The following is a 47642-nucleotide window of genomic DNA, read 5'->3' as shown; positions in this document are numbered from 1 at the left end:
CGCTTGCCCCGCCGGTATGTCAAACCCCCGTTCATCCCGAGCGGGTCGAAGGGCCGTCTCGCTTGCCGCTCCGGAAAGAAGGGCGGGGCTTCGACAACCCCGGACCGGCTCCGGGGACGAACGGGGGATAAGGCGTCGTTCCGAACTGACCGGGCGCCTAGTGCGCGCCTATGTCAGTTCGGAGACAAGCACTTGCAAGTCAGGCGTCGATCTGGCGCTCGCCTTCGACGGCCTGCTCCGAAGCCTCGGTCAGGGCCGGCTCGACCGGCGCTTCTTCCTGGGCGCCCAGGTCGACGCCGAAGCTCGCCTGGCGGTCCTGGTTGCCGCGGGTCGCCGCGATGGCGATCGCCTCGCAGTACAGGCGGATGGCGCGCGAGGCGTCGTCGTTCGCCGGAACCGGGAACGCGATGCCGTCGGGCGAGACGTTCGAATCGAGGATCGCCACGACCGGGATGCCGAGCGTGTTGGCTTCCTTGATCGCCAGCTCTTCCTTGTTCGCGTCGATCACGAACATCACGTCGGGCAGGCCGCCCATGTCGCGGATGCCGCCGAGCGAGAGCTCAAGCTTGTCGCGCTCGCGGGTGAGCTGCAGCACTTCCTTCTTGGTCAGGCCGTGCGTGTCGCCCGAAAGCTGCTCCTCGAGCGTCTTGAGGCGCTTGATCGACTGCGAGATGGTCTTCCAGTTGGTGAGCATGCCGCCCAGCCAGCGATGGTTGACGAAGTGCTGGTTCGCGCGGCGCGCGGCCTCGGCGATCGGCTCCTGCGCCTGGCGCTTGGTGCCGACGAAGAGGACCTTGCCGCCGGCGGCGACGGTGGAGTTCACGAACTCGAGCGCGCGCGCGAAGAGCGGCACGGTCTGCGAGAGGTCGATGATGTGGACGCCGTTGCGCTCGCCGAAGATGTAGGGCTTCATCTTCGGGTTCCAGCGATGGGTCTGGTGACCGAAGTGCGCGCCCGATTCGAGCAGCTGCTGCAGGGTGACGACAGGTGCCGCCATAGGGATAACTCCTTCCGGTTGTGCCTCTGGGAAGCGAGTGATCGCGAAACGCGACACCGGCTTATGATGCTTCCCATGCGGGTTGAGAGCGGCGCCCCTACTCGAAAGCGAGGAGCGGCGCAAGCGTCGAGATGGGCGGCGCGCCTGGTGCGATTCCGGCCCGCGCGGAACATGCGGGGAACAACCGCTTGACAACGGAACGTTAGCGGAACATAAAGGGTTCACAACGCGGACAGGGAACGTCAGCGGGCGCCAAGGGGTTGGAATCGCAAGGTTCTCGCCAGGTAGGGCGCGTTTTGGGAGCCAAGTGATGACTGCACTGCTTACCGTTCTGCTGTTCGCCGCTGCCTTCGCCGTCGCAGGCTGGACGATCTTCTCGTCGATCGCCGCCGCGCTTCCGCGTATCCGTGAACTGACGGGCCGGAATATCGCCCGGCCGCTGCCCGAGCCGGCGCAGGCCCGCGTTACCCTTCGCTACCCGGCTCCGGCGCGCCGCCCCGCGGCGTTCCCGCTGCGCGCAGCTGCCTGATCCGGCGATAGCTGCGCACGCTGAACGGGATCGACACGAGGTACAGGATCGCGATCGCAGCCAGCGTCGGCCAGGGCGCGGCCACCAGCGCCGCGACCAGCACCACCAGCACGGCGATCGCCTCGAAGCGGATGCGCTGCTTCAGCCGGACGTGCGGCGCGAAGGTAGCGACGCTCGAGATCATCAGCACCGCGACGAACGCGCTCCACGGCGCGACCACGATCGGCGAGCGCAGGTGCGGCTCGTCGGTGAACAGCCACAGATAGAGCGGCAGCAACGCGAGGACGGCGGCGGCGGGCGCGGGCACGCCGGTGAGGAAGCCGGCGGACTTGTGCGGCTGGTCCTCGGCATCGATCTGGGCGTTGAACCGGGCGAGGCGGAGCGCGCAGAACAGCGCATGGATCAGCGCGATCATCCAGCCGAACCGGCCGAGTGCCTGCAGCGACCACAGGTACAGGATCAGCGCCGGCGCCACGCCGAACGAGATCGCATCCGACAGGCTGTCCAGTTCGGCGCCGAACCGGCTTTCGCCGCGCACCATCCGGGCGATCTTGCCGTCCACGCCGTCGAGCAGCCCGGCGATGAGCACCATCAGGACCGCCAATTCCCATTTCCCGTCGATCGCGAACCGTATCGCGGTCAGGCCCGAGCACAATGCGAGCGCGGTGATGGCGTTGGGCGCGATGGCGCGCAGCGGTATCCCGCGCACCGGGCGCATCCGCCGCATGCGCCGCATTCGGCGCGGCCGCAGCACGCGCGCTTCGCGCCGGTCGCTCACTGCGAGATGCCGCTGACGGCGGCGGCTCCCTTCCTGGCGATGATCGTCTCGCCCGCGATCGTCCGCTGGCCAAGCGTGACCTGCGCGACATAGTCGGCGGGCAGGAACACGTCGACACGGCTGCCGAAGCGGATCAGGCCGACGCGCTGGCCGGCGACCACCATGTCCCCCGGCTTGGTGAAGCTCACGATCCGCCGCGCGACCAGGCCGGCGATCTGGGTGAAGCCGATGCGCAGGCCGTGCTTGTCCTCGACGATGAAGTGCTGGCGCTCATTCTCCTCGCTCGCCTTGTCCAGATCGGCGTTGAGGAAACGGCCCGAGATATAGATCACGTGCCGGATCGTGCCGGTGATCGGCGTGCGGTTCACATGGACGTCGAACACGCTCATGAAGATCGAGACGCGCACCATCGGCGCGTCGCCCAGCGCCTGGGGGCCGCGCAGTTCGGGGGGCAGCTCCACCGGCTGGATCATCGTCACCAGTCCATCGGCGGGCGCCACCAGCATCCCCTCTCCCTGCGGCGTCACGCGGATGGGATCGCGGAAGAACGCCGCGACGCCGAAGGCCAGGAACACCAGCGGCCAGGTGATGAAGTCGAAGATGAACAGGCTCGCCAGGGCAATCGCGGCAGCGATAGCCACATATTTGCGCCCCTCGGGGTGAATGTCCGGGAAACGCCACTTCACCGTCGAGGTCCCCAGCGGGGGCTTGTCCATGGATGCCATCGGAAGCCTCTAGCCCCGTGTCGCGGCCAACACAACGCGGGCGAGCGCCTCTTTCCCGCCACGGCTTTGGGGCGTAGGGAATGCGGCATCGTCATCGGGGGACTGCGATGCTGACGGGCGGCGCGATTCGGGGCTTTGCCGAAACCGGGGGCGACAGCGCCGCCTTGCTCCATCCGCCCCGTCCCGAACCGTTCGCGAGCATCCTGCCCTGGCGGATCCTGCCCGCCGCCATGCGCAATCCGATCGCGGCCTGGCCGCGCGCGCTGTTCGAAGGGACGAGCTGGCGCCCGCCCTTTCCCGGCGCGCCCGTGTTCCTCACCGATCCCGCCGCGATCCGCGCCGCGATGGTCGAACATGCCGAGGATTTCCGCCACGGCGATCTGTGGCGCCGGGTGATGCACCCCGCCTGGGGTGAGGGGCTGGTCGCCGCGGAGGGCGCCGAGTGGCGCTGGCAGCGCCGTGCCGCGGCACCCGCATTCCGCGCCGCGCAGATGGCCGCGCTCGCCCCGCGCATGCGCGCCGCCGCCGAAGCCGCCCTTGCACGCTGGCGCTCCGCCGCCCAGCCGCTCGACATCGCTGCCGAAACCGGCCGGATCGCCTTCGACATAATCCTCGATACCGTCCTTTCGGGCGGCGAGGATTTCGAGCGAACCGAGACGGAGGCGCGCGTCGGCGCCTTTCTCAACCAGCTCGAATATCGGCGGCTCAGCTATCTCCTTCTCCCGGACCGGGCCCATCGCGGCAAGGTGAACAAGCCCGCGCCCGAAGCCGCGTTGCTCCGCGCCGATGTCGATCGGATGATCGCCCGCCGCCGCGCCGCCGCGCCGCGCGGCGACCTGGTCGACCTGCTGCTCGATGCGACCGATCCGGAGACCGGTCGCCCGATGGACGACGGGCTGCTGCGCGACAATCTGCTCGGCTTCATCCTCGCCGGCCACGAGACCAGCGCCGTCACATTGGGCTGGGCGCTCTGGCTCGCCGCCGCGCACGCGCCCACGGCCAGGCGCCTGCGCGCCGAAGTCGAGACGGTCACCGGCGGCGGCCCCGTCGAACCCCGCCATCTCGAGGGCCTCGCCTTCACGCGCCAGGTGATCCAGGAAACCCTTCGCCTCTATCCCCCCGGCTATCAGCTCACTCGCGTCTGCACGCGCGATACCCAGGTCAACGGCCGCCGGATCCGCGCCGGAACGCGCATCCTGATTCCCGTCTATGCGCTCCACCGCCACCGCGGCCATTGGCGCGATCCCGACGCCTTCGATCCCGATCGCTTCGCCCCTGGCGTGCCCGTGCCCGACCGGCATCTCTACATGCCCTTCGGCGCTGGCCCGCGCGTCTGCCTGGGCGCCGCCTTTGCGATGACCGAGCTGGTGGTCGCGCTCGCCACGCTCGTCCGCGCCGCGCGTTTCACGCCATTGTCGGCGCCCTTCCCGATCGCCGGCACCAGTATCCGGCCGGACGGCGGCCTGCCGATGCGCGTCGAATTCGCCTGAGCGCCGCAGAATTTACCCACAGCCCAGCCGCCCGGATGCGGCGAAATGCAACCGTGCCGCTTGCATGTTCGTTCGAATTGCCCAAATGCCGCGACTGTCCCCGAATTGTAATAAGGTCGCTCATGCCCGCTTCCACCGCCGCCAAGGCCCGTACCCGTAGCCGCCGTGCGCCCGGCACGCCGTCGCCCTGGGGCATGTTCTTCCGCGGCTTCCTGAAGCGCCCGGTGATGGTCGGCGCCGTCGCACCCTCGTCGCGCTTCACGATCAACAAGATGCTGGCCCCGGTCGACTGGGGGAACACCAAGCTGTTCGTCGAATATGGCCCCGGCGTCGGCACCTTCACCCGGCCGATCCTCGAGCGGCTCGCGCCGGACGCCAAGCTGATCGTGATCGACACCAACCCGGATTTCATCCGCTACCTGAAGCAGAGCATCACGGATCCGCGCCTGATCGCGGTGCAGGGCTCGGCGGCCGACGTGAAGCAGATCATCGCCGACCACGGCTTCGAACATGCCGACTATATCGCCTCGGGCCTGCCCTTCTCCACCCTGCCGCCGGGCGTGGGCGACGCGATCGCCAAGGCCACCCGCGAAGTGATCCGCAAGGGCGGCGCCTTCCTGGTCTATCAGTACAACCCGCGGGTGAAGAACTTCCTCACCCCGCACTGGTCGCACATCGACCATGCGATGGAGTGGATCAACATCCCGCCCGCGCAGCTCTGGTGGGCCTGGAACGACTGACACCGGGAGCGGGGCGCTTGATCCCCCCGCTCCATGCTCCTAGACGCTCGCCAAACCCCTCATAAGGAACAGCGAGCAATGGCGAAGATCAAGGTTGCAACGCCCGTCGTGGAGATCGACGGCGACGAAATGACGCGGATCATCTGGCAGTGGATCCGCGAGCGCCTGATCCTCCCCTATCTCGATGTCGAGCTGAAATATTACGACCTCTCGATCGAGAATCGCGACGCGACCGACGATCAGGTCACCATCGATTCCGCCAAGGCGATCCAGCAGTACGGCGTCGGCGTGAAGTGCGCCACGATCACCCCGGACGAGGCCCGCGTCGAGGAATTCAGCCTCAAGAAGATGTGGAAGTCGCCGAACGGCACGATCCGCAATATCCTGGGTGGCGTCGTGTTCCGCGAGCCGATCGTGATCAGGAACGTCCCCAGGCTCGTCCCGGGCTGGACCGACCCGATCGTCGTCGGCCGCCACGCCTTTGGCGACCAGTATCGCGCGACCGATTTCCGCGTCCCCGGCGCCGGCAAGCTCACCATGAAGTGGGTCGGCACCAATGGCGACGAGCTCGAATATGAGGTGTTCGACTTCCCCGCTGCCGGCGTCGCCATGGGCATGTACAATCTCGACGAGTCGATCCGCGACTTCGCCAAGGCGAGCATGAACTATGCGCTCGACCGCGGCTGGCCGCTGTACCTGTCGACCAAGAACACGATCCTCAAGGCCTATGACGGCCGCTTCAAGGACCTGTTCCAGGAGACCTTCGACGCCGAGTTCGCGCAGAAGTTCAAGGATGCCGGCATCGTCTACGAGCACCGCCTGATCGACGACATGGTCGCCTCGGCGCTCAAGTGGTCGGGCAAGTTCGTCTGGGCCTGCAAGAATTATGACGGCGACGTCCAGTCGGACACGGTGGCCCAGGGCTTCGGCTCGCTCGGCCTGATGACCTCGGTGCTGATGTCGCCGGACGGCAAGACGATCGAGGCCGAGGCGGCGCACGGCACCGTCACCCGCCATTATCGCATGCACCAGCAGGGCAAGGCGACTTCGACCAACCCGATCGCCTCGATCTTCGCCTGGACCCAGGGCCTGTCGTTCCGCGGCAAGTTCGACAACACGCCGGACGTCACCAAGTTCGCCGAGACGCTCGAGCAGGTCTGCATCGAGACCGTCGAGAGCGGCAAGATGACCAAGGACCTCGCCATCCTGATCGGCCCGGACCAGCCCTGGATGACCACCGAGCAGTTCTTCGAGGCGATCCGCGAGAACCTCGAAGCCAAGATGGCCGCCTGGGGCTGAGGCCCCGGCCATTCCTGAACGATCGCGTTCCGGTCAGGCCCCGCCTGGCCGGGACGTCTCGTTCTAGAGGTAGCGCATCCACCACGCCCCGCTTGCGCGCTTGACGGCGGCGAAGCGACGACAGGCGAACCAGCAGGGCAGCGCGACCAGCGCCGCCATCAGCCACAGGCTGCCGACATCCGGCAGGCTGACCAGCCCCTCCACGCCTGTGGCCGCGCTCCAGATCCGGTTGGCCGCGTGCAGCAGATAGAGGTGGAGCAGATAGAAGAACAAGGGCGCCGAACCATATACCGCAAGCAGCGCGACCGGGCGCGCCGGCAGTTTCTCGATCGCCATCAATATCCAGGCACCCAGCCCCAGCGTCAGCAGCAGGAAATCGGCGGAGGGGGGATATTTGGTCAGATTGACGAATGACATCATCGTATCGAGCGCGCTGGGCGTCGCTCGCCATGGCGCCGGCTCGCCATAGCCGTTGATCGCGCGCAGCAGCGCGAAGCCGCCCAGCATCGCCGCTCCCGCCACCAGGAGCCTGCGCTGCCGCCATCCGGCTTCCACCGCCCGCTCGAACCAGGGCCCTGCCGCATAGCCAAGCGCGATCACGCCGATCCAGGGCAGCACGGGGTAGGACGTGCGCGCCTGGGCACCCCAGGGCAGATCGATCAGGCCGCGCTCATGGAGTACCGCCCATAGCACATGCGCCGCCGTCCCCGGCGCGAAGGCGATCGAATCGAGCAGATTATGCCCCAGCACGATCGCCGCCCCCACCCCCGCGATCGCCAGCCGCGGCAGGCGGACGAGCGCGGCGAGTGCGAGCATCGACAGGCCGATCGCCCAGATCACCTGCAGGAATATCCTGTCCGGCGTCGGGTCGAAGGTCCAGGCGAAATTCACCGCGGTCCATTCGAGCGCGATCAGGAACAACCCGCGCTTGGCGAGGAAGGCGGCCGCGGCGGGCGCGCCGCCACGCGGGTTCGCATAGAGCCAGGCCGCAATGCCGGTGAGCGCAACGAAGACCGGCGCGCAGAGATGCGCCGCCAGCCGCGTGAAGAACAGCGCCGGCGGTGTCGTCGCCAGATCCATTGGGTCGCCGACCTGGGCGTGCAGATAGAAGAATTCACGGGTGTGATCGACAAGCATCAACAGGATCACCAGGCCGCGCAGGGCATCGATCGAGGCGATGCGCGGTGCGCGGGCAGCCCCCGGCATTGCCTCGGCATCGAAACGGGGCACCGGCACGGCGGCGATGGGCAGGGTTGACAATATCGGCTCCTTTCGCGACGGGAAATGTTACATCATATCCTGAAAGGCAAGCCTTGCTGAATCGATCGCCCGCGATGGCCCTGCTGTCGCCGCTGTTGCTCTGCGCCCTTCCCGCTTCGGCCGATCCCACCGACGAGGAGAGTGCCGAGGAGCAGGAAATCATCGTGCTCGGCACGCGCGGCGCGCGCGGCGACCGCACGCTCTCTTCAGGTCCCGTCACCGAGAAGATGTCCCAGTCGAGCCGCTCGGTGGAACGCGACCTGCTCACTGCCGCCGGCGTCTATCGCCTCGGCGATGCGCTCGAACTGATCAGCGGTGTCAGCAGCCAGAACAATCGTGGCGGCATGCTCGACAATTTCGCGATCCGCGGCTTTCTCGGCACGCCCGATGGCGGCGCCGAATATTATGTCGACGGCTTCCTTGCCAATCGCGGCATGGCCCCGCCCCGCGATCCGGCCACCGCGGAACGTATCGAGTTGCTCAAGGGCCCCGCAGGCGCGTTGTTCGGAGACGTGGACCCCGGCGGCCGGGTCAATATCGTCACGAAGACGCCCGGCTTCGCGCCGGCAGCCAGCGCCACCCTCACCTTCGGCGCGTTCGGCACCCGCCGGATCGAGCTCGATGCCACGGTGCCGGTCTCTACCAAGCTCGCCGGACGCATGGTGGTCGCCGGCGAGGACAGCGACGGCTGGCGCGATTTCGTCACGCTGAAGCGCCGCGTGGTGTCGCCGTCCCTGACCTGGCGCCCGATCGAGGGGGTGCGGCTCACCTATATCGGCGAGATCACTCGGTTCGATGCGCCATTCGATCGCGGCGTGCCGGCAATCGCAGGCGACGCCAATGCCGCACCGCGCCACGCTTATTACGGCGAGCCGTCGGATGGCGTGACGCGTTTCCGCAACAACCGCCATCAGGTGACTGCCCTGGCAAAGCTGGGGGGCGAATGGGTGTTGAACGGCGGCCTTGCCTGGCGCACCGGATCGCTCAGGGGCTTCTCCTCCGATCAATCGCGGCTGGTGAACGGACGCACGCTGTGGCGCCAGCGCCGCTCGCGCGACTTCGTCGTCGACGATCTTTCCGCCCGTATCGAACTCGCCGGGCAGATCGGCGCCCACCGGCTGAGTCTAGGCGCGAAGGGCTATCTGCTCGACTATGCCGAACGCTGGATGCGCCGCAATCCGAGCGCGGCCATGCCCTATGCGATCGATGTCTTCGCACCCGTCCATGGCGGCGTGCAGCCGGAATTGCTGCCGTTCACCGACAATCGCGAGAGACGCTGGTCCGGCACGCTCTATCTCCAGGACATGTGGGAACTCGGCAGCCGCCTGACCCTTGGCGGCGGCATCCGTTTCGATGCCTATCGCCAGCAGATCCGCAACAACCGCACCGGCGCGACCGGGCGCACGACGGGCGAGCCCGTCCATTTCCGCCTGGGCGCGCGCTACCGCGTGAACCAGGCCATCGCACTGCACGCCAATTGGGGCGAGAGCTTCCTCCTCAACTCCGGCACCGATCGCTTCGGCCGGGGCTTCGCGCCCGAGCGCGGCAAGGGCCATGAGCTGGGAATTACCGGCGCCTGGACGGGGATCGATGTCGCGCTCACCTGGTTCGACATCCGCAAGCAGGGCATCCTGACCAACGATCCGATCGATTCGAACTATCTGGCTCCGATCGGCAGCCTGAAGAGCCGGGGAATCGAAATGGACGCCGCGATCAAGCTCGCGGGGCGCTGGCAGGTCGTCGCCAACTATGCCTGGACCCGGGCGCGGACCGACGACAGCAGCTTCGCAACCGATCGCGTGCTCAACGTGCCCGAGCATGCCGGCACGCTGTTCGTGCTCGGCCGCTTCCGCGACGCCGCCGGACGCGGCCCGTCGTTCAGTGCCGGGCTCAGCTATGTCGGCGACCGGGCCGGCGGGATCGATGGCAGCGGCCTGGTCCTGCCCGCCTATGTGAAGGCCAAGGCCGCGGCGGAATACGCCCTGTCCTCCGCGATCAACCTGCGCGCCGAAATCGATAACCTGTTCGATGCCCGCTACGCGCACAGCTCCTACAGTCCGGTATGGATCTTTCCGGGCCAGCCCCGAACAGCGCGCGTCTCGATGCGACTGGAGCTCTGATCCGATATCGGGCGGAAAAATCGGGGACGCGGGGTTGCAATGCGGGGGTTCCCATGCTGCGCTTCCGCACATGGCCAGAATCCAATTTCGATCCTGTATTCCGACGTTCCCGCACCGCTTCGAATTCGCCGACCGCGCCGCCCCCGCATGCTGAACCTCGGCAATCACGGCCTCAGCGACGCGCTGGTGATCCTCGGCGCCGCCGGGCTGGTGATCCCGGCCTTCGCCCGCGTCCGGATCAGCCCGGTGATCGGGTTCATCCTGGTCGGCGCGCTGGTCGGCCCGTTCGGCCTGGGCAGCCTGGTGCCGACCAATCCCTGGCTCTATCACATCACCATTTCGGACGCGCATGCGATCGAGCCGTTCGCCGAGTTCGGGATCATCCTGCTGCTGTTCTCGATCGGCCTGGAATTGTCGTTCAAGCGGCTATGGTCGATGCGTACCCTGGTCTTCGGCGTCGGCGCAACCGAGCTGCTCGGCGCCGGGCTGATCCTCGCCGCCGTCCTCTATCTCACCGGCCTCAGCACCGGCGGCGCGATCGGGCTCGGCCTGGCATTGGCACTGTCCTCCACCGCGATCGTGCTGCCCATCGCCGGCACCACCAGCGCGGTCGGCCGCTCCGCCTTTGCGATGCTGCTGTTCGAGGATCTCGCGCTCGTCCCGATCATCTTCCTGCTCGGCGCGCTCGCTCCCGCCGCGGGCGGCGAGGCCGGCTGGATCAAGCTCGGCGTGACGCTCGGCTTCGGCCTGGCCACGGTCGCCGTCCTGTTCGTCGGCGGGCGCATGCTGCTGCCGCGCATGTTCGCCCAGGCGGCGCGCACCAAGAGCCCGGAGCTGTTCCTCGCCGCCAGCCTGCTCGTGGTGATCGTCGCCAGCCTGGCCACCAGCGCCGCCGGCCTCTCGCCGATCGTCGGCGCGCTGATCGCCGGCCTGCTGATCGCCGAGACCGAATATCATGGCGAAGTCGAAGCGATCACCGCGCCGTTCAAGGGCCTGGCGCTCGGCGTGTTCCTGATCACCGTGGGCATGCGGCTCGACCTCGACTTCATCGTCCACAACTGGGCGCCACTGCTCGGCGCGTCGCTGCTGGTGATGCTGGTCAAGGCCGCGGTGACGACCGGCCTGCTCCGCCTCTCGGGCGCGCGCGCCGGCACCGCGGCGGAGGCCGGCGTGCTGATGGCCAGCCCTTCCGAGACGACGCTGATCGTGCTCGGCGTGGCCGGCGCGGCGGGGCTGATCAGCCCGAGCACCGCCGCCTTCTGGACCACGGTCACCGCGATCGGCCTCACCGCCACGCCGCTGCTCGCCAAGGCGGGCAGCGCGGTCGCCCAGTTCATCGAGCGCTCGAAGATGGAGGAAGCCTCCGATCCCGCGCTCGAGCAGGTGCAGAACGGCACCGTCATCATCGGCTTCGGCCGGGTCGGCCGCACGGTGGCGGACATGCTGCGCCGCCATAACCTGCCCTATATCGGCGTCGATGCCGATATCGACAATGTCAACGCGGCCCGGCGCGGCGGCTATAACGTGCTGTTCGGCGACGTCACCCGCTCCGAACTGGTCGACAAGCTCAATCTCGGCCATGCCAAGGCACTGGTGCTCACCATGGACGATCCGGTGCTCACCGTGCGCCTCGCCAAGCGGGTGCGCGGCTGGGTGCCCAACCTGCCGATCATCGCCCGCGCCCGCGATTCCGGCCACGCCGCCGAGCTCTATCGCGCCGGTGCGAGCGAAGCGGTGCCCGAGGCGCTGGAGAGCTCGCTCCAGCTTTCCGAAGTGGTGCTCGTCGATCTCGGCCTTGCCGTGGGACCGGTGATCGCCTCGATCCACGAGAAACGGGACGAGATGCGCAAGAAGATCAAGGAAGTCGCCGGCATGGATCGCGAGCCGCGCTTCCGCCGGGTACGCATCGACAGGGGCGGCGGCGAGGAAGCGGACACGCCGGCCTGAGCCGAATTGCGCTTGCCGCCCGCGCCGGCGCAGCGCATTTCAGGGACCTGTTCCCGCTCGGAGAGTCTCGACGATGTTCCTCAGCCTGCTGCTTCTGGCCCATGCCGCTGCCGGCCAGACCGCCGATCCCGCCGCGCCCGCGCGCGCCGGCCAGTATCAGTGCGTCCTGCCCAACCGGGAGAAGAAGACCTGCCTCGGCACCACCAGCTACAAGATCGCCGGCAGCAGCTATGAAGCGACCACCCGCCTGTTCCTTGCCCCCACGCCGCTGATCACGATGGAACTGCACACCCGCGGCACGGTGACGGACGGCAAGTTCTGCGAGACGGTGAAACTCGCCGATTTCCAGGCGGGCACGGTGCTGGTGAACGGCGCGCCGGCCGACGCGGCAACCGCGACCGCGGTGAAGAGCCAGCTCGCCGCCGTCGTCGCCGCGCTCGACGGCAAGGCCAGCTGCTCCGCGATCAAGCCCGCCGAGGACGGCCTGCTGCTCAACGAGCTCAGCATCGATGGCGCCGTCCGCGCCGATCTCAGCCAGAAGTTCGTCTGGGTGAGCGAGAAGGACGGCTACGGCCTGGGAATGTGACGATGATCGCGCCTCTCCTCCTGCTCGCCGCCGTCGCACCGATGCCCGGCTCCGACGCCCTCGCCCCGGCCCGCGCCGGAAAGATCCGCTGCATCGGCCCGGACACGCACGCCCGCACCTGCGCCACCATGGTCCGCTACACGGTGCACGAGGACGACCGCTTCGAAGCGGTGGTCACCGGCGTCGTCTCCACCGAGCCGACCATCCTGATCGAGTATCAAACCTCGGGCCGGGTCGAGGACGGCGCCGTCTGCTCGACCGTCCGGCCGGTCGACTTCGCGTCCGGCAGGCTCAGCAAGGACGGCGCACCGCTCGCGCCGGCGGTGGAGACTTCGGTCCGCGAGCGACTGATGCTCGCGCTCCAGCCCCTTGCCGGCAAGAAGCGCTGCTATCGCGACAAGGTCGATGGCGACGGGATCGTATCCGACATCACGATCGACGGGCTTGTCCGCGCCGATATGAACCAGCGTGCCCTGTGGGTCTCGCCCGAGGATGGCTGGGCGCCGGGCATGTGACCGGCACCCCGCGGCGGTTCAGGCCGCCGCGGTCGCCTCGGCCAGCGCGGCCTTGACTGCGTCGAGCGCGGCCGCGCCCTTGTCGCCGTCCGGGCCGCCGCCCTGGGCCATGTCGGGCCGGCCGCCACCGCCCTGCCCGCCCAGCACCGCCACGGCAACCTTGACCAGGTCGACCGCGCCAACCTGCGAAGCGAGATCGTCGGTGACGCCGACTGCGACCGTGGCCTTGCCGTCGGTAACCGCCACCAGCGCGACCACGGCCGATCCCAGGCGCTTCTTCTGGTCGTCCACCAATCCGCGCAATGCCTTGGGCTCCAGCCCCTGGATCACCTGCCCCCAGAACGGCACGCCTGCGACCGTCTCGACACTGGTGCCGGCGCCGGCCGGCTGCACACCGTCGCCGCTGCTCGCGCCACCGCCCAGCGCCAGCGCCTTCTTCGCCTCCGCCAGCTCGCGCTCGAGCTTGCGCCGCTCCTCGACCAGCGCCGCCACGCGCGCCGGCACTTCGTCGGGGCTGGCCTTGAGCGTCGCCGCAGTCTCGCGCAGCCGTTCGTCGCGCGCATTCAGCCATAGCCGCGCGCCCTCGCCGGTCAGCGCCTCGATGCGGCGCACGCCCGAGGAGACCGCGCTCTCCGAGACGATCTTGAAGATCGCGATGTCGCCGGTGGCATTGACATGGGTGCCGCCGCACAGTTCGACCGAATAGGACGCATCATCGCCCAGCCCCATCGAGAGCACACGGACTTCGTCGCCATATTTCTCGCCGAACAGCGCCATCGCGCCGGCGGCGATCGCGTCGTCCGGCGTCATCAGCCGGGTCTCGACCGCGCCGTTATGGCGGATCTGCGCGTTCACATCGGCCTCGATGTCCACGAGCTCGTCGGCGGTCAGCGCCGAGGGATGCGAGAAGTCGAAACGCAGCCGGTCCGGCGCGACCAGGCTGCCCTTCTGCGTCACATGCCCGCCGAGCCGCTTGCGCAGCGCCGCGTGCAGCAGGTGCGTCGCCGAATGGTTGGCGCGCACGCGGTCGCGGCGATCGGCGTCGACCGTCAGGTGCACGGCATCGCCCACCGCGATCTCGCCCTTCTCGATCTTGGCATGATGCGCATGCAGGCGCCCGAGCGGCTTGGACGTGTCGTCCACCGCCGCACTCGCCTTGTCGTTCCAGATCACGCCGGCATCGCCCATCTGGCCGCCGCTCTCGGCATAGAAGGGCGTCTGGTTGGTGAGGATGGTCACCATGTCGCCGGCGCCGGCCTTCTCCACCTTCGCGCCGTCCTTGACGATCGCCAGCACCTGGCCTTCGCCCTGGGTGCCGGCATAGCCGGTGAATTCGGTGCCGCCCAGCTCGTCGGCCAGGTCGTACCACAGCTCTTCCGAAGCCTTCTCGCCCGAACCCTTCCACGCGGCACGCGCGGCATCCTTCTGGCGCTTCATGGCCGCATCGAAGCCGGCACGATCGACCGTCATGCCCTGGCCGCGCAGCGCGTCCTCGGTCAGGTCATAGGGGAAGCCGAACGTGTCGTAGAGCTTGAACGCGGTCTCGCCGGGCAGCACGCCGCCTTCGTTCATGCCGGTCGTCGCCTCATCGAGCAGACGCAGGCCGTTGGCGAGCGTCTGGCGGAAGCGCGTCTCTTCCTGGAGCAAGGTCGCCTCGATCAGCGGCTGGGCGCGGACCAGCTCGGGATAGGCGGCGCCCATCTCGGCAACCAGCGCCGGCACCATGCGGTACATCAGCGGATCCTTGGCGCCGAGCAGGTGCGCGTGGCGCATCGCGCGGCGCATGATGCGGCGGAGCACATAGCCGCGGCCTTCATTGGCCGGCAGCACGCCGTCCGCCACCAGGAAGCCCGAGGAGCGCAGGTGATCGGCGATCACCCGGTGGCTCGCCTGGTTCTCGCCGCTGGTCGAAGCGCCGGTCAGCGCGCCCGATTCGGCGATCAGTGCCTTGAACGTGTCGGTATCGTAATTGTCGTGGACGCCCTGCAGCACCGCGGCGACGCGCTCCAGGCCCATGCCCGTGTCGATCGAGGGGCGCGGCAGGTCGCCGATGATCTCGTCATTCTCCTGCACGAACTGCATGAAGACGAGGTTCCAGATCTCGACGAAGCGGTCGCCATCCTCTTCCGGCGATCCCGGAGGACCGCCCCAGATGTGCTCGCCATGATCGTAGAATATCTCCGAGCAGGGCCCGCACGGGCCGTCCGAGCCCATCGCCCAGAAATTGTCCTTGGTCGGGATGCGGATGATCCGCGCCTCGGGCAGCCCGGCGATCTTGCGCCACAGCTCGAAGGCCTGGTCGTCCGTGTGATAGACGGTCGCGGTCAGCCGTTCCGCCGGAATGCCCCACACCTTGGTGAGCAGCGTCCAGGCATGGGTGATCGCCTGTTCCTTGAAATAGTCGCCAAAGGAGAAATTCCCCAGCATCTCAAAGAAGGTATGGTGGCGCGCGGTATAGCCGACATTGTCCAGGTCGTTGTGCTTGCCGCCGGCGCGGACGCATTTCTGCGAGCTGGTCGCAGTCGAATAGGGGCGGCTCTCCAGCCCCGTGAACACGTTCTTGAACGGCACCATGCCCGCGTTCACGAACATCAGGGTCGGATCGTTGTGCGGCACCAGCGGAGCGCTGGGAACGCGGGCATGACCCTGGCCCTCGAAATAGTCGAGGAAGGAACGGCGGATATCGTTGGTGGACGTCATAGGCGCGACTTAGTTGCGACGCGATGTTTCCTCAAGCGAAACACTTCGATCAGGGTGAAAGGTCCCGCAACTGTGGCGCGGACGCCATTGTCCTCCAACCGTCAGCCTGAACTTGGCGGCGATCCTCCCCCTTGAGGCGAGCCTCCTCTTCGTCATCCCCGCGAAAGGCCGGGGTGAAGACGAAGGAAGTTGGTATCCCTCGGCCCGCCCGGCCATTTCACCCCATCGGCGCGTCGATCGACCGGGGCGGCTCGCTGAACCATTTCGGCCCGCCATCGGTCATGTGGAAGCAATCTTCCAGCCGCACGCCGAAGCTGCCGGGAATGTAGATGCCCGGTTCGTTGGAGAAGCACATGCCCGGCGCCAGCTTCGTCGTCTCGCCGCGCACCAGGTTGACCGGCTCGTGCCCGTCGAGCCCGATGCCATGCCCGGTGCGATGCGAGAGGCCGGGCAGCTTGTAGTCCGGACCCCAGCCGAGCGAGGCATAATAGCGGCGCACCGCATCGTCGACGCTGCCGGCGGTCGCACCCAGCTTCGCCGCGGCAAAGGCGGTTCGCTGGCCCTGCGCCACCTGGTCCCACACCTTGCGCTGCTCCGCCGTCGCCGCGCCATGCACCCAGGTGCGCGACACGTCGCTCTGATAGCCTTGCACGGTGCAGCCGCAATCCATCAGCACGATCCGGCCCTCGGCCACCGGCGAAGGCACCTTGGTGCCATGCGGATAGGCGGCGCCCTCCCCCACCAGCACCATGCTGAACTCGGGGCTGCCGCCCAGCTTGCGCGTCGCCGCGTCCATCAACGCGGAGACGTCGCGCTGGCTCATCCCCTTCTCGACGCGCGGATGGACCCAGCGATAGGCGGCGATCGTCACATCGGTGGCGAGCTGCATCAGCGCGATCTCGGCCGGCGTCTTGATCATCCGGCAGCCGCGCACCACCGGGTTCGCCGAGACCACCTTCAGCCCGGCCCGCTGCAGGCCGTCGACCGCGAAATAGCGCACCGTCTCCTCGATGCCGACCGGCAGCCGCGCGAGCTTGCGGTCCTTGAGGAAGCCGGCGACCGTCTTCAACGGATCCTCGTCCTCGTTCCACACGCGGACCTCGGCGGGAATCGCCAGTCCCTCGCGGGTGCGCGCTTCCTCGAAAAAGGGCGTCACGATGCACGGCGCGTCCTCGGCCGGCAGCACCACCGCGGTCAGCCGCTCGCTGCGGCCCCAGCGCAGGCCGGTGAAATAGGCCAGCGACGATCCGCCCTCGATCAGCACCGCGCCGATGCCGTTCGCCCGCATCAGCGCCTGCGCCCGGGCGAGCCGCGCGGCGCGCTCCGCATTGTCGATCGGCACGGCGCCCCCGGTGATGTCCTGCAGCGCCGAAAGGTCCGGCTCGGCGGCGCGCAGCACGCCGGGAAGGGCGAGCAGCGGCGCCGCGGCGGCGGCACGGACAAGGGCACGGCGATCGAGGCGCATCGTCATTCTCCGGAAAGAGCGATGCATGCGATAGGGCCCCTTCGCGCGCCGCCGCAATACCCGCTGTGCATAGGGCAGCGCATATCGGCTGGCCGCGCGGGGCTTGACCCGGGGCGCGCAATCCCCTTTGCCTGCGGCCAAAGGATTTTTAGGGGGGCCTCCGTTGGGCAAGCGACTTACCTGGTTCATTTTGGCGGCGCTGCTGCTGGGCGGCCTGCTGGGCTATGCCCTCAACATCTCGCTGTCGGGCACGCCGGAAGGGGCGAAGGCGATCGAGAACTGGGCTTACGGCCTCGACATTCCGACCCAGATGTTCCTCCACCTGATCAAGATGATCATCGCCCCGCTGGTGGTCTCCACGCTGGTGGTGGGCATCGCCCATATGGGCGGCGGCGGCGCGATCGGGCGCGTGGGCCTGAAGGCGTTCTTCTGGTTCGTCTGCGCGAGCCTGGTCTCGCTCACGCTCGGCCTGATCTTCGTCAACCTGCTCCAGCCCGGCGTCGGCCTCAACCTGACGATTCCCGCGGCCACGGCATCGAGCGGCGTCGATCGCTCGAGCTTCGATCTTGCCAAGTTCTTCATCCACATCGTGCCGACCAGCGGCATCGATGCGATGGCGAGCAACGACATCCTCCAGCTCGTCATCTTTTCGCTGTTCTTCGGCGTCGGCCTCGCCGCCATCGGCGAGAAGGGCGCACCGCTCGTCCGCGGGCTCGAGGCGCTGGTGCAGGTGATGCTCACCGTCACCGGCTATGTGATGCTCTTCGCCCCGGTCGCGGTGTTCTGTGCAGTGGCGAAGGCGCTGGCGACCAAGGGCATCGGCGTGGTCGGCGACCTCGCCTTCTTCATGGGCAGCTTCTATCTGGGCCTGTTCGCGCTCTGGGCGACGCTGCTCGGCGCCTGCTTCCTGATCGTCGGCCCGCGCACGCGCACGCTGCTGCGCTACCTGCGCGATCCGATCCTGCTCGGCTTCTCGACCGCCTCGTCCGAGGCGGCCTATCCGCGCACGCTCGACGCGCTCGACCGGTTCGGCGTGCCGCCGCGCATCGCCAGCTTCGTGCTGCCGCTCGGCTATTCGTTCAATCTCGACGGCTCGATGATGTACATGACGTTCGCGTCCATCTTCATCGCCCAGGCCTATGGCATCCATCTCGACTGGATGACGATGATCCAGATGCTGCTGATCCTGATGGTCACCAGCAAGGGCATTGCCGGCGTGCCGCGCGCCAGCCTGGTGGTGATCACCGGCACGCTCAGCCATTTCAACATCCCCGAGGCGGGCGTGCTGCTGATCCTCGCGGTCGACCATTTCCTCGACATGGGCCGCACCGCGACCAATGTGATCGGCAATGCCGTGGCCAGCGTGGTCGTGGCGCGCTGGGAGGGCAAGCTCGACGCGCCGCAACCGATCGAGCCGCTCGTCCCGCCGGTCCAGGGGCCGGCGACCGAGACGGAGAGCTTCCAGGACTATGGCCGCCACTGAGCGCCGGTCCGCGGCGGCACCATCGCCGTTGGACTTTCCCGCGCGAAGATGAAAGTCTCCCCCCGGGGAGACTTTCATGCGCGCCTTGACACGGTTCGGACGGGATTTGCGGCGGCTTGCCGCGATGCTGATGCTCGCCGTGGCGCTGGCCGGCTGCACGCATGTCCAGCTCGCCGCTCCCTATGATGCGGCGACCGATACCGAGCTCGGATCGGTGCTGCAGGACACGACCAGCTTCGTCGCGAAGATGGTGACCAATGCCGGCCAGCCCGCCGGCGCCTATGCCCAGAACACCGACTTCTACGATAATATGGAAGGCCGGTTGGCGCTGCTCGTCGCCCGGGCGCAGGCGAATCGGGTGCTGGACAATTGCCCCTCCACCCAGGCGATGGCCCGGGCGCTGGCGGCGGCGGACCTGCCGCCCGCGGTCGGCGGGAAGATCGGCACCCCGCCCCGGGGCGATTGCGACGTGGTGCTGATGCAGCTGCTCCAGCAGCAATTCCACGATCTGCGCGCCTTCCATCAGGCGGAAGGTGCGCTGGGCATTCCCGCCGCCGCCGTCGGCCCGCTGCTCGATGGCGGGCTGGGCGCCACCCTGCGCGCGGCGATGGCCGTGCAGCGCGCCAAGCAAGTGAACCGATAGGAGAAGGCGATGCAGGTGGACGTGAACGGACTCGTCGACCGGATGACCGTCGCGGGGCGCGGGCTGGCGGGCGGCATCTGGGCAGAGATGGAGAGCTATGCCATCCCCGAGCTCAAGAAGATCGCCATCCAGGTCGAGGCGATCGCCGAGAACCACGCGCAATACACATTGCGGGGCGCCGAGATCCTGTTCGACATGCAGATCCGCGCCGCCGTTTCGGTGATCGTCGCGATGACCAGCATGACGCTGGTGCTGGTGCAGAATGCGATCAACGCGATCGTCGACGCGGTGAAGGACTTCATCAACGCCGCAACCGGCTTCGCCCTGGTCTGACCGCCCCCGGCCGGGCCGCGCGGAGAGGTTCAGGCATAGGCATAGGGGCCGCCGGCGGCCAGTGCCGCCTTATAGGCCGGGCGGGCATGGACTTTCTCGATCCACGCCGCGATGTGCGGGCGGCCTTCGGTCGCATTGGCCCGGCTCACCGCGGCTTCGAGCGGAAAGCTCATCATCACGTCGGCGGCGGTGAATTCGGGGCCGGCGAACCAGGGCCGCGCCGCCAGCTCGCCCTCGACATAGTCGAGATGGACGTCGACCATCGGCTGGAACTTCTTCTGCGCCACCTTGCCGAGCAGCGGCACGCGGCTGAGCACCAGCTTGGTGAAGAGCGGCGGCATCAGCGACCCCTCGGCATAATGCAGGAAATGGCGATAGCGCAGCGCGTCCTCGCGATGCCCGGGCATGCCGAGCCGGCCATCGGCCAGTTCGACCAGATACTCCACGATCGCCCCCGTCTCGGCGACGATGTTGCCCGCATGCTCGATCACCGGCGACTTGCCGAGCGGATGGACGCGGCGAAGCTCGAGGGGCGCCAGCATCGTCGCCTTGTCGCGCCGATAGCGGCGGACCTCATAGGGCAGCCCCAGTTCCTCCAGCAGCCAGAGCACGCGCTGCGAGCGGGAATTCTCGAGATGATGGACGATGATCGTCATGCGGCGTCTCCGGCTGGGCGGCGCGGGCGTTGCCGGGCCGATATCGACTTGACGATGGTCCGCCCGCCCTCCGGAGGCAAGGGGCGCCTTGCCCGGTCGAGCGCGGCCGCGATGAGCGCGATTACCGCCGGCGCGTCGAGCAGCGCCACCTCCCTGAGGCAGACATAGCGCCCCAGGCGCCCCTCGCCCTGGAGGAGCCCCTCGGGATCGGGCAATCCGACACCGGGGAGGAAATAGAGCAATAGGTTGCGCGGGTAGACCGCAAGGCTGAACACCGCGTCCGACGTCTTCCCGCCAGCACCATAGCCGATCGCCAGCGCGTTGTAATTGTCGTAGACCAGCTCGGTCGCGCCCGGCAGCCGTTCGCGCAACACCGCCCGCGCGGCGCGAACACGGTCCGCGATCTCCGGGGTGAAACGCGCGATGAAGCCTTCGAGCTGCGCTTCGGTTGCCGCCACATCGCCGGGATCGGCGGGCATGGTCGTCACGGCACCGCTCCGATCGCTTCGAAACGGACGGCGCGATCCGCCGGGTCGGCATCGACCAGCCGCACGCGCAGCGGCGTCCCCGGCGCGGCGCCGGGTGCGTCGATCCGCGTGACTATGGGCAGGTCGGCGAGTTGCATCCGCGCGCCGCGCACATCCACGTCGGTGACGATCGCCGCGAATTCCTCGCCCTCGCGCCCGGCGAGCATCACCGCTTCGGCCAGGTCGACGACCGCGCGATCGATCTGCCCGCTCACCGCATCGGCACGCCCCATCACCTTTGGCAGCCGCTCGAAGGCCTGGCCGACCACCGGCGGCACGGGCTGGCCCGCCATGACCGCCAGCGCCGCGCGGATGACATAGCGATCGGCCAGCCGCCGAAGCGGCGCGGTGGCATGGACATAGGGCGCCGCGACGGCGGCGTGCCAGGGCGCCGTTCCCGCGCGCCACGGGGCATAGCTGGCGCCCTGCCCCGCCCGGCGGATCGCGAGCATCAGCGCCGCCTGGTGCGGATCGGCCGGATCCAGGCCGGTACGGAACGCGACGAGCGATTGCGCCTCGGGCCAGGCGATGCCGAGCGCGCGCGCAGTGTTCCGCAGGCGCGATATGGCCGGCGCATCGGGCTCGGCCATCACCCGGAACAGGCCGGTATGATGCGCCTGCAGCAACTCGGCGATGGCCAGATTGGTCGCGAGCGACAAGGCCGCATTGCGGGCCTCCGACGCATGGCGCGCGCGAAAGGCGAGCGCATAGCCGCCATCGGGGCGGCGCACGACTTCCTGCTCGGGCGGATCGACCCTGGCAGCGCCGCGGCGGGCTTCGGCAAGGGCGATACGGCGGGCAAGTTCGGCGAACTGCGGGGGTAGATCCGCATCGTCCGCGGTCTCATAGGCGAGTTTGGCGCGGCTCCTGACCAGCGCCCGTTCCGCCGCTTCCAGCCGGGCCTCGCCATCGGGCGCCACCCGCACCGTGAAGAGCACCGCCGGGCGCGGGCCGTCGGGCAACAGGCTGGCCGCTCCTTCGCTCAGCACCGGCGGATAGAGCCCGGCCTTTCCATCGGGCAGGTACAGCGTCGCGCCGCGCCGCCACGCCTCGCGGTCGATCGGGTCGTCATCGTCGACGAACCAGGCGACATCGGCGATCGCATAGCGCAACAGCAGGTCGCCGCCGCTGGCCTCGATCGCAAAGGCCTGGTCAAGGTCGGTCGAGCTTGCCGGATCGAGCGTGACCAGGGGAAGTCCGGTCCGATCGACATGCCCTGCCGGCGTGCGCGACGCCGCGGCCTCGGCGGCGGCGATCACGTCCGGAGGAAAGGCGTGCGGAACGTGGAACTGGTCGCGGATGGCGGCAAGGCCGCCAGCCAGCACGCGATCGGGATCGAATACCGCCTTCATCGCCGGCGACTATAGCGCCCGCGACGGATCGGGAAACCGGCATCGCGGGATATCCGCGCCCCTCCGCAGGCGCGGGGGAATGGCGAAGGTCGCGCATGCAAGGAATCGCGCGCTCCGCCCGAACGCGAAAGACCCGGCGCGGGGCAACGCGCCGGGTCTTCCCATGGGTCTCAGCCCGTGACCGCCGCCGCACGCATCACGCGCGGGCGCGGCCTGTATGGATCAAAGGTCGTCGTCGCCGTCATCGGCGTCGGGCCCGGTCATCAGGCCTTCGGCAACCTTTTCGGTACGCGCCCGGATCGCGGCCTCGAGGCGCTCGCGCAATTCGCCATTCTCCTTGAGGAAGTTCTTGGCGTTCTCGCGTCCCTGGCCGATGCGAACGCTGTCGTACGAGAACCAGGCGCCCGACTTCTCGACCAGCCCCGCCTTGACGCCGAGATCGAGGATCTCGCCGATCTTGGAGATGCCTTCGCCGTACATGATGTCGAACTCGACCTGCTTGAACGGGGGCGCCACCTTGTTCTTCACCACCTTCACGCGCGTGGTGTTGCCGATGATGTCCTCGCGGTCCTTGATCTGGCCGGTGCGGCGGATGTCGAGGCGGACCGAGGCGTAGAATTTCAGCGCATTGCCGCCCGTCGTGGTCTCCGGATTGCCGTACATCACGCCGATCTTCATGCGCAGCTGGTTGATGAAGATCACCATGCAGCGCGAGCGGCTGATCGAGCCGGTCAACTTGCGCAGCGACTGCGACATCAGCCGCGCCTGAAGCCCGACATGGCTGTCGCCCATCTCGCCCTCGATCTCGGCGCGCGGCACCAGCGCGGCGACCGAATCGACCACCAGCACGTCGATCGCGTTCGAGCGGACCAGCGTATCGGTGATTTCGAGCGCCTGCTCGCCGGTATCGGGCTGCGAGACGATCAGTTCGTCGATATTGACGCCCAGCTTCTTGGCATAGACCGGATCCAGCGCATGCTCCGCATCGACGAACGCCGCGACGCCGCCATTCTTCTGCGCTTCGGCGATCACGTGCAGCGCCAGCGTGGTCTTGCCCGAGCTTTCCGGCCCATAGACTTCGATCACGCGGCCGCGGGGCAATCCGCCCACGCCGAGCGCAATGTCGAGCCCGAGCGACCCGGTCGAGATCGCCTCGACCTGCATCGCCTCCTTGGAGCCGAGCTTCATCGCCGACCCCTTGCCGAATGCGCGGTCGATCTGTGCGAGGGCGGCGTCGAGCGCCTTCTGCTTGTCCGAAGAAATCGCCATGTTGCCGTCAATCACCTTGAGCGAAGCTGCCATTGGAAGTCCCCGTCGCTAGAAGGTTTGGCTTGCGCCTTCAACCTGTGTTGGAGGCCGTGTATCGCGTTTGTTCTCCAAGAACAAGAGCGGAACGGGATTTTTTGTTCCATAATCGTTCCACCTCCCCGCAAGGCCGCGATTGCCCTTCCGTCTCGTGCCCGCTAGCCGGGCGGAATGACCCGCATCGTCGGCCATGTCCGTGCGCTCAACCGCTTTCCAGTCAAGTCGATGGCCGGGGAACGGCTCGACGTGGCGGAACTCGACTGGCAGGGAATCGAGGGCGACCGGCAATATGCGTTCGTCCGCGCGGCCAACGGCACGCGCTTCCCCTGGCTCACCGCGCGCGAAGTGCCGGCAATGGTCCTCCACCGGGCTCGCTTCGACGACCCGGCACGGCCCAAGACCAGCGCGGTGACGGTCGAGACGCCCGACGGCACGACGGTCCCGCTCCGCGATCCGCTGCTCAAGGCGCAGCTGGAAGCCGCCGCGGGCGAACCCGCCGCATTGATCCAGGTAGCGCGGGGCATCTATGATTCGATGCCGGTCTCGATCCAGACCAGCGCCGGCCATGCCGCGCTGGAGGCGGCGCATGGCGACGCGCTCGACATCATGCGCTTCCGGATCAACGTGATCGTGGAGAGCGATGTGCCCGCCGCCGAATGGCGGGGCCGGCGATTGGCGTTCGGCGACGAGGAACACGGCGCGGTGGTGCAATGCGCCGATCCGATCGCGCGCTGCGTGATCGTGACGATCGATCCGGAGACCGGTGCGAAGGCGCCGCGCGTGCTGCGCACCGTCGCACAGGACTTCGGCAACAGATACGGCATCTATGCCGGGCCGGCGCGGCCGGGGCTGATCCGGCTCGGGGACCCCGTGCGCCTGATCGACTAGGTCCGCGCTACGGTGCGGCAAAGAAGGAAAGGGAAAGCCTGCGCTCAGTCCGCCGCGACGAGGCTGTCGAGCACCTTTTCGACGCTGTCCATCGTGAACGGCTTGGAGAGCACGGGACGGTCGCGATAGGCTTCCGCGATCATGTCCCCCGCCCCACCGGTGGCGAGCACGAAGGGGATGCCCCGCGCAGCCAGCGCATCGGCGATCGGCCAGCTGGTTTCGCCGCCGCGCAGGTTCACGTCCATGATGGCCGCGTCGATGCCGCCGGCCTCGACCAGTTCGAGGGCCGAGGCGACGCTGTCCACCGTGCCGGCGACGAGGCGATCGAGCGCATCGAGAAAGTCCTCGAGCATCATCGCAATGAGCGGCTCGTCTTCAACGATCAGGATTTTCTGGGGCCCCGGCATGGCCGCTCCCATCGCAGGAAAATCACGATACGCCAAGTATTTATTTGGGTGAAAGCACATCGCGCGCGGCTTCGGCAAGTTGCTGCACCGAAAAGGGCTTCGGCAGGAAGGCGACTTGCTCCAGATCAATCGACTTGCGCAGCTGTTCTTCGGCGTAGCCCGACATGAACAGGATCGGCAGATCGGGATATTTGGCGCGGATCCGGCGCGCCATCGTCGGGCCGTCCATCACCGGCATGACCACATCGGAGATGAGCAGGTCGGGCCGGTCGATCGTCTCGATCAGCTCCAGAGCCGCCTCGCCATTGTCGGCGGTGACCACGGTATAGCCCTGGCGGGCGAGCGCGCGCTCGGCGATGGCGCGGACCATGTCCTCGTCCTCGACCACCAGGATCGTGCCGGTGCCCCAGGTATCGGCGGGCTTCTCCTTGGGCCCGGGCAGCTTGGCGACGACCGGCGCCTCGGTCGCGGCGTGGACCGGCAGGTAGATGGTGAACTCCGCCCCGCCGCCGGGCACGTTCTCGGCGAAGATGAATCCGCCCGATTGCTTGATGATGCCATAGACGGTGGAAAGGCCCAGGCCGGTACCCTTGCCCACTTCCTTGGTGGTGAAGAACGGCTCCCAGATCTTGGCGAGGATCTCGCTCGGGATGCCGGTGCCGGTATCGGCGATGCGCAGCGCGGTATAGTCGCCGACCGGCAGCACGTCGTCGTCCATCCGGCGCACATCGGCGGCCGGCACCGCCATCGTCTCGATGGTGAGCGTGCCGCCGCCATTGGGATTCTGCGAAAGCATCGCGTCGCGCGCATTGACCGCGAGATTGACCACCACCTGCTCGAGCTGGCCCGGGTCGGCGCGTACCGGGCCCAGGTTGCGGCCATGCTTGACTTCGAGCCGCACGGTCTCGCCGAGCAGCCGCTTCAACAGGTTCGAGACTTCGGAGATGACGTCGGGCAGCTGGAGCAATTGCGGGCGCAGCGTCTGCTGGCGCGAGAAGGCGAGCAGTTGGCGGGTCAGCGAGGCGGCACGGTTCGAATTGGCGCGTATCTGCTGGATGTCGTCATAGTCGCTATCGCCAGGCGAATGGCGCATCAGCATCAAATCGCAATGCCCGATGATCGCGGTCAGGATATTGTTGAAATCATGCGCGACGCCGCCCGCGAGCTGCCCCACCGCCTGCATCTTGGTAGCCTGTGCGACCTGGCGCTTGAGCTTTGATTCCTCGCCCGAATCCTTGAGGCTGATCAGCACGGCGGCTTCGCCCAGCCCGCGCGCGCCGGCGATTCCGATCGAGACCGGCTCCTCGGGCGCATCGGCCATGCGCACGGTCATCTCGGCCGATTGCGGCGCCCCGCCGGCAAAGCGGCGGACGGCGTCGGCGAGCGCGGCCTTGTCCTCGCGCACCACCAGGTCGCCCGGATAGAGCGGCGGCGCCGCGGCATTGACGCGGGTGGCCCGAACGAACGCATCGTTCATGCTGGCGAAGCGGCCGTCGCGATCGACCAGGGCAAGTCCGAGCGGCAGCAGCGCGATCAGCGAGCGGACATGCGCGCCGGCGCTGGCGCCGATCGCCGGCGTCGGCAGATTGCCCTGCTCCTCGTCGAGCAGCGCCACGAGCAGCGGCGCCTCCTCGCCGTCGAGGAAGGGGATCTGCAGCACGCGGAGCGGATTGCCCTCCAGCCCCTCGCGCTCGAAACGGACCAGCCCCATGGAATCGGTGATCAGGAAGCGGGCGAAGTCGCGCCCCTCGGCGGCGGCGTCCGGGCTGCCCATGGCGCGCAGGCGGAACACGCGGTTGGCACTGCGCACCCGGCCCTCGGGCGACACCATCGCGGCCATGATGCCGGCCGAGCCCAGCCGGTCGCCGGTATGGCCGTCGATCAGCGCCTGGACCTGGCTGGCGAGGTCGAGCGCCTGCACGCCAATGAAGCGCCAGACGAGCGATTCCTCGCCCACCCGCTGGACGCGGGCCGATACGGGAGCGCCGAACACCTGAATGCCGTCTTCGCGCGCCTCGCCGTCGCGCCAGGCAGTTCGCGCCGCAGTGCCGAGCGCGGCGACGGCGGCGTCGCTGATCGGGAGATTGGGCGGTGTCGGCCAGCCGGCGAACAATGCCTCGAAGCGGCTGTTGGCGCAGACCAGGCGTCCGGCACGGTCGGTGACCGCCAGCGCGTCGTCGCTGGCCGCAGCGAGCGCCTGGGCGACCGACCAGTCGACCGGGGCCTCGCCGGCGATATCCGCATGGAAGAGCTTGCGCGCGCCCCAGAGCCCGCCTGCGGCAAGCAGCCCCGCCGCGACGAAGCCGACCGCGACCGCGCGGTCGTTCAAGGTGAGCAGGATCACCGCGCCCGCGAGGAACCCGGCCAGGATCGCCGCCGCGAAGGGCAGCCAGCGGCGGGACGTCGAAATGGGGCTATGGGCGGGCAACGTGGCCATGCGCCACCGATGTTCGGTCGCAGGGCGTGGGTCAAGCGAATCTCCCTCTCCCCGAACGGGGGAGAGGGAGAAATCGGATCACCAGATCTGGACGCGCTTGTCGGGCGTCAGGAACAGCTTGGTTGCCGGATCGGGGTTGTAGGCCCCGTACCAGGGATCGAGGTTGCGCACGACCCAGGCACGCTGCTGCGAAGGCGAGTGCGGATCGGTAAGCAGGCGCTGGCGCAGATTCGCCTCGCGATAGTTGCGGCGCCACACCTGGGCCCAGCCCTGGTAGAAGCGCTGGTCGCCGGTGGTGCCGTCGAGCACCGGCGCCGCCTGGCCGTTCAGCGAAGCCTTGTACGCGTCATAGGCGACGGTAAGGCCGGCCAGGTCGGCCACATTCTCGCCGAGCGTCAGCGCGCCCTTCACATGCATGCCGGGCAGCGGCTCATACTGGTCGTACTGGGCGACCAGCGCGTCGGTGCGCGCCTTGAACGCCTTGACGTCCGCCGGAGTCCACCAGTCGGTCAGGCGGCCTTCCTTGTCGTACTTGGCGCCCTGGTCGTCGAAATGGTGGCTCAGCTCATGGCCGATCACCGCGCCGATGCCGCCATAATTGACTGCCGGATCGGCGTTGGGGTCGAAGAAGGGCGGCTGCAGGATCGCGGCGGGGAAGACGATCTCGACCATGCCGAAATTGGCATAGGCGTTGATCGTCATCGGCGTCATGCCCCATTCCCAGCGGCGGATCGGCTGGCCGAGCTTGGAGACATTGTCGTCATACTGCCAGTTGTTGGCGCGCACATTGTTGCCGAATGCGTCGCCGGGCGTGATCGTCAGCGCCGAATAGTCCTGCCAATGATCCGGATAGCCGATCTTCGGCTTGAAGGCGGCGAGCTTCTCATGCGCCTTCACCTTGGTCTCGGGCGCCATCCATTCCAGCTTGTCGATCCGGCGGTCCATCGCCGCGATCACGTTCTTCACCAGCTGGTCGGCAGCCGCCTTGGTCTCGGGCGGGAAATATTTGGCGACATAGACCTGGCTGACGTCGTCGGAGAGCGCGCCGGTGGTGAAGTCCACCGCGCGCTTCCAGCGCTCCTCCTGCTCCGGCGTGCCCGACAGGGTGGTGCCGTAAAAGGCGAACTGCTCCTTGTCGAAAGCGCTCGGCAGCACATCGGCGAAATTATCGAGCGTGCGGACCAGCAGCTGGTCCTTCAGCACCGCCAGCGGCGCCTGCTGGATCAGGCGGGCGATGCCCGTAACCGCGCTGGGCTGGCCGACGATCACATTTTCCACCGGCGTCTTGCCGGCGGCGAAAAAGGCCTTGAAGTCGAAGCCCGGCGCCGACTTCTGCAGCTGGGCGACCGTCATCTTGTTATAGGTCTTGGTCGCGTCGCGGCTCTCGACGCGAGTCCACTGCACCCCGGCGATCTTCGTCTCGAAATCGACGATCGCCTGGGCGCGTGCCGCGGCGTTGGGTTCGCCGGCGAGCGTCAGCACGTTGGCAAGATGCTTGAGATAGGCCGCCTTGGTCTCGACGAACTTGGCGTCCTTCGAGAGGTAATAGTCGCGGTCGGGCATGCCCAGCCCGGCCTGGTAGAGGCTCAGCGCATAGACTTCCGGCTCCTTGTCGTCCTGGCCGACATAGGTGGCGAAGGGCACGCCCACGCCGCTGCGGCGCGCGGCGGCAGCGAGCGCGGGATAGCCGGCCTTGGAGGTCAGCGCCTTGATCTGGTCGAGCCACGGCTTGGCCGGCGCCAGGCCCTTGCCGTCGATCGCCGCGGTGTCGAGATAAGTGGCATAGGCAGTGCCGATCTTCGAGTTCGGATCGGCCTTCGCCGCATCGAGAATCTCGTGCGTCTGCTTCTTGGCGTTGTCGTCCAGGATGTTGAACGAACCATAGTTCGACTTGTCGGCCGGGATCGGCGTGTTCTTCGCCCAGGCGCCATTGGCATAGTTGTAGAAATCGTCGCCCGGCTTGATCGCGGGGTCCATGCCGGCGGTGTCGAAGCCATAGGTGCCGTAGACCGGCTTGGGCTTTTCGGGCTGCGGCGCCGGATCGGGCTCGGTGACGGGCGCGGCCTCGACCGGCACGGCCGGCAGCGGGGCATTGTGCGCGCAGCCGGCAAGCAGCACGGGCGCGGCGAGGAAACTGGTGGTGAGGAGCGACAGGCGCATGGGAACCCCCGATGGTTGATCGGGCTGTCTTAGACCGTCGATGGGCTCCGTCAATCGGGCGAACGTAACATTATTACGCCGTGATAACGGGTCCTCCGCCGCGCGCGGCCCGGGCATCGGCGCGCCGCTTCCATTTGCGGGCGATCCACAGGCGCCACGCCAGCGCGGTGCCGAAATAGCCGACCAGGGCAAGCGCGCCGGTGATGGTGACCAGGCCGGTGAGCGTCGCCGGGCCGGCCTGGTGGACCAGCCAGTCGCTCCAGCTCCGCTCGATCACCTGCGCCTTCTCGATCGCCGCGCCGGGGCCGATCATCCAGCTGCCCAGCCAATAGGCCGCCACCCAGAGCGGCGGCGTCGTGAAGGGATTGGTGATGAAGGTGGTCGCGGCGGCCGCCGGGATATTGGCGCGCAGCGGGAGCGCGAGCACGGCCGAGGCGGGAATCTGCCCCATCGGCACCAACACGCCGGTCACCACGCCCAGCGCCACGCCGCGCGGCACCGAGCGGCGCGTGAATCGCCAAAGCGAGCTGTGCATCACCCGGTTCGCGACCGGGCGGAGCCAGCGATTGCTCTCGACCGATTCGCGGCTGGGCGTCGCCTTGTCGAGCCAGCGGCGGAAACGCGACTTGCCCGAAGCGGGCGCGGGATCAACCACGGTCGCGGAGCAGTCGCCCCTGCTCCCGCTTCCAGTCCCGCTCCTTGATCGAGTCGCGCTTGTCATGCGTCTTCTTGCCCTTCGCCAGCGCCAGCTCGACCTTCGCGCGGCCTCGCCCGTTGAAATAGATGGACAGCGGCACGAGGGTCATCCCTTCGCGCGCCACCGCACCATGGAGCTTGTTTATCTCCCGCTCATGAAGGAGCAATTTACGGGGGCGCTTGGGTTCGTGGTTGAACCGATTGCCGTGGCTGAACTCGGGGATGTTCGAATTGACCAGCCAGACGCCGCCGTCGTTCACTTCGGCATAGGCCTCGGCGATCGAGCCCTCGCCGAAGCGCAGCGACTTCACCTCGGTGCCGGTGAGCGCGATGCCGGCCTCATAGGTCTGCTCGATGAAATAATCGAACCGCGCGCGCCGGTTCTCGGCGACGGTCTTCACTTTCTCTTGGGCGGGACGCGGACGGGCCATAAGGCGATGCGATGTAGGCGCGGATTGGCGGAAGCGCCAGCCCGGCGGTTTCGCGGGCCCCGAACGAGCCTGAACGAGGGCGTGCGGGAAATGCGACGAACCGAACCCGCAATGCCGCTATTCGCTCGCCACCGCAGAAAAAACCATGTAACTACAAAATATTGGCGCCCGACACCCCGAGCAAGGCGCGAACCGACAGCAACTGGAAAGCTGCCGCTTGAAGCCGGAGCTTCCCCATGTCATCGCAGAACGACCGAGAATATCTCGAATACCGCCAGCGCCTGAGCGCGGAGAAGGCGCGCACCACCGTCGATCCCGGCGTCGCCCGCGTCCATGATGCGTTCGCAAGGGCCTATGCCCGGCGCCTGCACCAGCAAGTGTCGACCCTGACGGAATAACCCGCCCGGAGCGAAACGGCGGAGGAATGGACAGGCCCCCGCCCCTGTTCCATAGCTGTTCCGATGTCCGCAGTCCTCAACATCCAGCGCTCGATCACCGGCCAGCCCTGGCACTGGCGCGGGCTCGCCGCCGATTCGCGCGGCGGGCTGGTGCCGGACGACCTGGTGACGCAATTGCTGATCGCCCGCGGCGTGGCGCGCGAGGAACTCGACATGCACAAGGCGCCCAGCATCCGCGCCTTCATGCCCGACCCCTCGATCTTCCGCGACATGGACAAGGCCGCCGCGCGGCTCGCCGATGCTGTCGAGCAGCGCGAACAGGTTGCGATCTTCGGCGATTACGACGTGGATGGCGCTACTTCCGCGGCATTGCTCATATTGCTTCTGCGGGATTTGGGCCTCGAGGCGCGCCCCTATATTCCCGACCGGCTGATGGAGGGCTATGGCCCCTCGGGCGAGGCGCTGGTGCGGCTCAAGCACGAGGGCGCCAGCCTGATCGTCACCGTCGACTGCGGCGCCCAGGCCTTCGAGGCGCTGGAGATGGCGAAAGCCGCCGGCGCCGAGGTGATCGTCGTCGACCATCACAAATGCACCACCGAGCTTCCGCAGGCGCTCGCGCTGGTGAACCCCAACCGGCTCGACGAGACCGAGGGTGCGGCGCACGGCCACCTCGCGGCGGTCGGCGTCGCCTGGCTGCTCGGCGCGGCCCTGATCCGTACGCTGCGCGGGCGCGGCTATTTCGCGAGCCGGGCCGAACCCAAATTGCTCGACCTGCTCGATATCGTCGCGCTCGGCACCGTCGCCGACGTGGCGGCGCTGAAGGGGCTCAACCGCGCCTTCGTCGCCCAGGGCCTCAAGGTGATGGCGCAGCGGCGCAACATCGGGCTGAATGCGCTGATCGAGGCCTCACGCCTCACCCGCGCGCCGACCGCCACTGACCTGGGCTTCGCGCTCGGCCCCCGGATCAATGCCGGCGGGCGCGTCGGCCGCTCGGACCTGGGCGTGCGCCTCCTCACCACCCGCGATCCCGAGGAAGCACGGACGATCGCGGAGGAACTGAACCAGCTCAACGAGGAGCGCCGCGCGATCGAGGCCGGCGTGCAGGCCGAGGCGGAAGAGCTCAGCCTGCGCAAGGCGAACCACGCGGTCGCGGTGATTGCGAGCAAGGGCTGGCATGCCGGCGTGATCGGCATTGTCGCGGGGCGGCTCAAGGAAAAGCTCGGCCGGCCGGCGATCGTGATCGCGCTCGACGAGGATGGTATCGGCAAGGGTTCGGGCCGCTCGATCCCCGGCGTCGATCTGGGCGCCGCAGTGCTCGCCGCCAAGGATGCGGGGCTGCTCAGGGCGGGGGGCGGCCACGCCATGGCCTGCGGCGTGACGATCGATGCCGAGCGGCTCGATAGCTTTGCCGAGTTCCTCGAGGAGCGGCTTTCCGAACGCGTCACCCAGGCGATGGGCGAGCGCGCGCTGCTGCTCGACGCGGTGGTGGCCCCGGGCGGCGTCTGCCCCGAGCTCGTCAACGCGATGGAGGCCGGCGGCCCCTATGGCATGGGCTGGCCGGCGCCGCGCGTGGCGGCGGGGCCGGTGACGGTGATCAAGGCCGATGTGGTCGGCACGGGCGGGCATGTGCGGCTGATCGTGGCGGGGCCGGACGGGCGCAGCATCAAGGCCGTCGCCTTCCGACAGGCCGATACCGAGCTGGGCCAGGCGCTGCTCTCCGCTCCGCGCCACCGCAAGCTCTGGCTCGCCGGCCGTGCCAGGATCGACGATTGGGGCTCCCGCCCCGCGGCCGAGCTGCACGTCGAGGACGCGGCCTGGGCGGACTAGCCCCTGCTGCCGTCGGCGAACGCCAATCGATGTGGAAGACCACGCCGCGAGCGGCGGATGGTGACCCCTACGGGAATCGAACCCGTGTTTCAGCCGTGAAAGGGCCGCGTCCTAACCGCTAGACGAAGGGGCCATGCCGAAGCGTGGAGGCGGTCCGTTAGGGAAGGTTGCGCGGCGGGTCAAGCGCATTTGCTCACCCCAGCTTGCATACGTCAACCCAACGCCGCGAAACCAGCGCCGCCAGGCGTTCGGGCGCGATTTCCACCGATGCGGTGCGCGAGCCCGCCGCCGGAAACACCGTCGCGAATCCCCGGATCGAGACATCGCAATAGACCGGCAGCGGAGTTGCCAGCCCGAAGGGGCAGACCCCACCCACCGGATGACCGGTCAGCGCCTCCGCCTCTTCGGCGCCGAGCATCGAGGCGCGGCCCGCGAACTCGGCCTTGATCCTGGGATTGTCGAGCCGCGCATCGCCACGCGCGACGACGAGCACGACAGCATCGCCCACCCGCAGCGCCAGCGTCTTGGCGATGCGCCCGGGCTCGACCCCGAGCGTCGCCGCCGCCTCCGCCACCGTGGCGGTGCTCGCCGCCTGCTCGATCAGGACAAGATCCGGCGCATGTTCGGCAAGCCAGGCGCGCACGGTTTCGACGGTCATTCCTCGATCTTCCGCCGGAAGGTTTCGGGGAGCAGCAACAGGCCGATGACAAGCGTCGCGGCCGCGGCCACCACCGGATACCAGAGGCCGTAATAGATGTCCCCCGTCGCCGCCACCATCGCGAAGGCGGTGGCGGGCAGGAAGCCGCCGAACCAGCCATTGCCCAGATGATAGGGCAGGCTCATCGACGTATAGCGGATGCGGCTGGGGAAGAGCTCGACCAGCATCGCCGCGATCGGGCCATAGACCATGGTCACCAGCAGCACGAGCGCGAACAGGATCGCCACCACCAGCGGCTTGTCGATCCGAGCATCGTCCGCCTTGGCAGGGTAGCGGGCAGCGGCGAGCGCGGCCTGGAGGTCCTTCTGGAAGGCAGCGATCGCTGCCTTGCGGGCACCCGTGCCCATGCCGGCAAGTGCGGTCGGCGCAGTGACCTTGCTCCCGCCGATCGCCACCTCGACCTGATCCTCCGGCACTGGCGACATCGTCACATCGTCCGACAGGCGGAGGACTTCATGCTCATAGGGAACGCCAGCCTTGGCGAGATAGGATTTGGCGACATCGCAACCACTCGCATCGAACTTGTTCTTGCCGATCGGATCGAACTGGAAGGAGCAATGCGCATTGAGCGTGGAGACGACCACCGGCGCCCGCGCCTGCGCCTCGGCCAGCGCGGGGTTCGCCGCCTGGGTCAGCGCATGGAACAGCGGGAAATAGCTGATCGAGGCGAGCAGGCATCCGGCCAGGATGATCGGCTTGCGCCCGATCTTGTCCGAGAGCCAACCGAAGAACACGAAGAAGGGCGTGCCCAGCGCCAGCGCGATGGCGATCAGGACGTTCGCGGTCATCCCGTCGACCTTCAGCGTCTTCTCGAGGAAGAACAGCGCGTAGAATTGCCCCGTGTACCACACTACCGCCTGCCCCACGACCGCACCGAACAGCGCGATGAGGACGATGCGCAGGTTGCCCCAGCGCAGGAACGCCTCGGTGAGCGGCGCCTTGGACGTGTTGCCGCTCGCCTTCATCCGGGCATAGACCGGGCTCTCGTTGAGCTGGAGCCGCACCCAGAGCGATACGCCGAGCAGCAGGATCGAGGCGAGGAACGGCACGCGCCAGCCCCAGTTCGCGAACGCCGCCTCGCCCAGCCATGACCGCGTGCCGATCACGACAAGCAGCGAGGCGAACAGGCCGAGCGTCGCGGTGGTCTGGATCCAGCTGGTGTAGAGCCCGCGCTTATGGTTGGGCGCATGCTCGGCGACATAGGTGGCGGCGCCGCCATATTGGCCGCCCAGCGCCAGCCCCTGGAGCACCCGCAACGTCACCAGCAGGATCGGCGCGGCCACGCCGGCAGTGGCGAAATTGGGGAGCAGGCCCACGGCGAAGGTCGATCCGCCCATGATCCCCATCGTCACCAGGAACGTATTCTTGCGCCCCACCAGGTCGCCGATCCGCCCGAAGACGAGCGCACCGAACGGACGCACCGCGAACCCCGCCGCGAACGCCGCGAGCGCGAAGATGAATGCGGTGGTGTCGTTCACCCCGGCAAAGAACTGCGCCGAGATCGTCGTGGCGAGCAGGCCGTAGAGATAGAAATCATACCATTCGAACACGGTGCCCAGCGACGATGCCGCGATCACCATCTTCTCGTTGCGGGTGGCCGTATGATGTTCGCCCAAGGGCGCCGACGGGGTGTCGGACCGTGCATCCTCGCTCAAGCTGTCATCCCCTCATATTGTTAGCGCTAACCAACCACAGTCCGTCCGCGGTTGGAACCCCCGTCGCTGCGCGTGCTCTCCGGCTCGCCTCTTCCCCAGGTTCGGCCATGCGCCGTCGCATTGCAAACAAAGCCAGGCTTGGGATCGCAAAAGCTGTACTTCACAGTGCGGCCCGGGGGGCGTACACGGCGCCCATGTTCGAGCGCATCTTCCTGTCCCATCCGCGCGCCGTCGGCGAAAGCTATGGCGAGCATGCCGCCACCGCCGCGCGATTCGGCTTCACCATGATCGTCGGGGGCGCAGCCTGTGTGGTCCATGCCGTCGTCCCGGCGCTGTTCGCCCGCACCGCCAGCGATGCGGTGAAGCGGCTTTACGGGCAGATGCTCGCCCGCCAGCCCGGCATGGCGGCACGCAAGCCGGCCTATGAACAGCCCGAGTGGCAGATCGAATACGAAATCTGACGTGATCGAGCATGTCGCAATCATCGGCGCCGGTTTCTCCGGCACCCTGCAGGCGGTCAACCTGCTTCGCCACGAGGGGCCCCGCGCCACGCTGATCGAGCGCGCGCCGGTGGCGGGCCTGGGCCTCGCCTATGGCGCCGCGCATCCCAGCCATGTGCTCAACGTGCGCGCCGCGAACATGAGCGCCTTCCCCGACGATCCCTCGCACTTCGTCCGCTGGCTCCAGGCGCGCGGCGTGGAGGATGCGCCGAGCGCCTTCATCCCCCGCGTCACCTATGGCGAGTATCTCCGCGAGCTGCTCGACGCCGCGCTGCTCGAGCATCCCGACCGGCTGAAGCTGGTTCGCGACGAAGTCGAGGACCTGGAATTCGGCGATGGCGTGAAGGTGCGGCTGAAGACCGGCACGATCGAGGCCGACGCCGCGGTGCTTGCGGTCGGCAACCTGCCCCCGCACGATCCGCCCGGCCTCGATCCCGAGAAGCTCTCCGCGGAGCGTTACAAGGGCGACCCCTGGGACGCCAGCGTGCCCGAAGGGCTCGGCCCCGACGATACCGTGCTGGTGATCGGCACCGGCCTGACGATGATCGACGTCGTGCTGCTGCTCGACGCGCGCGGGTTCAAGGGCAAGATCGTCGCGCTGTCCCGCCGCGGCCTGCTGCCGCGCGCCCATGCGCCGGGCAGCGACTGGAAGAAGCTGGCCGAGCGCCCCGCCACCACTGCCTCCGGGTTGCTGCACGCCGTGCGCGCGCGCGGCGCGGAAATCGGCTGGCGCAACGCGGTCGACGAACTCCGCCCCTTCACTCAGGCGATGTGGGGCAATGCCAGCGAGGCCGAGCGCGGCCGATTCCTGCGCCATCTCCGCCCCTGGTGGGACGTGCATCGCCACCGCCTCGCCCCGGAGGTCCATGCCCGGCTGATGGCCGTTGTCGAGCGCGGCCAGCTCGAAGTGATCGCAGGCAAGACGCTCGGCTTCGAGGAGAAGCCCGGGGGCATCGAGGTCAAACTCCGCCGCCGCGGCGCCGAGACGGCGGAGGCGATACTCGTCCAGCGCATCGTCAACTGCACCGGCCCCCTTGGCGACCTCAACCGCACCGAGGAACCCTTGCTGCAACAGCTCGCGGCACGCGGCGTGATCCGCCCCGACGCCGCGCATCTGGGCATCGATGTCGACAATCAGGGCCAGACGATCAACGCCAGGGGCCGGCCCAACGCCAATCTCTACGCGCTGGGTCCGATGACGCGCGGGGCCTTCTGGGAAATCGTCGCGGTGCCGGACATCCGCACCCAGACCTGGAGCGTCGCCCGGCGCCTCTCCAATGCGCACTGGGTGGGTGGCGAAGGGCTCTGACCGCAACTAGTATCAATTGACACTAACTGCACTTCGGACTAGCCCGCGCGTTACCTTCTTGGAGCGTGCACCCATGACCGATCCTGCCAATCCGCTCGGCCTCAACGGCTTCGAATTCGTCGAATTCACCTCGCCCGATCCCGAGGCGATGGGGAAGCAGTTCGAAATGCTCGGCTTCGTGCCGACGCACCGGCACCCGACCAAGAACGTCACGCGCTACAAGCAGGGCCGCATCAACCTGATGCTCAACCGCGACGAGGCCGGCCGCGTCGCGGCCTTCCGCGGCGAGCACGGCCCCTCGGCCAGCGCCATGGCCTTTCGCGTCGCCGATCCGGCCAAGGCGATGGCCTGGGCGCTCGAGCACGGCGCCAAGCGCACCGACGAGGACGACACCGTCATCCTCGGCATCGGCGGATCCTATCTCTATTTCATCCAGGACGGCATCGACCTCTACGAGAACTGGGCCGAGTTCCCCGGCTGGCGGGAGGCCGAGGCGAAGAACAATGTCGGGCTCGACCTGCTCGATCACCTCACCCACAATGTCCGCCGCGGCCAGATGCGGGTGTGGAGCGAGTTCTACCGCACGCTCTTCGGCTTCGAGGAGCAGAAGTATTTCGACATCAAGGGCCAGGCGACCGGCCTGTTCAGCCAGGCGATGATCGCACCCGACAAGGCGATCCGCATCCCGCTGAACGAGAGCCAGGACGACAAGAGCCAGATCGAGGAGTTCATCCGCGAGTATAAGGGCGAGGGCATCCAGCACCTCGCGCTGACCACGCCGGACATCTACGACACGGTCGAGCGCCTGCGCGCCCGCGGCGTCAAGCTGCAGGACACGATCGAGACTTATTACGAGCTGGTCGACAAGCGCGTACCCGGCCACGGCGAGGACCTGGAGCGCCTGCGCAGGAACCGCATCCTGATCGACGGCAATATCGGCGACGAGGGCATCCTGCTCCAGATCTTCACCGAGAACATGTTCGGCCCGATCTTCTTCGAGATCATCCAGCGCAAGGGCAATGAAGGCTTCGGCAACGGCAACTTCCAGGCGCTGTTCGAGAGCATCGAGCTGGATCAGATCCGCCGCGGCGTGATCAAGGTCGACGCCTGACGGGTATCGGTTTGGAGAGGAAGCCGGGGGAGCGACGCCAGTCGCGTAGCGCGCCGCTCGCCCCGGCCAACACCCTCAGGCAAGGGCCGGCTCGCCCCTTGCCTCGCGCGCGCCTTCGCGGAACCGTGTCTCGTCGAGCAGTCCTTCCCGCTTCGCCACGATCACCGGCACCAGCATCTGCCCCGCCACGTTGGTCGCGGTCCGGCCCATGTCGAGGATCGGGTCGATCGCGAGCAGCAGCCCCACGCCGTCCAGCGGCAGCCCCAGCGTGGAAAGGGTGAGCGTCAGCATCACGGTCGCGCCGGTTAGGCCGGCAGTGGCGGCCGATCCCAGCACCGAGACGAAGGCGATCAGCGCATAATGCTCGATCCCCAGCGGGATGCCATAGAATTGCGCGACGAAGATCGCCGAGATCGCCGGATAGATCGCCGCGCAGCCGTCCATCTTGGTCGTGGCGCCCAGCGGCACCGCGAAGGCGGCATAGGCGCGCGGGACGCCGAGTGCGCGCTCGGTCACGTCCTCGGTCACCGGCAGCGTGCCGACCGAGGAACGCGAAACGAAGCCGAGCTGGATCGCCGGCCAGGCCAAGGCGAAGAAGCGCAAGGGGCTGAGACCATGCGCCGCCAGCAGCGCCGGATAGACGACGAGCAGCACCAGAGCCAGCCCAAGATAAACTGCCCCCGCATAGGTGCCGAGCGCCGCCAGCGACTCCCAGCCATAACGCACCACCGCGTCGCCGATCAGCGCCGCAGTGCCGATCGGAGTCAGCCGGATCACCCAGCGCAGCAGCAGCCGGAAGACCGCCAGCGCCGAGGCGTTGAAATCGAGGAAGCGATGCCCCGCCTCCCCCGCCCGCACTGCCGCCGCACCGATCGCGACCGCGAGCACGATGATCTGGAGCACATTGAACGAGAGCCCGGTAACGGCCCCGCCCTCCGCCAGCCGGGTCGATGCCGCCAGCCCCAGGAAATTCACCGGCACCAGCCCCTTCAGGAAATCGAGCCAGCTCCCGGTGCTCGAAGGCGCCGCCGCCGCGGTGGCGGCGACGGCGCTGTGATGCCCCGGCTGGAGCACAAGGCCGAGCGTGATGCCGATCGCCACTGCGATCGCCGCGGTAATCGCGAACCACAGCAGCGTCCGCACCACCAGCCGCGCCGCATTGTTTAGGTCGCGCAGCGCCGCGATCGAGGCGACGATCGCCGTGAACACCAGCGGCGGCACCAGCACCTTGAGCAGCTGCACGAAGATCTGCCCGATCGTCTGCAACGCCTGGGCGAGGCCGCTGGCGGTCTCGCCGTCGCTGCCGATTGCCCGCGCGGCCAGCCCCAGCACCAGCCCTGCCGCCATACCGATGGCGACCTGCACGCCGAAGCTTGGCAGCTGGAACCGCCGGGGTGCGGCTGCGCTGATGATGGCCATTGGTTACGACTCCGGAATTAAACCCACTAAAGAAGTAGGAATTACTCCGCCGCCGCCCAACAAAGTTTAGGTTCGCACCCTGATAGGCAATCGCGCATCATATAGTATCATTTGACACTATTATGGGCAGCGCTACAGGGAGGCGAGCATAGAGAGGATGCGATGACCGACTATTTCCCCGGCTTCGGCAACCATGTCTCCACCGAGGCGGTGCTCGGCGCGCTGCCGGTGGGGCGCAACAGCCCGCAAAGGCCCGCCTTCGGACTGTATGCCGAGCAGCTCTCCGGCACGGCGTTCACCGCGCCCCGGCACGAGAACCGCCGCTCCTGGCTCTATCGTCTGCGCCCCACCGCGGAGCATGCGCCCTTCACCCATTATCGGGGAGCGAGGAACTTCGCGCCCGGCACGGTCGGCGATCCCCTGCCCCCCAATCGCCTGCGCTGGAACCCGGTCGAGGCTCCGCCGCCGGGCACCGATCTGATCGACGGCATGACCACCATGCTCGCCAACCGCGATCCTGCGGACCTGGAGGGCGTGGCGGTGCATGTCTATGCCGCCAACAAGGACATGGAGACCCGCGTCTTCTTCGACGCGGATGGCGAGCTGCTCTTCATTCCCCAGGCCGGCCGCATCACCCTGCTCACCGAGCTGGGCCGCATCGACATCGCCCCCGGCCAGGTCGCACTCGTGCCGCGCGGCGTGCGCTTCCGCGCGCTGCTCCCGGACGGCGAGGCGCGCGGCTATGTCGCCGAGAATCACGGCGCATTGTTCCGCCTGCCCGATCTGGGCCCGATCGGCGCCAACGGCCTCGCCAACCCGCGCGACTTCGAGACGCCCGCCGCCTGGTTCGAGGATCGCGACGAGGATTTCGAGATCGTCCAGAAGCATCTCGGCGCGCTCTGGACCACCACACTCCCCCACAGCCCGCTCGATGTGGTCGCCTGGCACGGCAATCTCGCACCCTGGCGCTACGACCTCGCCCGGTTCAACACGATGAACACGGTGAGCTTCGACCATCCGGATCCGTCGATCTTCACGGTGCTCACCTCGCCCAGCGACGTGCCGGGCCGCGCCAATGCCGATTTCGTGATCTTCCCGCCGCGCTGGATGGTCGCCGAGGACACGTTCCGCCCGCCCTGGTTCCACCGCAACGTGATGAGCGAGGCGATGGGCCTGATCACCGGCGCCTATGACGCCAAGGCAGAGGGCTTCGCTCCCGGCGGCCTGTCGCTCCACAATCTCATGGCCGGGCACGGCCCCGACGTGACCAGCTGGCAGGGCGCAAGCAACGCGGACCTGAAACCGCACAAGATCGACGGGACCATGGCCTTCATGGTCGAGACATGCTGGCCCTATCGCCCCACCCAATATGCGCTGGACCGTGCGCAGCCGGATTACGACGCGGCCTGGGCAGGTTTCCCGAAGGCGCAGCTGCCGAAGTGAGCGAACGCCTCACCGAAACGCCTCCCGACGTAACCCTCGGCCCGCTCGACCTCATCCCCGACGGCAAGGCGCGCAATTTCGTGCTCGAGATGCGCGCCGGCCGCTTCCACGGCTTCGTCGTGCGCCGGGGCGAGACGGTCCATGGGTATCTCGACCTGTGCGCGCACATGGCACTGCCGCTCAGCAACAGGCTCGACGCGTATCTCACGCCCGATGGCAGCCATATCCAGTGCAGCTGGCACGGCGCGCTCTACCGGATCGAGGACGGCGCCTGTGTCGGCGGCCCCTGTGTGGGGGCAAAGCTGCGTCGCTGGCCCGTGATGGTTCGCGACGGGATGATCGTCACCGCCTGATCGCACCAGGCGGAGAATACTAATGCCGAGTTTTCCAGTACTTACTCAATATATCGAACATATCCTGTTATTGTTCGGGAAATTCTCCAAGAAATCATGCAATAATGTCTTCGATATTTCCATATCGAGTCGAAATGCGTTTGTAGTCCATGGAGAATCGTAAAATGGCTGATTTACGCAAATTCATCAATCCGATGCTGCGCCCGCACGAGAAGATTGGTTTGTTCGTCTCGGGAGCCCGTCTCGGCAGTGGAAACACCCATGAGATCGAGCAGCTTCGCGCCAAGCTCAGCGGAGAGATATTCTTCTCCAAGATAGATATCGACATCGTCATGCCGGACACCAGCCCGTCAGGCGTCTGCAAGATGACGCTGAACGGCAAGTTGGAGGATTGCCCCTATGTCACGACGCCGGACAACAAGCTGAAGATCACGCGGAAGGACAAGACGGAGATCCTGATCCATATCGGCGACCGTGCCTACACGTTCGTCAACGTTACCGGCCGACCGACCGTGGGGATCTGGCCCGACCGCATCCGTGGCCTCGACGAACCTGCCGAGCCCGCGGAAATCACCGAAGGCGCAGACTGACCCCCGCCCCCCGGGGTTCGGGATCGCCCCCGGGGGCCTCCCCTCTCTCCCCTTGCCGCCTTGCCCGAAATCGGGGAAAAGCGCGCAGAAAAAGGTCAGCACTGCTGACGCGCATATTCCGGAGAGAGGCCCATGGATCCCACGCTCGATTTCAGCCTTGGCGAGACCGCCGACATGATCCGCGAGACGACGCAGCGCTTCGCGAAGGAGCGCATCGAGCCGCTCGCCGCGAAGATCGATGCCGAGGACTGGTTTCCCAAGGCCGAGCTCTGGCCGGCAATGGGCGAACTCGGCTTGCACGGCATCACCGTCGAGGAGGAATGGGGCGGCCTGGGCCTGGGCTATCTCGAGCATGTCGTCGCGCAGGAGGAAGTCGCCCGCGCATCGGCCTCGATCGGGCTCAGCTACGGCGCCCACTCGAACCTGTGCGTCAACCAGATCCGCCGCTGGGCCAATCCCGAGCAGAAGGCCAAATACCTTCCCAAGCTGATCTCGGGCGAGCATGTCGGATCGCTCGCCATGTCCGAGGCGGGCGCCGGCTCGGACGTCGTCTCGATGAAGCTGCGCGCCGAGAAGACCGATCGCGGCTATGTCCTCAACGGCACCAAGTTCTGGATCACCAACGCCGCCTATGCCGACACGCTGGTCGTCTATGCCAAGACGGGCGAAGGCTCGCGCGGCATCACCACCTTCCTGATCGAGAAGGACATGCCCGGCTTCTCGATCGGCCAGAAGATCGACAAGATGGGCATGCGCGGATCGCCCACCGCCGAGCTGGTGTTCGACGATTGCGAAGTCCCCGAAGAGCAGGTGATGGGCCCGCTCAACGGCGGCGTCGGCGTGCTGATGTCGGGCCTGGACTATGAGCGCACGGTGCTCGCCGGCATCCAGCTCGGCATCATGCAGGCCTGTCTCGACGTCGTGCTGCCCTATATCCGCGAGCGCCGGCAGTTCGGCCAGCCGATCGGCCATTTTCAGCTGATGCAGGCCAAGGTGGCGGACATGTATGTCGCGCTGAACTCGGCCCGCGCCTATGTCTATGCCGTGGCGAAGAGCTGCGACGCCGGCAAGACGACGCGCTTCGACGCGGCCGGCGCGATCCTGCTCGCCTCCGAGAATGCCGTGAAGGTGTCGCTCGAGGCGATCCAGGCGCTCGGCGGCGCCGGCTATACCAAGGACTGGCCGGTCGAGCGCTTCGCCCGCGACGCCAAGCTGCTCGACATCGGTGCCGGCACCAACGAGATCCGCCGCATGCTGATCGGGCGCGAGCTGATCGGCAACTAGGGTTGCTTCTCCCATCGGCGGGGAGGATGGGGAAACCCCTCGTCCTTCCCGCCCATTGAGCTGGAGCTACTCGAACAGCGCCAGCGGGATCGCCTCGCCCATCCTGGTTTCGCCCGCACCATTGGGGTGGAGATTGTCCCCGCCCTGCAGGGCGGGCGCCAGGCGCTTCGGATTGGCGGGATCGGCGACTGCCTTCTCCAGGTCGACCACGCCGTCGAAGGTGCCCGAGCCGCGCATCCAGTCGTTGATCGCCACGCGCAGCGCCTCGCCGTCGGGCGTGTGATAGCTGGCGCCTTCATAAGGCAGGATCGTCGCCGCGATCACCTTGATCCCATGCGCATGCGCCCGCGCGACGATCTGGCGATAGGCCGCCTTCAGGTCCTCCGGTGTCACCACCGGATTCTGCACGCCGCCCCGGTTCTTGCCCGAATTCCCGATGTCGTTGACGCCTTCGAGCAGCACGACATGGGAAACGCCGGGCAATGCGAGCACATCGCGATCGAAGCGGGCAAGCGCGGTCGGGCCCAGCCCTCCCTGCAGGATGCGATTACCGCCGATCGCCTGAGTCACCACCACATGCGGCATCCCCGCCGCAGCGATGCGCCGGCCGAGCACGTCGCCCCAGCGGCACGCCGGCACCGCATCGTTCGCGCAGCCGACATTGTCGGTGATCGAATCGCCATAGGCGACGACCACCGGGCGCTGCTTCGCACCGAGCACGTCGACCTCGGCAAGCAGCGGCCGCGGGTCCGACCGCCGGACCGCCTCGAATGCCTCGCCGCTACGGTCGCCCGGCGCAGAGATGTCCGTCGGCGCGCCGCGCGCCATATGGACTGTCTCGATCTCGACCTTCTCCGGCAGGTATAGCGAGACCTCGAGCTGCTCGAACGCCTCGACCGGCATCGCGATCGCGTCGCTCACCAGCGGCGCCCCGGCGGGCAGCCTGGCGTCGCCGCGCCCGTCGAACGTCACGCGCACCGGCGCCCTCCCGGCGAGGCGCACCGTCGCCGCGCCGATCCGCATCGCCTGACCATAGTCGTTCGCCAGCCGGATGCGGACCTTGCTCCCGCCCGCGCCGACGCGCACCTTCATGCGCAGCGTCGCATTCTCCACCGCCACGCGATCGTCGGGATCCGCCGCCCGCCACATGCTGGCGGTCCAGGCGGGCGTCCAGCCGTCCTGGACCGGGCGGGCATCGGCGGAAATGGCGGCAAACAGCAGCGGCGCGATCGCCGCTCCCAAGGGCATCCAGCGCATGGCATCTCCCATTTGGCTATCTGCCGCCAGACTATCCGATCAGTCCGATATCACCATATCTTCACGCGCTTCTCGGGTGCCAAATACAGCTTCTCGCCCGGCTGCACGTTGAACGCGGGATACCATGCGTCGAGATTGCGCACGGTGAACGCGCGCCAGCGGCCCGGCGCATGTCCGTCGGTCGCCACTTCGGCGCGCAACGCCTCCTGACGCTGCTTCTCGCGCCAGCTCTGGGCATAAGCGAGGAAGAAGCGCTGGTCGCCGGTCAGCCCGTTGATAACCGGCGCTTCCTTGCCCTTGAGCGAGGCGTGATACGCTTCATAGGCGGCAGTCAGGCCCGCGACGTCGGCGATGTTCTCGGCCAGCACCTGCTTGCCATTGAGGAACAGGCCGGGAAGCACTTCATAGGCGCTGTACTGCGCCGCCAGCGCCGCGCTCGCTTCCTGGAAATGCTTCAGGTCCTCGGGCGTCCACCAGTTGCGCAGCTTGCCGGCACTGTCGAAGCTCGAGCCGGTATTGTCGAAGCTGTGGCTGATCTCATGGCCGATCGTCGCGCCGATCGAGCCGTAATTGGCCGCCGCGTCCGATTTCGGATCATAGAAGGGTGCCTGGAGAATCGCGGCCGGGAAGTTGAGCGCATTCTGCAGCGGCAGGTTCACCGCGTTCACCGTCTGCGGCGTCATCCACCATTCGCCCTTGTCGGCCGGCTTGCCGATCTTGGCGAGCTGGTGCCGGGTCTCGGCCTTGTCGGCGCGCTGCAGGTTGCCGACCGGGTCGTCCGCCTTCACGTCAAGCGAGGCATAGTCGCGCCAGGCCTCCGGATAGCCGACGCCCACGCGCATCGTCTCGATCTTCTTGCGCGCCTCGGCCTTGGTCGCCTCGTCCATCCAGCTGAGACCGGCGACGCGCTTGTCGAACGCGGCCTTGATGTTCGCCACCATATTCTGGATGTCGGCCTTGGACGAAGCCGGGAAATAGTCCTTCACATAGAGCTGGCCGACCGCGTCGCCGAGGTTGTTGTTGACGCTGGCGATGGCGCGCTTGTCGCGCGGGCGCATCGCCTGCTGGCCGCGCAACTGCTTCGAGAAGAAGTCAAAGCTCGCCTGGTCGAACTTCGCCGGCAGCACCGCGGTGACCTGGTTGATCTGGTGGAAGGCCAGCCAGTCCTGCCAGGCCTCGATCGGCTCGCTCTCGACCAGCTTGGCGAGCTTCACCGTGCTGTCCGGGTGCCAGACGATGAATTCCTGCTGGCCGCCCAGCCCGGCGGCGTTCCAGAAGCCGTCCCAGTCGATCCCCGGTGCCTTGGCCGCGAAATCGGCCTTCTTCCACCAGTTGTCGGCCTTCTGCACGTCCTGGCTGGCGACGAGATCGGTGTGCGCGGCGGCGATCTTGGTCTCGAGGTCGAAGACCCGCGCGGCACGCGCCGCCGGATCGCTCATACCCGCCATGGTGAAGATCTTGAGCAGATACGCCTTGTAGCCCTCTCGCGCCTTGGCCATCGCCTCGGTCTTCGAGAGATAATAGTCGCGATCCTCCATCCCCAGGCCGCCCTGGAGCACATAGGGCACCGTCCGGTCGGGCTTGTCGAGCGCCTGGCTCACCCACAGGCCGAACAGATTCTCGGTGTGGAAATTGGTCGCGTTGAGCGGATCGACATCGGCGCGGACATTGCCGCCCAGCATCCCGGAGAGCGCCTTCTTGTCCTTGAGCGCGGCGATCGCGTCCAGCACGGGCTTGAGCGGCGCCAGCCCGCGCGCCTCGATCCCCGCGGTGTCGGTATAGGCCTTGTACCAGTCGGCGATCCGCCGCTGGTCGGTGCCGGCAGCGGCATCGGCCTTCAGCGCCGCGTCGATGATCGCCTTGTTGTTCGCCTCGGCCTTGTTGAACACGTCGAGGAACATGCCGGTGATGACGCGATCGGCCGGGATCTCGGTCTTCGCGCGCCAGCCGCCATTGGCATATTCCTCGAAATCGTCGCCCGGCTTCACCTGCTTGTCGAGCCCGACCAGGTCGACGCCGACGCCGGTGCCGGCCGCGGCCGTGGTCCCCGCGCCCGTGCCCGAAGGGGTGCAGGCGGTGGTCGCGAGCAAGGCCGCGACGAGGAGCGTGTAAGTCTTCAAGCCGACTCTCCTGTATTACTGTATGGCTGGGGTGCTACTCCTGCTCGCTGCTTTGCGCCAGCACCTTCCCATGCCCGCCCGGCCAGTGTAGGGAAGGGAAAACTAGGACAGGAAGGATGCCCTATCTATGAGCGCCCCGGTGCTCGATTCGAGGGTTGCGGCGGATAGCGCGGATTTCCGCGCCCGCGCCGCGCACAATCGCGCTTTGGCGGAGCGGCTTCGCGCCGATGTCGCCCGGGCGGCACTGGGCGGCAGCGAAGCCGCTCGCGAACGCCATGCCGGTCGCGGCAAGCTGCTCCCCCGCGAGCGCGTCGAGCATTTGCTCGACCCCGGCTCCCCCTTTCTCGAGATCGGCCAGCTCGCCGCCTGCGACATGTACGAGGGCGAGGTGCCCGGTGCCGGGCTGATCGCGGGGATCGGCCGAGTCTCCGGGCGCACCGTGATGATCGTCTGCAACGATGCGACGGTGAAGGGTGGCACCTATTATCCGATGACGGTGAAGAAGCATCTCCGCGCCCAGGAGATCGCCGAGCAGAACCGCCTGCCCTGCATCTACCTCGTCGATTCGGGCGGCGCCAACCTGCCTCACCAGGCCGAGGTCTTCCCCGATCGCGACCATTTCGGCCGCATCTTCTTCAACCAGGCCAACATGTCGGCCAAGGGCATTCCGCAGATCGCCTGCGTGATGGGCAGTTGCACCGCCGGCGGCGCCTATGTTCCCGCGATGAGCGACGAGACGGTGATCGTCCGCGCGCAGGGCACGATCTTCCTCGCCGGACCGCCGCTGGTGAAGGCTGCCACGGGCGAAGTCATTTCGGCCGAGGATCTCGGCGGCGGCGATCTCCATGCGCGCAAGTCGGGCGTGGTCGACCATCTCGCCGAGAATGACGAGCACGCGCTGACCATCGTCCGCGACATCGTCAGCCACCTGCCCGCCGATCGCACGCCCGACATCGCCCTGCTCGATCCCCGTGCACCCAGATATGACGCGGAAGAGCTGTACGGCATCGTCCCCGACGACGTCCGCGCGCCCTATGACGTGCACGAGGTGATCGCCCGCATTACCGACGGCAGCGAATTCCACGAGTTCAAGCCGCTCTACGGCACTTCGCTGGTCTGCGGCTTCGCGCATATCTGGGGCATGCCGGTGGGCATCATCGCCAATAACGGCGTGCTGTTTTCGGAAAGC

At 67.6% G+C, this 47642-nt stretch carries 42 protein-coding genes and 1 tRNA gene (1 of these 43 only partly in view); 22 read left to right on the top strand and 21 right to left on the bottom strand.

Going from position 1 to position 47642, the window contains the following annotated elements; translation table 11 throughout:
• Positions 1-199: 199 nt before the first annotated feature.
• A complete protein-coding gene (rpsB, locus tag BGP17_RS03005; protein ID WP_086129890.1) occupies positions 200-997 on the bottom strand; it encodes a 30S ribosomal protein S2 in 798 nt (265 codons plus the stop codon).
• A gap of 310 nt (positions 998-1307) precedes the next feature.
• Between rpsB and BGP17_RS03000 the strand changes: the two genes are divergently transcribed.
• The gene (locus BGP17_RS03000) at positions 1308-1526 is read left to right on the top strand and encodes a hypothetical protein (protein ID WP_286710959.1); all 219 of its coding nucleotides are present in this window, start codon (positions 1308-1310) and stop codon (positions 1524-1526) included.
• Here the strand turns inward: BGP17_RS03000 and BGP17_RS02995 are convergent.
• Together BGP17_RS02995 and BGP17_RS02990 are read right to left on the bottom strand one after the other, a co-directional pair.
• The gene (locus BGP17_RS02995; RefSeq protein ID WP_167299436.1) at positions 1462-2253 is read right to left on the bottom strand and encodes a CDP-alcohol phosphatidyltransferase family protein; all 792 of its coding nucleotides are present in this window, start codon (positions 2251-2253) and stop codon (positions 1462-1464) included. The two genes, BGP17_RS03000 and BGP17_RS02995, sit on opposite strands and share 65 nt — an antisense overlap.
• Before the next feature lie 47 nt (positions 2254-2300).
• On the bottom strand, positions 2301-3029 hold the full coding sequence (locus BGP17_RS02990) for a phosphatidylserine decarboxylase (RefSeq protein ID WP_086129893.1): 729 nt from the start codon (positions 3027-3029) through the stop codon (positions 2301-2303).
• Between the two features lie 80 nt (positions 3030-3109).
• Here BGP17_RS02990 and BGP17_RS02985 point away from each other — a divergent pair, with 80 nt between their 5' ends.
• From BGP17_RS02985 to BGP17_RS02975, 3 genes are all read left to right on the top strand, one after another.
• Positions 3110-4519: a cytochrome P450 gene (locus tag BGP17_RS02985; protein WP_286710958.1), complete on the top strand. Its 1410-nt coding sequence runs from the start codon at positions 3110-3112 to the stop codon at positions 4517-4519.
• A gap of 122 nt (positions 4520-4641) precedes the next feature.
• On the top strand, positions 4642-5259 hold the full coding sequence (locus tag BGP17_RS02980) for a class I SAM-dependent methyltransferase (RefSeq protein WP_167299104.1): 618 nt from the start codon (positions 4642-4644) through the stop codon (positions 5257-5259).
• Positions 5260-5337: 78 nt separating this feature from the next.
• Complete coding sequence (locus BGP17_RS02975; protein WP_167299105.1) at positions 5338-6558, top strand: NADP-dependent isocitrate dehydrogenase; 1221 nt, start codon at positions 5338-5340, stop codon at positions 6556-6558.
• 63 nt (positions 6559-6621) lie between these two features.
• Here BGP17_RS02975 and BGP17_RS02970 read toward each other — a convergent pair whose 3' ends face one another.
• On the bottom strand, positions 6622-7818 hold the full coding sequence (locus BGP17_RS02970) for an acetyltransferase domain-containing protein (RefSeq protein WP_286710957.1): 1197 nt from the start codon (positions 7816-7818) through the stop codon (positions 6622-6624).
• A 74-nt stretch (positions 7819-7892) separates the two neighbouring features.
• Here BGP17_RS02970 and BGP17_RS02965 point away from each other — a divergent pair, with 74 nt between their 5' ends.
• The 4 genes from BGP17_RS02965 (at position 7893) to BGP17_RS02950 (ending at position 12986) form a co-directional block, all read left to right on the top strand.
• Positions 7893-9938, top strand: coding sequence for a TonB-dependent siderophore receptor (locus BGP17_RS02965; protein ID WP_286710956.1), 2046 nt, complete (start codon positions 7893-7895; stop codon positions 9936-9938).
• 147 nt (positions 9939-10085) lie between these two features.
• On the top strand, positions 10086-11885 hold the full coding sequence (locus BGP17_RS02960; protein ID WP_167299107.1) for a cation:proton antiporter domain-containing protein: 1800 nt from the start codon (positions 10086-10088) through the stop codon (positions 11883-11885).
• Between the two features lie 73 nt (positions 11886-11958).
• Positions 11959-12471, top strand: a complete 513-nt coding sequence (locus tag BGP17_RS02955; protein ID WP_167299108.1) for a hypothetical protein — start codon at positions 11959-11961, stop codon at positions 12469-12471.
• A gap of 2 nt (positions 12472-12473) precedes the next feature.
• Positions 12474-12986 carry a hypothetical protein gene (locus BGP17_RS02950; protein WP_167299109.1) on the top strand — a complete coding sequence of 171 codons (513 nt, stop codon included), beginning with the start codon at positions 12474-12476 and terminating at the stop codon, positions 12984-12986.
• A gap of 18 nt (positions 12987-13004) precedes the next feature.
• Here the strand turns inward: BGP17_RS02950 and alaS are convergent, their stop codons facing one another.
• Positions 13005-15686 carry an alanine--tRNA ligase gene (gene alaS, locus BGP17_RS02945; protein WP_286710955.1) on the bottom strand — a complete coding sequence of 894 codons (2682 nt, stop codon included), beginning with the start codon at positions 15684-15686 and terminating at the stop codon, positions 13005-13007.
• Between the two features lie 217 nt (positions 15687-15903).
• On the bottom strand, positions 15904-17151 hold the full coding sequence (locus BGP17_RS02940; protein WP_286710978.1) for a M24 family metallopeptidase: 1248 nt from the start codon (positions 17149-17151) through the stop codon (positions 15904-15906).
• 163 nt (positions 17152-17314) lie between these two features.
• Here BGP17_RS02940 and BGP17_RS02935 point away from each other — a divergent pair, with 163 nt between their 5' ends.
• The 3 genes from BGP17_RS02935 to BGP17_RS02925 all read left to right on the top strand — a co-directional run bounded on the left by BGP17_RS02935 (position 17315) and on the right by BGP17_RS02925 (position 19610).
• Positions 17315-18634, top strand: coding sequence for a dicarboxylate/amino acid:cation symporter (locus BGP17_RS02935; RefSeq protein ID WP_167299112.1), 1320 nt, complete (start codon positions 17315-17317; stop codon positions 18632-18634).
• A 76-nt stretch (positions 18635-18710) separates the two neighbouring features.
• Positions 18711-19277, top strand: coding sequence for a hypothetical protein (locus BGP17_RS02930; RefSeq protein ID WP_286710954.1), 567 nt, complete (start codon positions 18711-18713; stop codon positions 19275-19277).
• Between the two features lie 9 nt (positions 19278-19286).
• Positions 19287-19610 carry a hypothetical protein gene (locus BGP17_RS02925; RefSeq protein ID WP_167299114.1) on the top strand — a complete coding sequence of 108 codons (324 nt, stop codon included), beginning with the start codon at positions 19287-19289 and terminating at the stop codon, positions 19608-19610.
• A 29-nt stretch (positions 19611-19639) separates the two neighbouring features.
• On the opposite strand, the gene BGP17_RS02920 is transcribed toward BGP17_RS02925, so the two are convergent.
• From BGP17_RS02920 to recA, 4 genes are all read right to left on the bottom strand, one after another.
• A complete protein-coding gene (locus BGP17_RS02920) occupies positions 19640-20266 on the bottom strand; it encodes a glutathione S-transferase family protein (RefSeq protein ID WP_167299115.1) in 627 nt (208 codons plus the stop codon).
• Positions 20263-20754, bottom strand: coding sequence for a hypothetical protein (locus tag BGP17_RS02915; protein WP_286710953.1), 492 nt, complete (start codon positions 20752-20754; stop codon positions 20263-20265). Before BGP17_RS02915 ends, BGP17_RS02920 begins: the two co-directional genes overlap by 4 nt.
• Entirely contained in the window at positions 20751-22145 is a 1395-nt protein-coding gene (locus BGP17_RS02910; protein ID WP_286710952.1) for an RNB domain-containing ribonuclease, read from the bottom strand. Before BGP17_RS02910 ends, BGP17_RS02915 begins: the two co-directional genes overlap by 4 nt.
• A gap of 222 nt (positions 22146-22367) precedes the next feature.
• Complete coding sequence (recA, locus tag BGP17_RS02905; protein ID WP_167299118.1) at positions 22368-23447, bottom strand: recombinase RecA; 1080 nt, start codon at positions 23445-23447, stop codon at positions 22368-22370.
• A 174-nt stretch (positions 23448-23621) separates the two neighbouring features.
• Between recA and BGP17_RS02900 the strand changes: the two genes are divergently transcribed.
• Positions 23622-24338, top strand: a complete 717-nt coding sequence (locus BGP17_RS02900) for an MOSC domain-containing protein (protein WP_286710951.1) — start codon at positions 23622-23624, stop codon at positions 24336-24338.
• A gap of 44 nt (positions 24339-24382) precedes the next feature.
• On the opposite strand, the gene BGP17_RS02895 is transcribed toward BGP17_RS02900, so the two are convergent.
• From BGP17_RS02895 to smpB, 5 genes are all read right to left on the bottom strand, one after another.
• Positions 24383-24745 (bottom strand): response regulator, encoded by a 363-nt coding sequence (locus BGP17_RS02895; RefSeq protein ID WP_286710950.1) that lies wholly within the window; start codon positions 24743-24745, stop codon positions 24383-24385.
• Positions 24746-24785: 40 nt separating this feature from the next.
• The gene (locus BGP17_RS02890) at positions 24786-27182 is read right to left on the bottom strand and encodes a hybrid sensor histidine kinase/response regulator (RefSeq protein WP_167299121.1); all 2397 of its coding nucleotides are present in this window, start codon (positions 27180-27182) and stop codon (positions 24786-24788) included.
• Between the two features lie 78 nt (positions 27183-27260).
• Complete coding sequence (locus tag BGP17_RS02885; protein ID WP_286710949.1) at positions 27261-29342, bottom strand: M13 family metallopeptidase; 2082 nt, start codon at positions 29340-29342, stop codon at positions 27261-27263.
• Positions 29343-29415: 73 nt separating this feature from the next.
• Positions 29416-29997 (bottom strand): DUF2062 domain-containing protein, encoded by a 582-nt coding sequence (locus BGP17_RS02880; RefSeq protein WP_286710948.1) that lies wholly within the window; start codon positions 29995-29997, stop codon positions 29416-29418.
• On the bottom strand, positions 29990-30469 hold the full coding sequence (gene smpB / locus BGP17_RS02875; protein ID WP_086129916.1) for an SsrA-binding protein SmpB: 480 nt from the start codon (positions 30467-30469) through the stop codon (positions 29990-29992). The genes BGP17_RS02880 and smpB overlap by 8 nt, the downstream gene beginning before the upstream one ends.
• 236 nt (positions 30470-30705) lie before the next feature.
• Between smpB and BGP17_RS02870 the strand changes: the two genes are divergently transcribed.
• Positions 30706-30867, top strand: a complete 162-nt coding sequence (locus BGP17_RS02870) for a hypothetical protein (RefSeq protein ID WP_167299124.1) — start codon at positions 30706-30708, stop codon at positions 30865-30867.
• 63 nt (positions 30868-30930) lie between these two features.
• The gene (gene recJ, locus BGP17_RS02865) at positions 30931-32694 is read left to right on the top strand and encodes a single-stranded-DNA-specific exonuclease RecJ (RefSeq protein ID WP_286710947.1); all 1764 of its coding nucleotides are present in this window, start codon (positions 30931-30933) and stop codon (positions 32692-32694) included.
• 58 nt (positions 32695-32752) lie between these two features.
• On the opposite strand, the gene BGP17_RS02860 is transcribed toward recJ, so the two are convergent.
• The 3 genes from BGP17_RS02860 to BGP17_RS02850 all read right to left on the bottom strand — a co-directional run bounded on the left by BGP17_RS02860 (position 32753) and on the right by BGP17_RS02850 (position 34992).
• Positions 32753-32827 (bottom strand) — tRNA-Glu (locus BGP17_RS02860).
• 60 nt (positions 32828-32887) lie between these two features.
• Positions 32888-33352, bottom strand: a complete 465-nt coding sequence (locus BGP17_RS02855) for a YbaK/EbsC family protein (protein WP_286710946.1) — start codon at positions 33350-33352, stop codon at positions 32888-32890.
• A complete protein-coding gene (locus BGP17_RS02850) occupies positions 33349-34992 on the bottom strand; it encodes an MFS transporter (protein ID WP_286710977.1) in 1644 nt (547 codons plus the stop codon). Before BGP17_RS02850 ends, BGP17_RS02855 begins: the two co-directional genes overlap by 4 nt.
• 269 nt (positions 34993-35261) lie before the next feature.
• Between BGP17_RS02850 and BGP17_RS02845 the strand changes: the two genes are divergently transcribed.
• The 3 genes from BGP17_RS02845 to hppD all read left to right on the top strand — a co-directional run bounded on the left by BGP17_RS02845 (position 35262) and on the right by hppD (position 37987).
• Entirely contained in the window at positions 35262-35528 is a 267-nt protein-coding gene (locus BGP17_RS02845) for a DUF6356 family protein (RefSeq protein WP_167299127.1), read from the top strand.
• A 1-nt stretch (position 35529) separates the two neighbouring features.
• Positions 35530-36876, top strand: coding sequence for an FAD/NAD(P)-binding protein (locus BGP17_RS02840; protein ID WP_286710945.1), 1347 nt, complete (start codon positions 35530-35532; stop codon positions 36874-36876).
• Positions 36877-36949: 73 nt separating this feature from the next.
• A complete protein-coding gene (hppD, locus tag BGP17_RS02835; RefSeq protein WP_167299129.1) occupies positions 36950-37987 on the top strand; it encodes a 4-hydroxyphenylpyruvate dioxygenase in 1038 nt (345 codons plus the stop codon).
• Positions 37988-38062: 75 nt separating this feature from the next.
• Here the strand turns inward: hppD and BGP17_RS02830 are convergent, their stop codons facing one another.
• Positions 38063-39406, bottom strand: a complete 1344-nt coding sequence (locus tag BGP17_RS02830; protein ID WP_286710944.1) for a dicarboxylate/amino acid:cation symporter — start codon at positions 39404-39406, stop codon at positions 38063-38065.
• Between the two features lie 162 nt (positions 39407-39568).
• On the opposite strand from BGP17_RS02830, the gene hmgA reads away from it, so the two are divergent.
• The 4 genes from hmgA (at position 39569) to BGP17_RS02810 (ending at position 43076) form a co-directional block, all read left to right on the top strand.
• The gene (gene hmgA, locus BGP17_RS02825) at positions 39569-40849 is read left to right on the top strand and encodes a homogentisate 1,2-dioxygenase (protein ID WP_286710943.1); all 1281 of its coding nucleotides are present in this window, start codon (positions 39569-39571) and stop codon (positions 40847-40849) included.
• Positions 40846-41202: a Rieske (2Fe-2S) protein gene (locus BGP17_RS02820; RefSeq protein WP_286710942.1), complete on the top strand. Its 357-nt coding sequence runs from the start codon at positions 40846-40848 to the stop codon at positions 41200-41202. The genes hmgA and BGP17_RS02820 overlap by 4 nt, the downstream gene beginning before the upstream one ends.
• A gap of 164 nt (positions 41203-41366) precedes the next feature.
• Complete coding sequence (locus BGP17_RS02815; RefSeq protein ID WP_286710941.1) at positions 41367-41792, top strand: hypothetical protein; 426 nt, start codon at positions 41367-41369, stop codon at positions 41790-41792.
• Between the two features lie 132 nt (positions 41793-41924).
• Entirely contained in the window at positions 41925-43076 is a 1152-nt protein-coding gene (locus BGP17_RS02810) for an isovaleryl-CoA dehydrogenase (RefSeq protein WP_286710940.1), read from the top strand.
• Between the two features lie 66 nt (positions 43077-43142).
• Here the strand turns inward: BGP17_RS02810 and BGP17_RS02805 are convergent, their stop codons facing one another.
• The gene (locus BGP17_RS02805; protein WP_286710939.1) at positions 43143-44333 is read right to left on the bottom strand and encodes an SGNH/GDSL hydrolase family protein; all 1191 of its coding nucleotides are present in this window, start codon (positions 44331-44333) and stop codon (positions 43143-43145) included.
• A 50-nt stretch (positions 44334-44383) separates the two neighbouring features.
• Entirely contained in the window at positions 44384-46453 is a 2070-nt protein-coding gene (locus BGP17_RS02800) for a M13 family metallopeptidase (protein WP_167299136.1), read from the bottom strand.
• Between the two features lie 127 nt (positions 46454-46580).
• Between BGP17_RS02800 and BGP17_RS02795 the strand changes: the two genes are divergently transcribed.
• Positions 46581-47642, top strand: the 5' portion of a protein-coding gene (locus BGP17_RS02795; protein WP_286710938.1) for a carboxyl transferase domain-containing protein. The gene runs 540 nt beyond the window's last position; 1062 of the gene's 1602 nt are visible here — the first part of the coding sequence; the start codon lies at positions 46581-46583; the stop codon falls past the right edge of the window.

The organism is Sphingomonas sp. 67-41 (assembly GCF_001899725.1).
GTDB lineage: Bacteria > Pseudomonadota > Alphaproteobacteria > Sphingomonadales > Sphingomonadaceae > Sphingomonas > Sphingomonas leidyi.
Note: the sequence above shows the minus strand (reverse complement) of the source record. Positions and strands in the feature narration are given on the sequence as shown.

Bases quoted from the DNA above. Each gene is read 5' to 3' on its own strand.
- BGP17_RS02900 (WP_286710951.1), top strand. From the start codon at position 23,622: ATGACCCGCATCGTCGGCCATGTCCGTGCGCTCAACCGCTTTCCAGTC.
- BGP17_RS02985 (WP_286710958.1), top strand. From the start codon at position 3,110: ATGCGGCATCGTCATCGGGGGACTGCGATGCTGACGGGCGGCGCGATT.
- BGP17_RS02960 (WP_167299107.1), top strand. From the start codon at position 10,086: ATGCTGAACCTCGGCAATCACGGCCTCAGCGACGCGCTGGTGATCCTC.
- BGP17_RS02810 (WP_286710940.1), top strand. From the start codon at position 41,925: ATGGATCCCACGCTCGATTTCAGCCTTGGCGAGACCGCCGACATGATC.
- BGP17_RS02930 (WP_286710954.1), top strand. From the start codon at position 18,711: ATGCGCGCCTTGACACGGTTCGGACGGGATTTGCGGCGGCTTGCCGCG.
- BGP17_RS02920 (WP_167299115.1), bottom strand. From the start codon at position 20,266: ATGACGATCATCGTCCATCATCTCGAGAATTCCCGCTCGCAGCGCGTG.
- BGP17_RS02925 (WP_167299114.1), top strand. From the start codon at position 19,287: ATGCAGGTGGACGTGAACGGACTCGTCGACCGGATGACCGTCGCGGGG.
- recA (WP_167299118.1), bottom strand. From the start codon at position 23,447: ATGGCAGCTTCGCTCAAGGTGATTGACGGCAACATGGCGATTTCTTCG.
- BGP17_RS02995 (WP_167299436.1), bottom strand. From the start codon at position 2,253: ATGCGGCGGATGCGCCCGGTGCGCGGGATACCGCTGCGCGCCATCGCG.
- hppD (WP_167299129.1), top strand. From the start codon at position 36,950: ATGACCGATCCTGCCAATCCGCTCGGCCTCAACGGCTTCGAATTCGTC.
- BGP17_RS02815 (WP_286710941.1), top strand. From the start codon at position 41,367: ATGGCTGATTTACGCAAATTCATCAATCCGATGCTGCGCCCGCACGAG.
- BGP17_RS02940 (WP_286710978.1), bottom strand. From the start codon at position 17,151: ATGCGCCTCGATCGCCGTGCCCTTGTCCGTGCCGCCGCCGCGGCGCCG.
- BGP17_RS02870 (WP_167299124.1), top strand. From the start codon at position 30,706: ATGTCATCGCAGAACGACCGAGAATATCTCGAATACCGCCAGCGCCTG.
- BGP17_RS02850 (WP_286710977.1), bottom strand. From the start codon at position 34,992: ATGGTGATCGCGGCATCGTCGCTGGGCACCGTGTTCGAATGGTATGAT.
- BGP17_RS02965 (WP_286710956.1), top strand. From the start codon at position 7,893: ATGGCCCTGCTGTCGCCGCTGTTGCTCTGCGCCCTTCCCGCTTCGGCC.
- recJ (WP_286710947.1), top strand. From the start codon at position 30,931: ATGTCCGCAGTCCTCAACATCCAGCGCTCGATCACCGGCCAGCCCTGG.
- BGP17_RS02950 (WP_167299109.1), top strand. From the start codon at position 12,474: ATGATCGCGCCTCTCCTCCTGCTCGCCGCCGTCGCACCGATGCCCGGC.
- BGP17_RS02890 (WP_167299121.1), bottom strand. From the start codon at position 27,182: ATGGCCACGTTGCCCGCCCATAGCCCCATTTCGACGTCCCGCCGCTGG.
- BGP17_RS03000 (WP_286710959.1), top strand. From the start codon at position 1,308: ATGACTGCACTGCTTACCGTTCTGCTGTTCGCCGCTGCCTTCGCCGTC.
- BGP17_RS02975 (WP_167299105.1), top strand. From the start codon at position 5,338: ATGGCGAAGATCAAGGTTGCAACGCCCGTCGTGGAGATCGACGGCGAC.
- BGP17_RS02830 (WP_286710944.1), bottom strand. From the start codon at position 39,406: ATGGCCATCATCAGCGCAGCCGCACCCCGGCGGTTCCAGCTGCCAAGC.
- hmgA (WP_286710943.1), top strand. From the start codon at position 39,569: ATGACCGACTATTTCCCCGGCTTCGGCAACCATGTCTCCACCGAGGCG.
- BGP17_RS02855 (WP_286710946.1), bottom strand. From the start codon at position 33,352: ATGACCGTCGAAACCGTGCGCGCCTGGCTTGCCGAACATGCGCCGGAT.
- BGP17_RS02885 (WP_286710949.1), bottom strand. From the start codon at position 29,342: ATGCGCCTGTCGCTCCTCACCACCAGTTTCCTCGCCGCGCCCGTGCTG.
- BGP17_RS02845 (WP_167299127.1), top strand. From the start codon at position 35,262: ATGTTCGAGCGCATCTTCCTGTCCCATCCGCGCGCCGTCGGCGAAAGC.
- BGP17_RS02910 (WP_286710952.1), bottom strand. From the start codon at position 22,145: ATGAAGGCGGTATTCGATCCCGATCGCGTGCTGGCTGGCGGCCTTGCC.
- BGP17_RS02980 (WP_167299104.1), top strand. From the start codon at position 4,642: ATGCCCGCTTCCACCGCCGCCAAGGCCCGTACCCGTAGCCGCCGTGCG.
- BGP17_RS02895 (WP_286710950.1), bottom strand. From the start codon at position 24,745: ATGCCGGGGCCCCAGAAAATCCTGATCGTTGAAGACGAGCCGCTCATT.
- BGP17_RS02990 (WP_086129893.1), bottom strand. From the start codon at position 3,029: ATGGCATCCATGGACAAGCCCCCGCTGGGGACCTCGACGGTGAAGTGG.
- smpB (WP_086129916.1), bottom strand. From the start codon at position 30,469: ATGGCCCGTCCGCGTCCCGCCCAAGAGAAAGTGAAGACCGTCGCCGAG.
- rpsB (WP_086129890.1), bottom strand. From the start codon at position 997: ATGGCGGCACCTGTCGTCACCCTGCAGCAGCTGCTCGAATCGGGCGCG.
- alaS (WP_286710955.1), bottom strand. From the start codon at position 15,686: ATGACGTCCACCAACGATATCCGCCGTTCCTTCCTCGACTATTTCGAG.
- BGP17_RS02955 (WP_167299108.1), top strand. From the start codon at position 11,959: ATGTTCCTCAGCCTGCTGCTTCTGGCCCATGCCGCTGCCGGCCAGACC.
- BGP17_RS02805 (WP_286710939.1), bottom strand. From the start codon at position 44,333: ATGCGCTGGATGCCCTTGGGAGCGGCGATCGCGCCGCTGCTGTTTGCC.